The organism is Pseudomonas sp. MM227, assembly GCF_947090715.1.
Taxonomy (GTDB): domain Bacteria; phylum Pseudomonadota; class Gammaproteobacteria; order Pseudomonadales; family Pseudomonadaceae; genus Aquipseudomonas; species Aquipseudomonas baltica.
Map to the genome: position 1 here is coordinate 3,719,017 of NZ_OX352319.1, position 56,025 is coordinate 3,775,041.

Below are 56,025 nucleotides of genomic sequence, written 5' to 3' on the forward strand. Positions count from 1 at the left end.
CAAGGCGTTGCGCATCGAAGCGGAGGCCGACTGCGGAAGAATGGCCGCGCTGACCGCCGTCGCGACAAGAATGCCCAGGGCAATCTCCAGCACGCGCCAGACCGCCGCCATGAAGGCACCGTCCGGATGGGCCAGGGCCGGCAGACCGACCATGGCCGCGGTGTAGCCAGCCAAGACAAAGCCGTAGGCGCGGAAGTTGCGGCAGCGCATGGCACCGGTCGAGCAGAGGCCGACCCACAGCGCCAGGCCGCACAGGAACAGCTCGGTGTTCTGCGCGAACAGGGCGATCAACACCACCGTCACCGCCGATCCCGCCAGCGTGCCCAGCAGACGATAGAAACTTTTCGCGAAGACGTGGCCGCTTTGCAACTGCATAACGATGAACACGGTGATCATCGCCGTACGCGGTTGCGGCAGCTCCAGGCGCATGGCCAGCCACAGCGTGGTGAATGCGGCCAGCAGCACCTTGAAGATGTAGATCCAGGTGACGCCATCGCTGCGTGCCCAGTCGAAGAAACCCCGGCGCCAGGGCAGGCTGCCCAGCCAAGTGGTCATCTACCGATCACCACCAGTGGCTTGGGAACCTGCAGACGCTGCGCGGCAGGGGTATCGCTGCCCGCCCCCAGGCCACCGCCCAGCGCCGTGACCAACTGCGCATGCACCGCCAGCCGCGCAGCCTGCACCTGTTGCTCGACCTGCTGCTGGCGCAACAGCAAAGTCTGCGCATCGAGCACTTCCAGGTAGCCGGTCAGACCGCGCTGGTAGGCGATCAGGGCAATGTCGTAGCTCTTGCGCGCCGACGCCACCGATTGCTCGGCGAAGGCCTGTTGCTTGGCCATGGAGGCGCGGCGAATCAGCTGGTCGGAGATCTGCTTGAGCGCCTCCACCAACGTCTGGTTGTAGCGTGCCACGGCCTGATCGTAGCCTGCCGATGCATCGGCCAACTGCGCACGCAGCCGACCGCCATCGAAGATCGGCAGGCTCAACGCGGGGCCAGCGTTGTAGCTCAGCTTGCGGCCGGCGAGGAACTCCAGCATGCCGCCGCCGGTGGCCAGGTAACTCAGGCTGCCGACCAGATCGACGTTGGGATAGAAACCAGCCTGCACCACATCGATGCCGCGCGCGTTCGCCGCCACGGCCCAGCGGCTGGCGACCACATCCGGGCGCTGCCCCAGCAGTTGCGCGGGCAGCACCGAAGGCAACCCAAGCGGCGCTTGCAGAGACAAGCTAGGACGCGTGAGTTGGCTGCCCTGCCCCGGCCCTTTGCCCGCCAGTGCGGCCAGTTGGTTCTGTGCGAGGGAAATCTGCTCATCCAGGGCGTCGATCTGCCGATGGGTTTCCGGCAGCAGAGTCTCGGCCTGGCTGACTTCCAGATGGGTGCCGATGCCGCCGCGCAGACGCCGCTGCGCCAGCGCCAGGATCTGCTCTTGCTGGGTCAGGGTGCTGTGCGCGATGTCGCGCTGGGCATAGTGCAATGAGAGCTGGATGTACGCCTGCACCACGTTGCTCGCAAGCTCCAGCCGAGCCTGCCGCGCCTGAGCGACGCTCATGTGTGCAAGGTCGACGGCGCGCTCGCTGGCATTGCGCTCACGGCCCCACAGGTCCAGCGCATAGGTGAAGCCCAGACCGGCGTCATTGTCCCACGTGGTCTGGCGCGACAGGTCGCCGGGACCATAGAAGGGGTCGGCAGGCCAGGCGTGGCGATGCAAATGAGCGCTGGCGTCGATGTGCAGGGATTCGGCGGACTCCGCCAGCCCCGCCATGGCCTTGGCCTGGCGCACGCGGGCGGCCGCCATGGCCATGCTCGGGCTGCCGAGCAAGGCCAGGCTCACCCAGGCATCGAGCTGCTTGTCGCCATACGCTTGCCACCATTGGCCCTCAGGCCAGCGAGCATCCTGGACGGCGGTTTGAATGGCAGCGTCGGTGGCCAGCGCATCGGCTGACAAGGCTTCGTCCTCGGGAGCGATGCCGGCAGTGCCGATACAGCCGGTCAAGGCCAGGGTCAAGATCCAGATACTGAGGGGTTTCAACTCGTCGATGAGGCGGCGCGGCACTGCGGCGATTTCCGGAAAGGGGTAGGCGTGCGGAGAGGTCTGGGCCGGCATTCTAGAGCGGGTGCATAGCGGCGATAAGCTGGAATTCCTGCGAATCTTTGTTACCGAACCGGTGATAATCCTTCTGTATAATTGTTGCTTCATGCGACAATTTGTCCGTCGAACCAGAGACCGAATCATGGACACCTTGCAAAACATGCGTGCGTTCACCTGTGTGGCCGAAGCCGGCAGTTTCACCGCCGCCGCCGCGCAACTGGACACTACCACCGCCAACGTCTCGCGCGCGGTGTCCAACCTCGAAGCACACCTGCAGACGCGGCTGCTCAACCGCACGACCCGACGCATTGCCCTGACCGAGGCCGGCAAACGCTACCTGGTGCGCTGCGAGCAGATCCTCACCTATGTGGCGGAAGCCGAGGCCGAGGCCAGCGACGCCCACGCGCGGCCTTCGGGGCAGTTGAAGGTGCACACCATGACCGGCATCGGCCAGCACTTCGTGATCGACGCTATCGCGCGCTACCGGCGTACCCATCCGGACGTGACCTTCGACCTGACCCTGGCCAACCGGGTCCCGGACCTGCTCGACGAAGGCTATGACGTGTCCATCGTCCTGGCCAGCGAGCTGCCCGATTCGGGCTTCGTCTCGCAACGCCTGGGCATCACCTACAGCATCGTCTGCGCCTCCCCCGAATACGTGAAGGCTCATGGCTCGGCGCGCACGCCCGGCGATCTGCGCGACCATGCCTGCCTGCGCCTGGTCAGCCCGGTGGTGCAACTGGAAAAATGGCTGTTTCAGGGCCCCGATGGTCAGGAAATGGTCAACATCAGCAACGCACCGTTCCAGGTCAATTCCGCCGATGCGATGAAGACCGCCATCAGCAGTGGCATGGGCGTGGGCGTGCTGCCTATCTACGCGGCCATCGATGGCCTGCGCAACGGCACGCTGGTACGCATGCTGCCCGAGTACCGCCTGCAGGAGTTGAACCTGTACGCCATCTATCCGTCCCGTCAGTACCTGGATGCGAAGATCAAGACCTGGGTGGAATACCTGCGCGGTTCGCTGCCCGACATTCTGGCGGCGCACGACGCCGACCTGCAGACCTTCGACCTGCAGATCGCCAACTGAGCCGGGATTGTTTCTGCTCGATCGGGAATGTTAGCGTGCTCTCATTACTCCCGACGAGCACACGCCCAATGAAAAAAACCGTCCTCGCGTTCAGCCGTATCACCCCTGCCATGGTCGAGCGGCTCGAAGCGCATTTCGACGTCATCGTGCCCAACCCGAAGGCGGGTGACATCGCCGCGCAGTTCAACGAGGCGCTGCCCAAGGCCCACGGCCTGATCGGCGCCGGCCGGCCATTGGGCCGCAAGCAACTGGCCGACGCCGCCAATCTGGAGGTGGTTTCCAGCGTGTCGGTGGGCTACGACAACTACGACGTCAGCTATTTCGACGAGCGCGGCATCATGCTCACCAACACCCCTGACGTACTGACCCAGAGCACCGCCGACCTGGCCTTCGCCCTGATCATGAGCAGCGCCCGGCGCGTGGCCGAACTGGACGCCTGGACCAAGGCCGGCAACTGGAAAGCCAGCGTCGGCCCCGACCAGTTCGGCACCGATGTGTACGGCAAGACGCTGGGCATCGTCGGCCTGGGCAATATCGGCGCGGCAGTGGCACGCCGCGGACGGCTGGGCTTCGACATGCCCATCCTGTACAGCGGCAACAGCCGCAAGCCTGAACTGGAGCAGGAACTGGGCGCGCAGTTCCGCAGCCTCGAGCAACTGCTGGCGGAGGCAGATTTCGTCTGCCTGGTGGTGCCGCTCAGCGACAAGACCCGGCACATGATCGGCACCGCCGAGCTGGCGCAAATGAAGAAGAGCGCCATTCTGGTGAATATCTCGCGCGGGCCGGTGGTCGATGAAGCGGCGCTGGTGCAGGCGCTGCGCGACGGCACCTTGCGCGGCGCCGGCCTGGATGTCTACGAGAAGGAACCGCTGGCCGAATCGCCGTTGTTCCAGCTGGGCAACGTCGTGACGCTGCCGCATATCGGCTCGGCCACGGCGCAGACCCGTGATGCCATGGCTTATCGCGCCATCGACAACCTGACGGCGGCGCTGCTCGGCAAACGCCCTCAGGATCTGGTCAACCCGCAGGCGTTCAAGGGCTAGGGCGAACCAGCACCGCGCCGCCCGGCACCAGCTGCGCCCCCAGCGACCCAGTCGACGGGGGCGTCGCCGGCCTGGCGCTCTTGCGAAACACCAGCACGTTGCCAAGCATCACCAGTACCAGCCCGCCCAGGGCCGGTGCGGTCCATTGGTACCCTTCGGCATAGGCCGAGACGTTCAACGCCACCACCGGGAACAGCACCGTGCAGTAAGCGGCGCGCTCGGGGCCCATGCGACCCACCAGGGTCAGGTACGCGGTAAAGCCGATCACCGAGCCGGGTATCACCAGGTACAGCAGCGAGCCGACGTAGCGCATGCTCCAGTCGATGGTGAACGGCGTGCCGCGCAGCAGGCAATAGCCGCCCAGCAGCAGCGCTCCGTACAACATGCCCCAGGCGTTGGTGGTCAGCGGCCTCAACCCGGCTTTCTGCTGCACGCTGGAGAGCATGTTGCCTGCCGAGAAGCACAAGGTGCCCAGCAGCGCCAGGCCCAGGCCGAGCAGGGTCTGCGGGCTGGCATCATGGCCGGCCAGCTCCGGCCAGAACAGCAGGCCCAGGCCAAGCAGGCCAAGACCACCTGCACCGATCACGCTGGCGGCGATCCGTTGCCCCAGAAAGATCCGCGCGTTGAGTGCATTCCACAAGGTCGCCGTGGAGAACACCACCGCGATCAGCCCGGTCGGCAGCCACTGGCTGGCGGTGAGAAAACACATGAAATTCACGCAGAACAGGCACAGCCCCTGGGCCAGGCAGATGAAGTGATCACGCCGACCCATGGCCTGCAGTCGCCGGGTGGCCAGCAGGATCACGAACAGCACCAGCGCGGCGAGGCCGAACCGGTAGACGATGGACACGGGAATCTCGACCACGCCCAGTTGCAGCTTGAGGGCGATCCAGGTCGTTCCCCAGATCAGTACGGTCAGCAGATACAACGATAGGTTCATGACAAGGCCCTCCGGGGTCAGGGGCCCATTGTCCGAGCAGCGGCCGATCCCGGCTTGCACAAACTTGCGCTTTTTCTGCCGCTGCACTGGCAGCTTTCCCGCGACGCAGTACCATGGCCACGGAGGTATCGACCATGACTGCTTTGCTGGACCTGCAAGTGTTTCAGGCGCTGCACAACTCGCGCCACGCGCGCCTCGAGCACAGCGCCGAACTGGGCGACTCGATGGTGGCGGCGTTGTGGAGCAATCACCACGATGCCCAGGAGTATCAGGCGCCGACCCATCACACTTTGTCGTGCTACATCGGCGGCGGCACGGGCACCTTTCGCCGCGATCGCCCTTGGGAGAAAGGCGCGCCCGGCAAGCAGTGCATCCTGCCGGCCGGCCATGAGTCGGCATGAGTGATCAACGGTGATATCCGCCTGGCCCATCTCTATTTCAGCGCAGAGCAGTTTGCGCTGGGCTGCGTGACGCTGCTGGACCGTGAGCCCCGCGAAATGCAGTTGCGCGAGAATACCTTCCTCGAAGACCCGGCACAGGCACGACGCTTCGCTCGTCTGATCACGTTGAATTGGAACGAACCGGGGGAGCGCGTACTGACCAGCAGCCTGGCCCACGAGATGCTCGCCCACGCTCTGCTCAGCCAAGCGGTCGCGCGTCCGCAGCTTCGGCTCAAAGGCGGGCTTGCACCTCATCAGCGGCGCCTGCTTCGCGACTTCATCGAGTCGCAGTTGGCCGAACCTCTGAGCCTCGGCCAACTGGCAGCCTTGTGCAGCTTGTCGGAGTACCACTTCGCACGGATGTTTCGCACCAGCTTTGGCTTGCCGCCGCATCAATACGTGCTGGCTCGACGGATCGCCCGCGCCCGCTCGCTGTTGCGCCAGACGCACCTGCCCTTGGGCGAGGTGGGGCTGGCATGCGGCTTCGCCAGCGCCAGTCACTTCAGCAATCGGTTTCGCCAGGCAAGTGCGGTATCCCCAGGCGAATATCGCCTGGCTTGCACCTGACGGCAGACTGGCGAGCAGCTCGCGCTACCAGTGTGCCACTGCCGCCAATGGCCCCAGCAGCAGGCCGGCTGCGGCCAATGCCAGGGCCCAGCGTGGCCGGTACGGCAACAGCCACACCAGGAATACCGCGCTGCCCATCAACACTGCGGTCCAGCGCACCAGCCCCATGGCCCAGCCAGCGCTGAGCACCGAGACCCACAGCGACAAGGCCAGCAAAGCCCAGCCTGCCATGCGCAATTGCACCTTGCGCGAAGGACTGGGTCGATGCCCGAGCATTTCCTGATGATGACGTTCCATGGCCAGGCACAGGGCACTGAAGCCGGCATAACTGAGCAAACCTGCAGCCAACATCAGTGCACCTCGCCAGGCATGGTAGGACGCGCACGCACCGTCCGCGCCACCGGCAATGCCGCCAGCACAGCGCGGCGACGTATCTTCATGACCACCCACGCCAGCACCAGGCCGCAGCCCAGGGCGCTGAGATCGACGCCTGCCAATACCCAGTCGCCGGCGGCGATGGACGCCGGCAGGCCATGGTTGGTGGTGAGCAGACTCAGTAACGGCACACTCGCCAGGGCAATCGCCGCCAGACCCAATTGCTCGATCCAGGCCTTGCTGCCACTGCGCACAGCGGCATGCACGATGCTCAATAGCCAAACCACGAAGAAGCTGTCGACCTCGATGCCGGCACGCTCCGGATAGGTCGCCGGCAGCAGCCGGTTGGCCCACATGAAGCCTGCCACCGCCAGCACCAGCCCGGCCATGCCGGCCACGTTCAACACTTCCACCAGACGCAGCTCGAAGGGCCGCACACCGCTGCGGGCATGCTTGAGCTGACGTTTGCCCAGCCACATGACCAGGCCCGTACCGATCAGCAAGGTGCTGCCCAGGCCGCAGAAGAAATACAGCCAGCGCAGCACGGGCCCGGCGAACAGCCCCATGTGCAACCCATAGAACGTGCCCGCGATGGCTATTGGCGTGGAGCTTTCGCGCGGCTGCTCGAGCACCGCGCCCGTAGTACCGGCGAAGGTGATGGCTGCGCCCAGGTCGCGGCTCACGCTATCGCCGTCATGGCGGCTGAACTGCACCTGGGCGTTGGCATCGCCCGGCATCTGCACCGACACCCGGCCGATGCTGCCTCCGGGCCATTGCTGCAGCGCACGGTCGTACAGCCCTCCCAGATTCACCAGCGGCGCAGGCTGCCCGGCGGCGACCAAACGCTGGTTGCCCGGATAGATCTCGCTGAAGAACGCCTGGGTATCGCCATCGTAGCGGCTGTTGATGCTCGCCGGCATGAGCATGGTCATGAAAATCACCAGGCTGCTGTAGGTGATCATCAGGTGAAAAGGCAGCACCAACACGCCGATCGCGTTGTGCCCATCGAGCCAGGAACGCGCGCCCTTGCCGGGGCGGAAGGTGAAGAATTCCTTGAAGATCTTCTTGTGGGTGATGATGCCGGTGACCAGCGTCACCAGCATGACCATCGCCGCCAGGCTACTCAGCCAGCGGCCCCAGGGGTAGCCCATTTGCAGCTGGTAGTGGAAGCGATAGAAGAAGTCGCCGCCGCGGCTGTCGCGCGCCTCGATTCGCTGCCCGGTCTGCGGGTCCAGGGTATGCCGGGTGAAGCTGCCGCGCCCGCTTTTGTTCGGGTCCTGCCACATGACCGAAAGCGCTGGCTCGCGCGCGTCCGGCAGGCTGATGAACCAGCGTGACGATTGCCCGGCATTGGCCTGCAGGTAGCTCTGCGCCTGCGTCAGGCTGGCCCGAGCGTCGAGCACGCGCACCGGCACTTCGGGCTGCGCCCAATGGCTGATCTCGTCCTTGAAATAGGACAGTGTTCCGGTGAGGAAGATGGCGAACAGCAACCAGCCGAACACCAGCCCCGCCCAGGTATGCAACCACGCCATCGCCTGGCGAAAGCCTTCTCTCACGGCAGGTGCTGCCAGTGCAGAAGACCCGCCATCGCGGCCAGTATCAGGCCCGGAATGGCCAGGCCCAACCAGGCTCGACCGGCGCTGTGCGAGGCGAAACACCAGAGCACGGCCACCAGATACACGAGGAACGACAGCATCATGGCGCTGACCACGGCCTCGCCGCGTGCCATGGGCAGCAGCCAGGCGATGCATACGCTTGCAAGTGCCGCCAGCACGTAGCCGCCAAATACAGCCGCGACGATGCGAGAGGCCACCGCCCAACGATACGAGGCAGGTACCCCGCCGATTCTGCTTCTCATGAAAGACCTTCAAACGTACGAACGCGGCACTGAATCGTGCTGATAATAATGATAAATATTCTCATGCGCAAAGACCGTTGACGTTTATCTTGTGCTGCAACACTTTTTGCCGACGCTGGGACGGCTGTCGGCCTTGCTCAAACGGCGGCTCATCCGTAAGATACGAACAATTCTTATTCTGCTGCGCACCCCATGGCGCCGGAGTGTTCGCGGTGAGCTCTGTGACTTCCCCTGCCTCGCATTCGGTCGAGGGCCTCTACCTCGGCCATCGCCGCTGGCTGACCGAGTGGCTGCGCAGCCGTCTGGGCTGCCCGGACAACGCTGCCGACCTCGCCCAGGACACCTTCATGCGCCTGTTGACCGCGCGCGAGGTCGCGCCCATCCGTGAACCGCGGGCGTTTCTCACCACAGTGGCCAAGCGCGTGCTGTTCAACCACTATCGTCGCCAGGATCTGGAGCGCGCGTATCTGGAGGCCTTGAGCCAGATGCCCGAGCCCCTTGCACCCTGCGAAGAACACCGGGCGATCATCCTGCAGACCCTGCTCGAGCTGGACGCGCTACTCGAAGGGCTGCCGGTCACGGTCAAGCGTGCGTTCCTGATGGCACAGGTCGATGGCCTGGGCTACCGCGAAATCGCCAGTGAACTCGGTATATCCCTGGCTACGGTAAAGCGCCATCTGCACAAGGCAGCCCTGCGCTGCTACTTCGCGCTGTGAACGAAGCCCGCAGTTTTTCTCCGCACGTGGCCGAACAGGCCGTGCAGTGGCTGCTTGAACTGCAACAAGGCCCGCTCGATCCGCGCCAGCAGCAGGCATGGCAGCGCTGGCTGCACGCCGACGGCGAGCACCGTCGCGCCTGGGATCACATCCAGAAGGTCAATCAGCAGTTCGCCGGCCTGCCCGCTTCCCTGGCGCAGGCTACCGTGGGCGCACCCCACTCGCCCGGCCGCCGACGCGCCCTCAAGGCGCTGTTGCTGTTGGGAATGGCCGGTGCAACCACCCTGGCCCTGCGACAACAGCACTGGCTGCCGCCGCTGGTGGCCGACTACCGCAGCCCGCTGGGCCAGCGCCGCCAATTGCAACTGGACGACGGCAGCCGGATCCACCTCAACACCACCAGCGCCGTGGACGTGCGCTTCGATGCGGGTCGGCGCCTGATCCACTTGCTCGAAGGCGAGATCATGCTCACGGCGGGTGCCGATGCGCGGCCCCTGCTCATCGGCACCGACCAAGGGCTGATCACCGCTGGCCGGGGGCAGGTCAATGTTCGCCAACTGCCGGGCAGCACCCAGGTGCAGGCACTGCAGGGCGCCGTCGCCCTCGAGGCCGCCGGGCTGCACGATGAGCCACGGCGCCTGGCCGAAGGCCAGCAGCTCGAGTTCGAACGCCAGCGCTTCAATCCGGCGCGACCACTGGACGCCAACAGTGGCGCCTGGGTCGACGGCATGCTGATCGCCGCGCGCATGCGCCTGGGCGACTTCCTGGCCGAGGTAGGCCGTTATCGCCGCGGCCAGCTGGACTGCGACGCCCGCGCTGCCAATCTGTTGCTCTCCGGCAGTTTCCCCCTGGGCGATACCGAGAAAATTCTCGATTCACTGGAGTCGGCGCTGCCAGTGAAAGTCCGGCGCTTCACCCGCTATTGGGTCACGGTGCAATCCCGGGTCTAGCCATGCCAGGTTTGGCGGCGAGCATTTATTTACACCGTCGGTGAGCCGTTTTGCCTTGCTCGCGTGACAGACAGGGTAACTCCCACTACATCCTGCCTGGAAACGCCGAATGTCCAACCTGCCCACCCCACTCGCCCGCGCCCTGCGCTGTCTGTTGCTCGGCACTGCCGTGAGCGTGGCTCAACTGCCGCACGCCATGGCCGCCGAGGGCTCTACCCGCGAGTACCACATCGCGCCCGCGTCGGTCGAAAGCGCGGTCAATCAGTTCGGCCGCGAGGCAGGTGTACTGATTTCATTCGGCTCGACGACCCTGGCAGACCAGCCCAGCCGTGGCCTGCAAGGCAGCTACAGCGTCGAACAGGCACTGGCCGTACTGCTTGAAGGTACCGGCTTGCACGCGCAGCCGTTGGGCGATGGCGCCTACAGCCTGGAAGCCACACCTGTGGCCCAGCCTGGCAGCGCCGGTGCTGCGGTCGAACTGGGTGCGTCCAGTGTCGTGGGCGACTGGCTCGGCGCCGCCGAACAGACCAACGTGTTCGAGCACGCCGGTGCCCGGGACGTGGTGCGCCGCGAAGACTTCGAACGCACTGGCGCCACCAGCGCGCGCGATGTCCTCAACCGCATTCCGGGTGTCAATGCACCACAGAACAACGGCACGGGCAGCCATGACATGGCGATGAACTTCGGCATCCGTGGGCTCAACCCACGCTTGGCGACCCGCTCCACGGTGCTGATGGACGGCATCCCGGTGCCGTTCGCGCCCTATGGCCAGCCGCAGTTGTCGTTCGCCCCGGTCAGCATGGGCAACATGGACGCCGTGGACGTGGTGCGCGGCGGCGGCGCGGTGCGCTACGGCCCGCAGAACGTCGGCGGCATCGTCAACTTCGTGACCCGCGCGATTCCCGATGCACCTACCATCAAGGGCGGCTTGCAGACCCAGGCCAGCCCTTCGTCGAGCCAGGACGGCTTCAAGACCACCGGCAACCTGCTGGCGGGCGGTACTGCCGACAACGGCCTGGGCGGCGCCCTGCTCTACTCCGGCGTGCGCGGCGGCGACTGGCGCGAGCACAGCGATACCCAGATCGACGACCTGATTCTCAAGGGCAAATACCAGATCGACGAAGCCAACAGCCTCAATGCCCAGGCGCAGTACTACGAAGGCGAGGCCGACATGCCCGGTGGCCTCAGCGCAGCCGACTACAAGGCCGACCCCTATCAGTCGACCCGCCGCTACGACAAGTTCTGGGGGCGCCGCACCATGGTCAACTTCGGCTACCGCTACCAGGAAGATCGCCGCGAATTCACCGCCAACACCTTCTTCACCAAGACCCTGCGCAGCGGCTACCTGGACCAGGGCAACTTTCTCTCACTGTCGCCCCGCGAGTACTGGGTACGCGGTGTAGAGACGCGCTTCTCCCAAGGCTTCGATCTGGGCCAGACACAGCACGAAATGAGCGTGGGCTACCGCTACATCAGCGAGGCGGGCCATGAGCTGCGCTACCGCACGCCGATCAGCGCCAACCAGCAGTTGCCCAGCACCGACAGCCGCAACGACCGGGATACCCGCGGCGGCACCCAGGCCCACGCCTTCTATGTCGACGACCGCATCGATATCGGCCGCTGGACGTTCACGCCCGGCATCCGCTACGAGATGATCGACTCGCAGCAGACCAACAACCTCACCAACGTCAAATACCAGGGCGACTACACCACCGCCTTGCCGGCCCTGAACGTGCTCTATCACGTCAACGAGAACTGGAACCTGTACGCCAACACCGAAGGCTCGTTCGGCAGTGTGCAGTACAGCCAGATGCCCAACCGTGTGACCGGCGGCGAAGTGAAGCCGGAAAAGGCCCGGACCTGGGAGCTGGGGACGCGTTACGACAACGGCAATCTGCGCGCGGAAATCGGTGCGTTCCTGATCAACTTCGACAACCAGTACGACAGCAACCAGACCAACGACACGGTGATCGCTCGCGGCGAGACTCGCCATCAGGGTATCGAGACCAGCATCAACTACGCACTGGACGGTTTGAGCCCGGCCCTGGCCGGTTTCGACGTTCACGCCAGCTACGCGTTCGTCGATGCCACCATCCGCGAAGACGGCCCGAACAAGGGCAACCGCGTGCCGTTCTCCTCGCGCCACAAGGGCACCCTAGGCGTTGGGTACACCCAGGGCCCGTGGAAGCTCGACCTGGACAGCAGCTACCAGAGCAGCCAGTTCGCCGACAACGCCAACACCCAGGCCGAAAGCGCCGATGGCAGCACCGGGCGCATCCCAGGCTACATGCTCTTCAGCAGCCGCGCCGGCTACGACTTCGGCCCGCAATTGTCCGACTTGAACGTCGCGGTGGGCGTGAAGAACATTTTCAATCACCAGTATTACACCCGTTCCTTCGACGACAACAACAAGGGCAAGTACGTGGGTGAGCCGCGCACCGTCTACGTGCAGACCTCCCTCGCCTTCTGACGCTGGCAGCGTGCGCCTGCTGCCGTTGAACCCCTGTGGCAGCGGGTCTAAGGCCAGGATTGCGCCCCGCAGAGGTTTGGGTTTCGCACTTATTTCAGAAAAAGTTCGAAAAAGTTACTGAATATTTATCTTCGTCAGGGGGTTGAATTGTTTCTTCAACTCCCTGACCTTGTACTTCAAGAGGCGATGAATATCAGTGTCATCGAATCTCTAGCTAGCAAGCCGAATAAGGGATGAACTATGCAGATCCAGGTCAATAGCGATAACCATATTCAAGGCGATGCCCGCCTGCAGGAGTGGGTACGCACCGTAGTGGAAAACGCAGTCGAGCATTATCAGGAGGATCTCACCCGTATCGAGGTTCATCTCGCCGACGAAAACGGCCAGAAATCCGGGCCCGACGACATGCGCTGCCAGATGGAAGCGCGTCCAAAAGGTCACCAGCCCATTTCCGTGACGCACAAGGCAGAAACCTTGGACCTGGCGGTCGATGGCGCCGCCGAGAAGCTCAGCCACGCTTTGGAGCACATGTTCGGCAGACTGCGCAACAAGCGTGCAGCCAACCAGCAAACCATTCCCGATGGTCCGAACGAAGCCTTGCTCGAAGAAGAGTTTCTGGAAAACGAACAGGTGCTCAACAGCAAGTCCTGAGCCCTGCAACGTAGGAAAAGGCGAGCCCTGGGCTCGCCTTTTTTATTGCCTGCGAATAAGTTTTTCAGTCCGGGCACGGCGATTGCTACATCAACTGCGACGAAGTAGGGCGGCAGTTACATATAGCAAAAGATGAAACGCGGCGCCGACCAGCGGTCTTGAACCAGTAACTAATCGCCTAGTCCATTAACGAAGTTCGACTATTGCAGGTAGTACATCATGGATAATCCATTCCAAGCCCTGAGCGATGCGTTCCAACCCGAGTACCGCGTCAACCTGAGCATTCAGCGCCTGGATGGCAGCATCATGCTGACCCTGTCCAACGAGCGCGGCGTTGCCGCCAAGCGCGTGATCACCGCCGAACAACGCAACGACCCCAAGCGCATGCGTCGGCTGATCGAAAGCATTCAGTTCGGCATGGCCATCGAGCAGGGGGGCAGCGCCATGCAGATCCTGGCGGCGATGACCGATGCCGGCAACATCGAGAAGCTGGGCAACAAGCCAGTCCTTCGCGCCAACGCCGCGCACACCTCGCCGGTCGCCGCCAGCCTGCAATGAGCCGCCGTGCGGCTCAGCTGTCGGACTTCTCCTTTACCGATGGATAGCGCGAAGACCCATAGCGCACCACCAGAATGGCGAAAGCCAGGAGCAGGATGCCACCGCACAGGTAGATGATGCCCAGATCCGGTGCATTGTGGTGCGAGACATCGCCGATCAGCAGGCGAGTCAGGGCGGTGATTGCCACGTACAGCAGGAAGCGGATGGGCATGTGGTTGGTCTTGAAGTAGATCCCCACCATCGCCCCCAGCTCCAGATAGATGAACAGCAGCAGAATGTCGTCCACGCTCACGCTGCCCTTCTCTACCATTCCCAGAAAAGCGCTGACAGCCGCCCAGGCGGTGATGGCGCCAATGCCGAACAGCGCCAGATAGTGGAACGCCTCGACGCACAGATTGCCCAGCGAATCGGCCTGGGCGTGCAGACTCCCGCGAAGTTTTTCGGCCCATTTCATTGCCTGTATTCCTTTTGCCAACCGATGGTGAGATGCGCCTGAACGCCTATGCTCGTTCAGGGCATGCAGCATAAGGGCCAGGCATGGCTGGTGAGAAGCAGCCAGACTGTCGCAGGGCCCCTCGTCGGCACCTCTGTTCAAGCCTGCCGATTTGCCTTATGCTTGGCACTGTATAAACGAACAGTAGTTGTACTGAAACCATTCCCTAGGCAAATGAGGTGGTCAATGGCCGTCGAAGTGGTATACCGCAGCAGCCGAGATCTGGAGCGCCTGTTTATGGACAAAGCTGAAGCCGATCGTCACGACAAAATGCTCGAGCTGGCTGAGTTGCTGGCAGACGTACTGAAAAAAGCCGTGCCGTCACTCGATGACAAACAGGTCGAAGACGCCGGTATCTACATGGCGAAAAACCGCGACATCTTCGCCAAGGCATTCAAGAGCCAGCCCGATGCCCTGAACGAGTTGCTCACGGCGACGGCCGACCCCGCCGAACAGGCCTGATCATCAGGCCTGCAGCGCTTGCACGAACTCGGCCAGCCAGGGCTCTGCGTCGGTTTCCGGGGTGACGCTTTCGCTGGCGTCCAGGCGCAGCATCTCCTGAACCTCGTGCACGCCCAGCTCTGCAAACAACTCGCGCAACTGTTCGCCGCCGCCGCAATAGGTGTCGTAGCTGGAGTCGCCCAGCGCGATCACACCACCGGGCAGGCCACGCAGCGCCGCCGGCAGTTCATCGCGAAGCTGAGCGTACAGCGCCATGATGTTGTCCGGCAGTTCGCCCATGCCGGTGGTCGAGGTCACCGCCAAAACAGCCTCGGGCGCGAATGCCAGCACGTCCTGCAGAGTGGCTCGCGGGTTGTGCCAGGCCTGGATATCCTGTCGCTTTAGCAGCTGCTCGGCATGCCGGGCGACTTCCTCGGCCGCGCCGTAGACCGAACCGCTGAGGATGGCAACTTTCATGATGACTGTCTCGGACCGTTGAAAGCGCTGATCTTACCAGCCCGACCGCGCATTGAAAGACAGGATCTGACGTACTGGGATCCCTCCCGCAGCCCGTATGAATTAGACTACGCTGCACGCTAGGGAACCCTGACATGATCAATGCGAAGCTGCTGCAACTGGTGATCGATGCGTCCAACGACGGCATCGTCGTCGCCGAACAGGAAGGCGAGGACAACATTCTCATCTACGTCAATCCGGCATTCGAGCGCATGACCGGCTATACGTCGCTGGAAATGCTCTACCAGGACTGCCGCCTGCTGCAGGGTGACGACCGCGACCAGCCTGCGCGCCAGCGCGTGCGCGAGGCGATCGACCAGGGGTTGGCGTGCCGCGAGGTGCTGCGCAACCACCGCAAGGACGGCAGTTTCTTCTGGAATGAGCTGTCGATCACCCCGGTACACAACGACAGCGACCAACTGATGTACTACATCGGCATCCAGAAGGATGTCAGCAGCGAGGTCGAAGCGCAGCAGCGCATCGTCGCGCTCGAGCAGCAGGTGGCGGCGCTGCAACAGCGCATCGTCGAACTCGAAACCCCTGCCCCGCCCGGTGCGGTATGACCGCCATGGACGTTTTCCAATGTTGCTTCGAGTCACCCTTTGCCGCGAGTGCACGCCATGCCGCCTGATGTGTTGCTGACCCAGGACGAACTGGAGTTTCTGCGGGCGATGCAGGCCAACCCGCAGCTCAATGTTCGCGATACCCTGCTCAACCTTTCCATCAAGGGTGGACCGCAGGTTCGCGATCTGCTGATGCGCCTGGCATCCCACGAACAGGTCACCATCGAAGCACACCTGGAAAACCAGCAGATCAGCTTTCCGCTGCAGGTCGTGGAAGACGAGTTCCAGGCGGCGCACCTGGAGCTGGGGGCACCCAGCATCTATGAGGACGGACCGATGTTGCGCCCGTGGCGGCTGAGCCTCGCGCAGCCGATCGTGCTGCGCGACGGCGAAGGGCGTGACAGCGACTTCTGGGTCCGTGACATTTCCTTCAAGGGCGCCTTGCTCGAGGTCCGCAATGGGGCACAGGCGCCCGCGCAATTTCAGCTGTGGTTCACCCCCGAAGGGTGCGCACCGATCCCGTTGCGCGGTTCGATGATTCGCGAGGCCGAGCACGGCTTGTTTGCCTACCGGCTCAGCCAGAACAACGCCAAGGCGATAGAGTCCTTGCGCCAGTTCATTCTGATGCACCACCAACTGGTGCATCCGCAACTGCACACCTGAATGCGCCGAATCAGCTGTCCAGATGCCCGGCCAGGTACTGCTGCAAACGCCGTTGCATCAAACGTCCATCGCTGCCCAGGCAGGCGATCTCAGTGGATCGCAGGCTGTCCTGCATGATTTCGGACAGCTCTCCGGCCAACAGCAACGGGCAGCTCAGGGCGTTGTTCAGTCTGGCCAGCTGCCGTGGCAGTGCCGGTGGCGCTGGACTATTGGAGAACAGCACCACTGCCTGGGGCGCGAGCTTTTCACAGACCAGGCTCAGCTCTTCGAGCGGCTGGCCCAGACCGAGCAGTTGCACTTCGACTTGCGGTCCCCCCAGCAGCAGGCCTGTGACCTGAAGCTCGAGTTCCCGGCACTGCTCTGGTATGGCCACCAGCAATACCCGGCTGTCCTGGCCCTGATCGGAAGCCAGGCGCAGCCGTTGCAGGGTGCGGGCACGCAGGAAGGTGTCGAGGAACAACCATTCGCTGGCCTGGCCGAAGTGGCCCTGATGCACCAGCAGCTCCTGCCAGACCGGCATCAGTACCTGTTCGAATGCCACGGCCAGCGGATAGCTGGAAAACACCTGGCCGTAGACCTGATCGAGCCGAGCTTCGGCAAACTCACGTACGCACTGGCGAATCCGCTCCTGCCACTGCTGCCATTCACCGTGCTCATCGCAGGGCCCGGGCAGCGCGGTTCTGGCCTGCTGGGTGCGCGCCAGGATCTTGCCCACCTTGCTCACCGCCACGCCCCGCTCTATCCAGCCCAGGATACTGCGCACCTCTTCGATATCGGCCAGGGAGTACAGGCGGTGCCCACTTTCGGTGCGGGTAGGCTGCACCAGACCATAGCGGCGCTCCCACGCACGCAGCGTGACCGGGTTGATCCCGGTCAACCGGGCCACCTCGCGAATGGGGTACAGCTCGTCCAGCGCGTGGTCTTGCACGCCGGGCAATCGGGTGCCGGATTCGCTCATTGCTAGTCAACCGCCGCCAGGAACAGGAACGCACAGTGTAACCGCTGGCAGAGGCTTGGGGTTTGTGGATGATCCAACCGACGGTAGATGTGCACGCAGCAGTTTTCGGGAATAATACTTGCTTGATTTCAGATGCACGCCACCACCCCGGCGCTGCATTCGATGGAGGCTCCTACCCGGAGCGCCAGACTGCCTGGAGATACACGATGTCTACCTCCCCCGTTACCCTGATGGTTGCGCGCCGCGTGGCCGATGGCAAATATCAGGACCTGATCGCCTGGCTGCATGAGGGCGAACAGCTGGCCACCGATTTTCCAGGTTACCTGGGTTCAGGTGTTCTGGCGCCCGCGCCGGGCGATGACGAATTCCAGATCATCTTCCGTTTTGCCGATGAAACCACGCTGCATGCATGGGAGCATTCTGCCTCCCGCCGCTCCTGGCTTGGCCGTGGCAGTGAACTATTCGCCCAGCCACACGTGCACCGGGTCAGCGGCACCGAAGGCTGGTTCGGTGACAGTGGCCTGCAGCGCCCGCCGCGCTGGAAACAGGCGGTGGCCATCTGGCTGGCGTTCTTTCCGGTGTCGTTGATCTTCAACTTCCTGTTCGGTCACGTGCTGAACGAGATCAGCCTGGTGCCCAGAGTCATGCTCAGTACCCTGGCCCTGACCCCGCTCATGGTGTTCTTTTTCATTCCGCTGTCGACGCGCCTGTTGCGCGGCTGGTTGCACGCCACGCCGAGCCGGGCGCCGCTGCCCAAGGCCAAGGTGGCGTGAACGGCCGGACCTGCTGCGCTTTGTGATATAAATCGGCGCAGCAACCTGCCGACGAAGAGCTCGCCCCATGCCTCACCCGATCCTCATTACCGGCGCCAGCCAGCGCATCGGCCTGCATTGTGCCGAACGCCTGCTGGGCGAAGGCCAACCAGTCATCATCAGCTATCGCCAGGAGCGCGAAACCGTTGCGCACCTGCGCGAGATGGGCGCGGTGACCATCCATGCCGACTTCGCCAGCGAAGCCGGCATCCTGGCCTTCATCGACGCACTCAAGGCGCAGACCACCCAGCTGCGCGCCATCGTGCACAATGCCTCGGCCTGGATCGCGGACAGCGCCGCAGACGAAGCCGCCGCGTTCCAGCAGATGGTCAATGTGCACATGCTGGCGCCCTATCTGATCAACTTGCACTGCGCCGACCTGCTGCGCGCGTCGAAACCTGCCGACATCGTGCACATCAGCGATGACGTGACGCGCAAGGGCAGCGCCAAGCACATGGCCTATTGCGCGAGCAAGGCGGGACTGGACAACCTCACGCTGTCGTTCGCGGCACGGTTCGCGCCCGCGATCAAAGTGAACGGGATTGCCCCGGCGCTGATCCTGTTCAACCCGGATGACGATGCCGACTATCGCTACAAATCGCTGGCCAAGTCGGCGCTGGGCATCGAGCCGGGTGCCGAGGTCATCTACCAGAGCCTGCGCTACCTGTTGGAAAACCCCTACGTGACGGGCACGACCTTGACCGTCAACGGCGGCAGACACGTAAAATAGGCATGCCTGCGTCGGTTCGGCACGACGCTGGCCCCGAACATTCTGCGGAGCACACAACGATGGCACCACTGCAGCCAGGAATGGCACGCATCCGGGTCAAGGACCTGCGGTTGCGCACCTTCATCGGTATCAACGAAGACGAAATCGTCAACAAGCAGGATGTGTTGATCAACCTCACCGTCCTGTATCCGGCGCTCGAAGCGGTGCGCGACAACGATATCGAGCATGCCCTGAACTACCGCACCATCACCAAGGCGGTGATCCAGCATGTGGAGGGCAACCGGTTTGCCCTGCTCGAACGCCTGACCCAGGAGATTCTCGATCTGGTCATGCAGAACACCGCCGTGCGCTATGCCGAAGTGGAAGTCGACAAGCCCCATGCGCTGCGCTTCGCCGAATCGGTTTCGATCACCCTCGCCGGCAGCCGCTGACCGGTTGCCGCCCAGCAGGAGAGCGACATGAACGAACAACAACGCCTGGAATTGGAAGCAGCGGCTTTCCGCCGCCTGGTCAAGCATCTGGACGAACGCAAGGACGTGCAGAACATCGACTTGATGAACCTGGCAGGGTTCTGCCGCAATTGCCTGTCCAAGTGGTACAAGGCGGCCGCCGACGAGCAGCAGGTCGAGGTCAGCCTCGATGAGGCGCGAGAAGTCGTCTACGGCATGCCTTATGCGCAGTGGAAGGCACAATACCAGCAGGAAGCCAGCGCCGAACAGCAGGCGGCCTTCGCCAAGGGGACGCCCAATGCGTGATGTGAATTCGCTGCGCACCAGCTTGGCCAGCGGTGAACATCAGTTCGCCGCGACGCTGGCCTTTGTCGCCGAGCACTATGCCTTTGAGCCACAGGCATTCAGCAACGGCGCTCTGGACAATGCTGCCGGGCAGAACGAAGGGTCCTGCAAGACCCTGGGCCTGGCACTGCTGGAAGGCTTGAGCGATGAAGAGGCACTGCTGGCGTTTGGCGAACACTACCGTTCGGTGGTGGCGACGCCCGAGGGCAGTGATCACGGTAATATCCGCAACCTGATGGCGCATGGGTTGGCAGGGGTGAGGTTTTCCGAACTGCCGCTGACCCGGCGGGGCTAACGGGCAGGCATGAAAAAACCGACCTGCAGGGGTCGGTTTTTTTGTGCCCGGCTTTGGGGCCTCTTCGCGGGTAGAACCCGCTCCCACAGGGACAGTGTCCTTCACTGGGACTACAACACCCTGTGGGAGCGGGTTCTACCCGCGAAAGCCGCGCTGCGGTTCTGGATCAGAACGAAGCGTTGGCCAGCCCATCCAGATAACGCTCTACATCCAGCGCTGCCATGCAGCCGGCACCGGCCGAGGTAATTGCCTGGCGGTACACGTGGTCAGCTACGTCGCCGGCAGCGAATACGCCCTCGACGCTGGTCGCGGTGGCGTTGCCTTCACGCCCGCCCTGAACCACCATGTAGCCGTCCTTCAGAGCCAATTGCCCGTCGAACAACGAAGTGTTCGGCGTGTGACCGATCGCGATGAACACACCATCGACCTTCAGCTCTTCGGCAATGCCATCGTTGTTGCGCAAGCGCGCACCGGTCACGCCCATGTTGTCGCCCAGCACCTCCTCCAGCGTGGCATTGAGCTTGAGTTCGATCTTGCCTTCGGCCACGCGAGCATGCAGCTTGTCGATCAGGATCTTCTCGGCGCGAAAGGTATCGCGACGATGGACCAGGGTCACCTTGCTGGCGATGTTGGCCAGGTACAGCGCCTCTTCGACCGCCGTGTTGCCGCCGCCCACTACCGCGACTTCACGGTTGCGATAGAAGAAGCCATCGCACGTCGCACAGGCCGAAACGCCCTTGCCCATGAACGCCTCTTCCGACGGCAAGCCCAGGTAGCGAGCACTGGCGCCGGTGGCGATGATCAGCGCGTCACAGGTGTAGGTTGCGCTGTCACCCGTCAAGGTGAACGGCTGGGCAGCAAGGTCAACGGCATTGATGTGGTCGAAGACGATTTCGGTTTCAAAGCGCTCGGCGTGCTCGCGCATGCGCTCCATCAGGGCCGGGCCGGTCAGGCCATGGGGGTCGCCCGGCCAGTTGTCGACTTCGGTAGTGGTGGTCAACTGACCGCCTGCCTGCATGCCGGTAATCAGCAGCGGCTTGAGGTTGGCGCGCGCAGCGTACACGGCAGCGCTGTAACCGGCAGGGCCGGAGCCCAGGATGATCACGCGGGAATGACGGGTTTGAGACATGACTAACTCCTGACTGCCGGACGTTGGCGCCGATCCGGTGCGGCTGGAATAAAAAGGACTGGCAAGGCACCTTGGGGAAGGTTCAACGCCGCCAGCCCAGAAACTTGCCCGTGAAATCCAGGCAGGGTCAGCGCTTACAGGCTCTTGGCATTTCCAGCCAGGTAGTCGGCGACGCCCTGGGCATCGGCCTTCATGCCTTTCTGGCCCGGACGCCAGCCGGCCGGGCAGACTTCACCATGCTGTTCGGTGAACTGCAGCGCTTCGACCAGTCGTACCATGTCGTCGACATCGCGACCCAGCGGCAGGTTATTCACCACCTGGTGCTGCACGACACCTTGCTGGTCGATCAGGAACGAGGCACGCAGGGCCACGCCATCTTCGTGCTCGACGCCGTAGGCGCGGACGATCTCGTGCTTGACGTCGGCGACCATGGTGAATTCGACCTCACCGATACCGCCCTTCTCCACCGGCGTGCTGCGCCAGGCGTGGTGAGTGAACTGCGAATCGATGGACACCCCGACCACTTCGACACCCAGCTCGCGGAACTTGGCGATGCGGTTGTTGTGGGCGATGATTTCCGATGGGCACACGAAAGTGAAATCCAACGGCCAGAAGAACAGCACCACATACTTGCCACGCAGGGACGACAACTTGAAGCTGTCGACGATCGAGCCGTCGCCCAGTACGGCAGCGGCGTCGAAGTCAGGGGCTTGGCGGTTGACCAGAATGCTCATGAAGAACTCCTTGGAAGCGAAGATGGGAAAGGGTTGAAATTCGATGTGTCCAAGCTTAACGAGGTGGGCCCGATTAGGGAAATACCCTTTGGCAATCCAACCCATAGCCCTCGTCTATACGCGAACGGGCCATTCGTGCAGAGCACGCAAGGTTGTTACCGGCCATTGCCGTGGTTCCCGACCGTCGGCAAAGCCGGTACTGTCAGCACGTTTCCCCTGTCTCGGAGTTGTCCATGCCTGTCCCTGCACTGTCCGGCCCGCAATACCTGCGCGAGGGCCTGAAAATGGTCTTGTCTCCCGGGCTGCGGCTGTTTGTACTGCTGCCATTGAGCATCAACCTGGTGCTGTTCGTTGGCCTGATCTACTTCGCCGGCCACCTGTTCAGCGGGTGGGTCGACCACTTGATCCAGAGCCTGCCCAACTGGCTGGGTTTCCTCAGCTTCATACTCTGGCCGCTGTTTGCGGTGCTCGTAGCCTTCATGGTGTTCTTCAGCTTCACCATGCTGGCCAACATCATCGCCGCCCCTTTCAACGGTTTTCTCTCCGAGAAGGTCGAGGTGGTCGCGCGGGGCAAGGACGACTTCCCTGCCTTCCGCTGGACCGAACTGTTTGAAATGATCCCGCGTACGCTGGCTCGCGAAGCGCGCAAGCTCGGCTATTTCCTGCCGCGCGCCCTGGCGCTGTTCGTGCTGTCGTTCATCCCGATGCTCAATATCATTGCCGCCCCTCTGTGGTTGCTGTTCGGGGTCTGGATGATGGCTATCCAATACATCGACTACCCTGCCGACAACCACAAGATGAGTTGGCAGGACATGCTCGCCTGGCTGCGCCAGAAGCGCTGGCGCAGCCTCAGTTTCGGCGGCATCGTTTATCTGGCGTTGCTGATTCCGGGGGTGAACGTGTTGATGATGCCTGCAGCGGTGGCAGGCGCTACATTGTTCTGGGTGCGCGAGCGGGGGGCGGAGACGCTGGTAGCGGAACGCTAAACAGTCACCAAGCACTTCACTTGGAACGTCGGTCAACCACGAAAGTCATGCCCTTTCCCAGCCAACTGATACACAAGGCTGGTACACATGGCATTGATAGCACAACCATTCAGGCACCCAGACTCGGGCATCTACTACCTCCGACGCAGGGTGCCGGATGATCTCAGGCACATCATTGGTAAAACCGAGATACGCCGCTCACTGAACACGCGAAATCACCAGCAAGCAAAGTCGGCGTTTGCTGTTGCATACGCGGAATCGGAACAGCTTTTTCACGATGCACGCCTTGGACGCTGTGTTGAGCAGTACAAGTCGCAGGTGCTAACGCCTACCGTGCCCCCAGCTTCCCAGCCCATCGGGAAGGAAAGCCGCATACGTCTTTCAGCAATACTTGCGGACTACGTCAAGGCCATATCCATGTCGGACAGGTCTGCATACGTTTCCCGACGCCACGGAGTCGACTACAGTCGAGCGGTCAATCGCTTTATCACGGACATGGGTGACAAACCCATCGCAGCGATCCAGCCATCGGACATACATGCGTTTGCTGCCAAACTACTTCAACCTCCTAGTGATCGGGTCAAACCCCTCGCAACTTCATCCACCCGCCTCCTATTGGCGAGGCTGTCATCAGTGATGGCATTCGCCGTCGACCACGGGCAGATCGAGACAAATCCAGTCACCGCATCACGAATTCACAAACGCCTCGGTTCAGGTAAGCCGAAACGCCGTTTGGACGATAATCGCGGGTACAGATGGGACGAGCTGGTTACGTTGTTCAGTAACGCAGAGTTTCAAAAGCTCCGGACAGCGGAGGGCCGACCGGGCCATGCATTGTTCTGGATTCCGCTGATGGCGGCCTACACAGGAGGGCGACGTGAGGAACTGGCTCAGTTATATGTCAGGGACATCCATCAACACGAGAGCGGAAGTTGGTTCATACGAATCATCGACGACCGCCCTGACAAGTCAGTGAAGACCGATAGCAGCCGCAGGGAAATCCCAATCCATGAGGATTTGATCGCGCTAGGGTTTCTGACATTGGTACAGGATCGGCAGCCAGAAGACAGAGTATTCCCTCAGCTCATCAAGGTGTCCGATGGTTTCGCCGGGATCGTGACGAAGGCGTGGCGTCCGATCACCGAAAGGTGCGGGGTGTATAACCCAGGCCGAAACCCGCTTCACGCGTTCCGACACAGCTTCAAGACACTCGCGAGGGAACATGGCATTCCGAAGGAAGTAAGTGACTGGATCACTGGCCATGCGACCGGACACATCGGGGACAGCTATGGTATCAACCCGCTTTCTCGAATGGCGTTAGAAATAAGGAAGCTGCCCAGCATCGCAAAGGCGGCAGGGCTACTCGCGGACGCGTGAGCGAATCTTCTGACACAAGGAGCTTACAGGCAGGTATCAACGTAGCTCGCCGCTCGGCTCGTCTTATAGGTATTGGGGGTGATACCCGACACTGGGCAAGCTAAGCGGCCCAACACAAGAAAGACATTCCTCAGCTTCCGCCACACGTTCATTGACGATCTTTGAGATGCCGGACTGCAGGATTCGCTGACCAAACGAATAGTTGGACATGAACACAGCTCCGTGACCTTTAGCGTCTATCGCAGCCACAGCCCGGTCAGGGTGATCGAGGATGCACTTCGACACATATCGCAAAAGCCCAACATCCTCCCATCTGCACCTGACCAGACACCCTATTCGAAGCAGAGATCCGATAAATGTAAGAACTGGCATAAGTCCCAACCAGGCGCTTCGTAATGCCATAGGGCACGTGGAGCTGACAAACGTCGTAAGTATTCTGATTAATACCGATACAGCGCTGATCAGTAGCAGTCGGGAGTTGGCGAGCTGACAGGTAAGAATCAAGCCGATCTGGTGCGGGACGTACGCAAGCTGCTGAGTGAGCTGGATGAGGGGGGTATCAGCAAATTTGCAGACACCCATACACACCTGCAAAACCACTGGAAATACCCGCTATCCAACCTACCTCGTCGTGAGACGGAGACTGTGCCCACCAAATACAGCACTTAACTCTGGGTCGTAGTCATTCCTCCCTCGGGGTGAACACGAGCGTGGTCATACCTATTCAGTGCGCCTGCCTGATCCATGGCGCTCCCGTATCAAGCAAGGATGAGCGGTGATGCAAGGACGCGAACCGGCGTTCAGCCTGCTAGCACTCCAGCAAATGCGCCTCTCATGGCGCTAGTCGACCGGTGTACCAGCCCTACACGAACCCGGCCTGTGGTATTTGAGCTCATCACCGAACCCGGCTTTTATGCCTTCTCCTGCACCACACCTCACAACCGCAACTTTGTGCAGAAAATTTTCATCACAGGGGTTGACAGGCAGATCACGACGTATCAGAATGCGCCCCATCACCAAGTCACCGGTGACTCACCAGGCCCCCACTGGCCAACCGCAATATCCACCTTCCTGCAGGTTCGTGAAAATCACGAATTGTTAGCACGAGGGATTTGTTGTGTCCGGCTTTCCAAAAACCCGGAATTCGTAGCCCCAGTTTGAACCCACCTTTGAAACCGAGCAGTTTCCCTCTGGATAATCCACGTCCGCAGAATACACTGCAACATTCGAGTGAAATGACATGATGACATAAGACTATTGCTTTTACATACATGGCTGAGCACAGAGCCGTTGATATACCTCTACCAATACCAACAGCACTCAATACAGAACCTTAAGTTCCTGTAGCGCCCCCTCATGCCTGAAAAATCACATCAACAGCCAAGTAACTACCCATGCCATAATAACTAACGTATTCAAGTAACCCTTCCCTTAGAGGAAGCGTGTGAGAACACAATCCCATAACGCCCAACATCAACGCTAACTTAATAGCGACGGGCACCTATATCCAAAATCTAATAAGACCCAACACACATGAACACGCAACAACCGTACACCCCTGCTGCATCGAATCCAATTGCTAGCTCGATCATCCTGAGTGATGAATACTTTTCAAATGGACGGTTGGAAGACAGCCTTCCTGACTACCTTGAGAAGAAAGCCTCACTACAACCGAGCTTCGGCTCGTCACAAGCACTGCACAGCACACTACTACTAGCAGCGGATCTCGAATGGGAACGCGCTGTACTCTGTGAGCAAGTGCAACAGCTACAGAAAGACGCAGAAAAGAACTCCCACAAACTGGAGTTTTACGATCACTTTGTTAATTCCGACTCCCTACACAACTTGCACGTTACTAGCAAGACCGTGGGAACCGGGAAGACCAAACTACTCATATACCTCCGCAAGAATAAAGTCCTAATGGGCGGCGGATACAAGCACAACCTGCCATACCAAAAGCATCTTGATGCAGGACGGCTTGAAGTGAAATGGACCGATGGTATTGACCGAAAAACCGGAGAAAGGTTTTTCAAACCAGTCCCTCTATTCACCTGCAAGGGCATCCTCTGGCTGAAGCAGTTTATTGATCTGAATGGGCGCCAAGGTTTGTAAGCTGTCAGCCTGGCCTTTACTGGGACGATTCGATGAGGCATTTCCTCATCATCTCTGTCGGAGCATGCCGTGCAATATTGAGCCCCCATGAACTCTGCACCCCGCACAAGCCATATCTGTTAAAGCCCCACATCGAACGCTCGACATAGTGACCAGTCCCACACTCTAGCGCTAGTTATTGAATAGGATTCGACAATATATCGAGTATCGAGCAACAAGCCGTTTTATGAAGGCGAGCTTAATAGCTTTCGATCTGAAGCGCTTCTCAAGCGCTTCTTACCTCGCTGTGTGGAGCCGTCCGAACCTTACCGCAAACGAAATCCTGCTTATCGAAGAACAACGGTAAGGAGCCATCCATAATACTACAAAGAAACAATCGCAATGCAGCAACTTAATAAAAACGACACCGCAGTTCGTGCGGTGCACAATCGATTCGTGATCGTACCGTCTACAGATAGTCGCCCAAGGTTCCGCGACTTGTTGAACATGGGAGTTGCTCCGCAAGGCAACCCTATGATGTTACTACAAGCTTATCGGGATGCTGGCGGAACAGGGGACATTAATGGCGAAAGCCTGCTCAACAAGCTGCCAATTGTTTTTTCCGAATGCTTTTGTCCCGGTGACTATCGCCGAATCCTTAAACACGGCGAAAATAGACTGCTAAACATTTGGACCGGCCCGGACATTCGTCCGAGCAGCAATACGGTGTCTACACGTGATGCAATACCATTTCTCGAGTTCCTGCAACGTCTCTTCCCTATACAAGAAGAACGATACTATTTTCGGGATTGGCTAGCTCACGCAGTCCGCCATCCCGATAAGCGTATCGATGCCACGGTCTTACTGCGTTCAGAGCATGGTGTCGGTAAGGGCTTCCTGACTGAGACACTTTTGTCGGGCCTACTGGGGAAATCTAGCGTAGGTACGGTGGCTCTAGGCGACGTGGTAGGTAACTTTAATGATGCCTTGGTAGGAAAGACGCTTATCTTTATTGACGAGGTTTACAAGAACCCCAAGTCTACGGTTAACACTTTAAAGTCGATTCAGGGGAACAGGACGATTACATTGCGACGAAAGCACATACCGGATACTACGGTGGATAACTTTTTAAACTTCATCATCTCAAGCAATGACCACTTCCCATTGCCGCTGGAGCAGGAAGACCGCCGCTTCTGGGTACCTGCTTTCATCAAGCACAAGGAGTCGAAGAAAGAAACCATGTCATTCATCAATACGACTCTCAAACCTTGGCTACTGCAGCAAGGTGGAATGCAGATTGTGCGAGACTTGCTAGAGACAGTGGACCTATCTGAGTTCCATCCTTGGGGTGATCCACCGATGACTGCCAGCAAACGGGAAATTACAGGCTTCTGTCCAAAGGAAAGACTGACCGGGTTTGTCGCGAATTACATCAGAGAACATCTTGTTGTAAAAGCCTTGGACCTTGAAATCCAATATCGGATAGATACCGGAGAAGTTCTAGGTAACCGCGCTGTAGCCGGAAAATTGTCCGAACTGGGATGTAAGGCGAAACGAACAACCGAAGGGAGATTCTGGATCACCCCTACGGGCATAGCAGCCAATTTATCAGGGTCTTCCCCGCCTTCCGAGTTACAGCGTGCTCACTCAAGCACCAGGGGACCATGACGCGTATGGCGAGTGCATGTCGGGTTGCAAATTAACCCGTCATGGCTATAAGCCGCATGCAGCAAGGCTTGTAGCAGTGTTATGACGGGTATGACGTGTTGGAGCACCTTTCTTATAGTAAAGGGATAGTTTCACTCTCCTGCAAAAGGTGATTACAGCCACTGCAGGCTGCAAAGTCTGTACCTTGATACACTTGCCGTGAGCGGGATGGAAGTCCAAATCCCTAATGGTGGCGCCTACGCCACAATTTAGTTAACTCAGCCCTGAGGCATAGATTACAACTCTATGCAGCAGGGGAGGAACAGGGGCAGACCCCCTCCCCGCTTTTGATCTCAACTGTATACAACAACCTTTACAAGGATTACTCGTGACTTACCGTCACATGTGCCCTGTAGCATTACGATCAAAAGCCTGTGGGGCTTTCTGCCCTGCCCCACTGTGATAACTTACCACTTCAAGAACATGGCGGTGACATAGTCACAGCGAATGAAACTGTGCTGAAGGCACGATCTACCACTGCACAATTCAAAGCAAGAGCAGGAGGGAGCGCTCCCCCCATCCTCCTGCATGACGTGTACAGTAACCCATCGTGCCTGCGGGCACAGGTTTGGTGATGCAACGATTAGCCAGGAGAAGAATCTGTGACGCTGCCGTCACTGATAAATAACTGTGCCGTAGGCACGAGCTTAACTCTATAACGTTAAGGGGAGAGATGGGCAGCAAAGCCCCTCCCCGCCTTTGATCTAGATCTTAACTGCAAATGGACATCTTGTGGCTTTGGCCACGGCTAGCCAACACAATAGGGTAAGGTATGACTATAGTCCTCAGCGCCTAGCTGGATGAGTTTATTTCATAAATTCAAAGCAACGTAGGGAGGGGTTTGACCCCACCCTCTTCTGGGCTATGTACATATGTTCAATGTGCCCACAGGCACGGACAGTAAGCCCTGAGAAGTCGATTACGCGTGACGAAGTTCGTCACAAGATATCAGACAGATAAGAAATATGCTTTCTATGAACTTGCCACGTTCCACTTGTCACCACTGTTTTGAGGTAGAAGTCATTGTACCCAGCCCGGAGCAAAACAATCAGTCCCTTCCACACGTACCAACCGATGCAGAGAGATGAAGCAGTTATATGTTACGTTGGCAAGAACGCCATGATTCAGTCCATTGCAAGGCATTAGTGCGGCATCATGTGAACATATGCTGCTTACCTTTGAGAACTTGACCGTGCCTGTGCTCTACCTCTGCGAGTCACAGGGCAGGCGCTCTCATTGAACAGGATTAGCTATACAGCGACCGTTGGCTCAAGGGGTGACCCTTTAACCTCTTGCTGCTGGTCCATCGCGGGACGATCCTTTTGGTTTTGCTTGCCTTCGGCAGTTAGGGCTGGTCTGACTATCGTTCCAGACGGAGCAGGGATGATCATGACGAAAGGTTCGTTCTGATCGTCGACAAGTGCCCACTTACTCCCTTCAGCATCAAACGGCACAAGCTGGATCTTCGCACCGTAAAATTTGCCCCCGGGTCGGGTTGTTGACCACATCCTGGATGCGTCAGCGACGGCTTCAGCCATCCGCTCTGGTGTAATTTCACCTTCAATCTTCAATTTCATGCTGCGAGTTCCTCAGTGTCTGATAACTGATGTTGTTTGCCTTTTCCAAGTCCTGTCTCTGCATCGAACCTATCGATACGAAGAAGTGCTGTGGCGGGACAGCCCCCCTTTTGCTAGTCGATCACTGCACTTGCCGACGGTCATAGCCCTTCGCAGTCATGCATGCCAGGTACACCTGCTGCTGCTTGGACTTGATATTGGCACCTTCCATGATCGTGCCCCTGTATTCCCAGTCCGCCATCTGCACGTTGGATGTCTGAACTCCACAAGCTGCGTCGTCTTGGGAAAACTCTCGTTGCGTGCTGCCATCCTTGAAGAACTGGTACCGGGGCTGAGCACAACCAGCCAGGAGTAGCACAACACCTGCCATCACCAAACCTTTCGATCTTACCTTCACCCTTATCGCTCCTCTGCCTCATACCCGCTCCACTAGCGGTTCGATGGTCCTGGAAGCGTGTTTTTTCTCACCTCCAGCGAAGGCAATGATGCCACGAGCAAGCGAGAATTCACAGTATACTGTGAAGACTCAAGCATCCCATACGCCGACAGTGCACACCTACGCAGAGGGTGTACGGTTTGGACGAAGGGTGGGCATTTGGGAAGGTTCTCCGCGACCTGCGGAAACAAGCAGGGCTGACGCAAGAGCAGTTGGCACTTGAAGCTGGTGTGCAACGCAACTACGTCAGTCTGATCGAGAGGGGCGTACACCACCCGACCCTCCCCATGATCTTCAAGCTCGCGGCAGCATTGAAATGCAAGCCTTCTGTGCTGGTTGCCGAAGTGGAGGATCTTGTGAGTTATCCTACCGGCTGATCATGATCAACTGGCCGCCACAAAAACCAATTGCCCATCCAATTCGCCGCCTTCACACGATCATCGCAGCGGCAGTCTGTAGCACGTCCTTTCCCCTGTTTTGCTTGGATACAGCGGTGGAAGGGGCTCGCTGATTACGACGTAGAGAGTTTCTTCATGCGAGTTCTGCACCCTGGCTCGACTTCCGCTTGCGAGGTCTCATACACGTAGCTCCACCCCTCTTATCAGGGTCTATGCTATCTGGCAGCACGCGAGCTGCGCTACGGTGCACGTACGCCACAATCTCGGTGAACGCTGAGGCCAGACGGGAACCCGGGTTCGCTTGCAGGAGTGTGTGTACAACCTATCACCGAAGCACAGAGCACCCCGGACCTGAACCGACACTGTCATGGAGACTAATGTGGACTTTCAAGTGCCTCACACCCCCGCTTTACTTCAGCTGGCGAGCGAAGGTAAACCTCTCCCGCTCCACGGCGAATGTCTCTCCCTGGTAAAGACACTGCTTAGGGCAGGTTACATACGAGCCAAGATAGTGCCGAGCGAAGACGCTACAGAGTTGGTATGTGTTCTGACTCCTGAGGGAGAAGCCTTTTTCAAGTGGTTGAGCGAGTAGAGAGCGTTGGCCTGTTCACAGCTTGCCCATCTGGACCTCTGAACCCTTGCACGACATGGACCGACCGCCTGGGTGGTCAGACCCTCATCCGTTGGATAGCGCAATGAACCCGATGCAGAAGCCGAATGCGGTCGCCCCAATGAATAAGCACACAATGATCAGCTTATGAAACGGCCTAATTTCCAACTGTTCGCATTGAGATGGCTTGAAGCGCTTTGAGAGAGCACCACAACTCGGGCAAGCCAGAGCGGCGTCGCTGATTTGCTTTCCGCACTCGTAGCAATTGATCAACGCCATATCTGCAACTCGGTACGTAGTCGTGATCAGCAGGTTGCCATCGCCGCTATCACTCTCGCAACTGCGGCTCAGCCAAATCACACGATGTGAAAAGCATGGTGGCGTGGTCTTGATCAATTGGCGCCCGCCAGCTAGCGAACAAGCCTATCAACAGAGCCCAACGAATTTGTTCTTAATGAACGCAAACTGGATGAAAAACGCAGCCTCAGGCATGCTGCCAGGCGAACTTGTTGGCAGAGAGCTGGCTTTTATGGTGCGAGAGCGGTGGCCAGATGTTCCGGTTATCGTCACCACTGGATATGGCATCGAAGTAGGTAACTCCGTGCCTGAGCGGGTGGCCTTCCTACAGACACCGTGGAGTGTTCAATTGATGGTCGAAACGCTACGGGGCATCCTTTGATAGGTTTTACCTGTATCGACGTTCGGTACCAGCAATGCCCGCCCAGACCCGCCTTGCCAAACCTGGCCATACCCTAAAGTTTTCAAAACGGCCTCTTGCCCTGGTCGAACCTTGGTCGCGAATCCCTGCCGCGAATATCCACGGATGCCTTAGGCAAACCGACTGATTGCCGCTCTGTGTGGGTCGGTGCCTAACCCGTATTTCAAGCCCAGCGAAGGCCGGCAGGCATAAAGTAGAAATATCTAATGCCTGACAAGGGCTACCTGTAGAACGTCTCTCAGGCAGCCTATTGGAGCTTACAGGGGCGATGATTTGTTCCAGTGGCGTTTTACCGTAGCGATACCAATGCCCAACTCTCTCGCTACCTCGGCCTGGGTCATATCTTTCGTCTTGAGGCTCCACACATTGTAAGTGGTGACCTTGGCTTCTGGTCTGCCCAGCTTCTTACCTTCAGCTTTGGCACGTTGCAAACCGGACTGGGTACGCTCGATCAGCAGATCACGCTCAAACTCGGCTACGGCGGTAAGCACTTGCATGGTCATTTTGCCCGCTGGACTGGTGAGGTCCATGCCGCCAAGGGCCAGGCAGTGAACACGGATACCAGCAGCCGTCAGGTGTTCAACCGTCTGCCGCACGTCCATCGCGTTACGTCCCAGCCGATCCAGCTTCGTGACGATCAGCACATCACCTGATTCCATCCGCTCCAGCAACTTCTGAAAGCCCGGACGCTCCTTCGCAGCAATGCTACCTGAGATAGTTTCCTCAACCACACGGCTCGCCTGTACGTCAAAACCAGCCGTTTTAACCTCCTGCACTTGGTTTTCATTGAACTGGCTGGAGGTGCTAACGCGGGCGTACAGGTAGGTGCGGCTCATGGTGGTTGTCTCTGGTATCGCTTAAGGTGGTATCAGTATAACGAGGTATCAATAAATACGAAAGGCTATTTTGATGATCACTGATGCCGCTCGTCCAGAAGGTACCGTTTAACGGTCGTTTGTTGGTACCAAAACTCAGTAATTCTTGATTAGTTATCTCAGCCTGACGTCGGGAACACTCTTGTTTAGCACGCGGCCCTTGACGAGGGCTCTTGGCGGGCCGTGTAATGATCCGAGAGAACGGAACCTACTGTTAATAAGCCCGCCGATAAAGCGACGGAGTACATCATGGACGCTGGAAACATTTCTGCCATTATTTCAGCAGTTGCAGGCATCAGCGGGGTCCTACTAGGGAATATTTTCGTCCTGTTCAAGGAGCGCTTTACTACAAAAGCAGCTCGCCAGAAAGAGACTACATACCTTGGAGTAATTGTCGTCTCTCACTTGGAACGATTCGCCAACGACTGCTCGCACGTTGCGTTTGACGACGGCACTGAGAACGGTCGCCCAGCGGGAAGTAATGGTGAGTGCGTTTCAACGACCTGCGCTCCAAAGTTCCAGCCGCTGGAAATCAGCGTTGATTGGAGGTTGTTGCCCACAGACCTGATGTACCCAATCCTGCGGTTTCCCGATCTTCAAGAGCAGCTCCATAGCAAACTCGAGGGAATCACACAGTACGACTTCGATCCCCCCGAACATACTGAGTACTTCTGGGTCAGGCAGCGTGGCTACGCCGAATTTGGACTCCAAGCTTCCGACTTGGCAAGTAAGCTTCGTACTCACGCGGGGATACCCACTGAGGAGTCTGGCGATGGTGAATGGGACCGAGATGAACACTTGAAGGGCGTGATCGCAGACATCGACGCCAAGAGAGCGGTTTGGAAGCGTCGGCAGTTCGAGGTGTGATCAGCTCGCTGTAAGTCCGTACTGTAGTGGAGCCCAACTGGCGTTCGGCAACGACAGGAAGCGGCCTCTAGCCTTGCCCTGTGAGTCATTGATTTGGGCGAGGTGGAAGTTCGTACAGGTTATCACGTTGGTGTGGCCCTACCCTGACCTTGCCCTGGAGATAGAACGCACTGAAAAGGCATTTGCCATCAGCTTTGCAGGAGCCCTGAAAGCTCAGGTCTGTGAAATCCTAAAGACTCACGAGCCAATAAGCACACATATTGTAGGAATTATGAGTCGAGAGAGAGGTTGGCTTGATACCACTACCGTTCCACCCAATGTTTCCAGGGGGAATGGCAAGGGGAAGAGCTGTAGGGGCTGTGATGCACGCCTAGGGGGATTGGATACCAAATAGATCCAGCATTACTTCTTACAGGGAGCCGATGTAGCTCTCGGCTGGATTAAGAGAAACGTCTAGAGCGTATCTGAAAGGATCTTGAGAATAGACGGGCTCGTGAGCTTGGCTGGAAACCTACCGGAAAAGTCACGAATGCCGTCAAATGGAATGCGGTCAAATCTCTGATGCAGAAGCACCCCACTATGTCTACTGATAACATCTCCCCACTTGCCAAGTGCGGTTTGCTACCGTCTACCGGATAAAGCAGGAGTCAACCTATGCCTAACGTCAGTCAATGTTATAGACTTTCCCTAGGTAGATTTAACGTGCCTGGAATATTCAGCAAGATAGTTTGCTATCGCTCGGCTTATGATAAAAACGGCGCTCATCTTCATACAAGCGCCTTTCTGCGAGCCAAAAATCTGCGACCTCTTCAGACTTGTTTCTTCTCACTGTTGAGAAAGCTAACTAGCTCTTTGCAAAATCAATCTAACCTTGGGTCGTCCTGATGTGGCAAGGCCGTCCAACCGAACAGCACCAACCTCAACCAGAAAGTTTACAAATCTTCTCCAGTCGACGATTCCCAAATGCCCTATCCATGAAAGGCGCTGGTCATCATAAGAAAAATCATCACGGTCTAAAATGACCGGGACATCGGGCCGACGAGCCAGTCTCTCAAGGAAGTCTTTTGCTATTTCCATGTCTGTCGTGACATCAGTAGAGGTGGGAGGAACCAATCCCAAATCCTCTAAAACCTTTCTTACCTGGATTCTCCCCTCACCGAAATGATCGCCCACGTATATAGAGTGAATTTGAGCCGAAGCTATTCCGTCAATTATGCGCCTAGCCTGGTCAGCAGTTTTAGCCTCAAGGTAATCAATCTTGGACTTAGCCATCTTGATTGAAATATCATTACAACTAGGTATTTTAAGCAACTGTACGGTACTATGACTCAAGTCTAACTTGCTCCAGCCGCTGGCAGCGAGCTCAACACGTTCCAACTGTAAACCGCAAGCAGTCTCGCATACCGGTATTCCCGCCTGTGCTCTGAGTATTGTCTCCCATAGCGCTCCGAGATTTCCTGACAGAATTCTATTTTCTTGAGGCTCCTTGACATCGAACTTTATCTGCTTTGCTAAATTCAACGTTTCTTTCGGCTTTCTCTCAACCAACCATTCAAATACTGCAATATTTATGGCACCTGTCTTAAAAAGGCTCAACAATGAGTCAACATTCATCACCCCAGATAACCTGTTTTGAATGGCTAGGGACAGGAAACAGTCAAATAGAACCTCATGCGAGAACCCAAACTGGTTCTGACCATTAGAATCAGTAGTCACGCCCAGGCCGCATAATGAAGTAATACGTCGAGCGAGTCCTGGCCGCACCATTTCCAAGTTAGATGAGCCCACCACCGATTCGACACACATGATAAGATCTAACTGCTCAATCTCCCTATTTCTCGCGTTCTGCATCAACTCCGCCGCCTCGGAGAATAACACTCGGAGCTCAGAGCTTGTGAGCAAAGCACCCACATTTGGATCTGTGAGTTTGCGAGCCTCACGATCCAAATACTGTTCAACCACCACTTCGTACATGGACGGAATAGATGTATCAGACACTTCCTGTCGCGAAACCCAAGCAGCAAAAGCTTTAGCAAAAAAAGGCACGCTGAGAATTTTCCAATCGCGCTCTCTTATTGCGGTTAAGGTTGCTTTAGGGACTCCCATTTCATTCAGGTAGGCTTCTGATGCCGACTTCGACCATGGTTGAAGTTCGGCGAGCGTATGGTCGACATTTAGATGAGTCGCCTGAGCTAACGAACGCCGATATTGGGTGAGGTAATACGAAGACCTAGCAGATGCGACAAGTACGCCTCTTCCCCCTAGCTCCTTAAACCAAGGCTCAAGAGAACCTAATGCGTTTTCATATCCGCTACTACCAAGCAGCTCATCGAACCCGTCAACTAACAGCACAAGCAGACCATTCCTGCACAGCGCCTTAGCACTCTGGCTGGATAGCAATTTTGTGATATTCAACGCACTATTAACCGCATCTTCAAGACTTGATAGAGTACGTCCCGTTGAAGATACAAACAGGTACAGCGGCATCTTGCAGTTTGGATCTTGTTCAATTTCGGCAGCTCGCTGTTTGGCTAGCGTCACCATAAGTTCCGTTTTGCCTAAACCGGCTTGACCAATCAAGAAGTACACTGATGTTGAAGGCTTAATCTTCTGACAAGACTCGTCGATTTTTGTCCTGAGATCGAATTCCTCTTCGGTTTCTCCCGAAGACCCTGGTAGATCCCGCTGCTTCCGCAGCAGAGCGGGACCGCGAGTAACGGATACACTGCTAAGACCTAGTCGTGAAGATTCCTCAGCGTCTCGTTCGGACGTAAAGTTCGCGAGCCCGATCCCCATCCGACGCGCCAGAATTTGCCAATTTGATACGTTCTTCAGGAACTCTGAATAAGCCTTCCACTCTTTTTTGCCATCCAACCATTCACGTCGTCCATCTGGACCGATTCTGAAAGAGTCGAGCCGAGGATCATTCCCCTCACTTGTAGAACGCGTCCAAGGAATATGGAGAGTTCCCTTCTCGTCCTCATCCCCAAAAAAATAGCTAGGCTTAGAGTAATCCTCAGTATAAGCAGCCACATCGGACACTACTTCCTGCACCAGCTTCCCTAAATCAGAGCTTGTCTTATCCCCTATAAAAGTTCTGATGAATTTCGTAACTACTGGCTCAGATCGTTCGGAATAGATCTCGCCATATGGATCCAAGTAATGAATACCATCTTGCGAGCAATGCGAATAAATACTCACCCCAACTGGGCTACCCGAAATAGCCCAAAGGGGGAAAATCTCCAGAACCGCACGCTCTTTTGCTTTTTGTATAGAAAGCTTCCCATCTTTCTCCACAACACTTAAATCAGCGAAGTTTTTCTCTAAGCTGCTCTCCAAGGCCGCCAGCAGCTTATCTAACTCAACCCTCAAGTTATCGAGGGCTTTATCGTCGCTTGGCAAAGGGCTCCCGTGGGCAAGTCTATCTCTCAGAAATTTGAAGCTTGCAAACTTAGGAAGTTTAAATCTGTCCAAGGAAGTTACAACTTCTTTAGCCCAATTAGTGACGAAATCTCGTACCCACTGAGTGCCTAAATCGGCTGGCTGCTTACTACCGTCCCTCACCACAGCAAGCATGGTACCGAATCCGGGGGACGGTGCCAGCTTTACAGGAGGAATTAAAGGCCGCTTGCTATTTGCTACCACTACAGTGTAAGCGAGACGCAAATGCAGATCCACCAGAGCAATACCCTCTCGGATATCTAATGCAGAGTGACCAAGTCTCTTTTTATACTGCGAAAGCAAGGGCTTCAAGGCATTAATTTTATCAAACTCAATCACTTCACTACTCCCTGTGGCATTCTCTGTTTCTCTCTAGCGAGTGGCGCTACTTACGTCCAACAAGTCAACTATATGGATTCTATTTTGATGCCTTCTTTGTAATTCGTTGATTCACGGTAAACGATCACATAGCCCGGCAGGGCTGTAATTTGCCAATCTGATCCAAGCGCCGCCTTTACCCGTCGCAAAATGTTGAGCACAGTGTCATTATTTTTCGCAAGTTGAACTGTGGCGGCAACTAGTTCAGGATGTGGGCTTTTAGATTTACCAGCGCCCCCTTCGAATCTGATATTGTAGTCTAACTGCCCCTTAAGTTGGGCCAAAACATCCGCAGCTGACGCTTCGCCACTTTTGAGGACGAGGCTCACTGGCAGTTCAAGGTCGATAGGATAACTTTTATCAAAGTGACCATCTTTAAGAAGGGTATGATCGCGGTTCCGACCTGGATCGTTAGATCCAAAACCACTTAGATTCCACGTCGGCGGAGTTGGGCTAGTTTTGTAGTGCTTGATCAGCAACTCTTCCAAGTCCATCGCGGTAAATACAAAAACCCTGACAGCCTTGAATCCAATGGTATTGTGGGAGAGATTACGACGAGACCGAATTCTAATGGCATGACGCAGTAATCGTGCACGTAACCCCGCCTGAGCATCCGTTTTACCGATGTAAACCAAGGTCCCATTGAAGAATAGCTGGTATACACCCTGAGCATCGTCGATCCCTTGGACCGTTGCCGCATCAAGGGGACCTTCAACCATCTCTTCAAACAGCTTGACCAGCTGATTTAGAAGCGCCGAAGGCAGATCAAACTCCAGTTCTTCAAAACAATGACGCATCGACATAACCTCCCTATCTCTCACGAGATTATGCCGATTTATTCACCGAACGGAAGCTGCCCTCAGCTTTTTTCCTTCAAAGCTGCTGAGACTGAAGAGGCGACCACCTCCGCTAAACGAACAGGTACCGCATTTCCCAGCTGCTTCATCGTGTCAGACCAGGAGCCATGAAAGACATAGTCGTCCGGGAAGGTCTGGATCCTTGCCGCCTCTCGTACAGTGAAATAACGCACTGACCCATCCGTCCGAACCAGCATATTTTCGCCACCTGGGACGCCATGATTCCCTGCCTTCAAGGTCTTTGCAGGTTCATCCATCGGGCTGCCGGTATGCCCCGGATAGGACCGAGCTCCAGGGTTAAAAGTATGGTTCGGAACAGGAAACAACGATGGTTGTTCGGGATCAGGAAGTCCTGCTATTGCATCTCGCACAGTCGCCCATCGATGGAGCCGCTGATTTCCTTCCAAGGACCTAGCCAACTGGAATATCCGCTTTGCAAGCTTCTCTGGCGGGCGAGGCCTTGCACGTGCCGACACCTTATGCTCATCCCAATAGGACCCTGATACCCATTTCGCGATCAGCAGCTCGTCCTCTGAATGAGTAGGCTCAGGAAAACACCATTGAGCCTCCAGGTCGGCTCTGAACCCCACGAGAAATACCCTCTCACGCTTTTGCGGTACACCGTAGTCCGCCGCATTGAGCAGCCGGAAGACAACGTTGTAGGCAGGTTTGACCTTACCGGAGGTATGTAGTCCTTCCAACCGAGACAAATGCTCAGCCCAAGTTTCGCCTCCTCTCCTAACAACGTCCGGATAGCTGAGCTGAAGATAAACGTACTCAAAATAGCTAGCGAAGCTCTGACGGAGTAACCCCTTCACATTTTCAAAAATGAAAGCTCGGGGCTTGGTCTCTCGTACCGCTTGCACGGCAGTAGGGAACATATCCCGCTCATCCAAATTACCCCCGTGCTTTCCTCCTAGCGAAAATGGCTGACAAGGAGGACCACCAGAGATTATTTCTACATCGCCGATGTACGGCTGAAAATCAAAACTCCGAGCATCTCCCTCGAACAATAAAAAGTCTTGCTCAGTAACAGCATAGTGGGACCGGTTTTCGCGAATCGTTTGGCAAGCGTCACTGTTCCACTCAACGACAGCCGAATGACGGAAGCCAGCACGGGCCATACCCATGGCTAAGCCACCGGCACCTGCGAATAGTTCGATACTGCTCATTAAGCTTCTCTTAATCTAAACTGAGGGTGGGAGGTTCTTGGGGGCTACCGCCAAACTTGCCTTTCGCCCCAGCGCCGCGTGGCCTCTTTGGCACAATCTCGATGCGCGCCAACGCACTCCTGAAGTCGATTTGATGCTCAGCCATCTCGGCCATCAACACCGAAATAACTGCTAGGTGGGATGGAATCTCGCCGCGTGCAGAGCAATTCGTAATGGAATTGCGGTTCATCCCAAGCAACCCTGCAAACTCCTTTACGCTCATGCCGGCCTTACCCAATTGCCGCTGGAATTCTTCATAGGTCATGGCTGACATGATACAGCGTGCACGCAAACCAGCACACATCGATATTCTACATGGACATAAATTAATGTGCAACGCTGGGTCTTTATTTTGCCGCGTGGCACTGGAAAAGCGAGCTAGGAGAGCTCTGAGGTCGAGTCGACCAATAGCTATCGTCGGCACGCATGAGGGCTGAATCCCGGGTCCAAGTGCCTCGTAGGGAGTGTTACCTCATTCAAATCAGGTAACCAGCCGCTCACGTGCAAACCACCCCAAAGAACTCATCGAAACAGGCGCGCCATCATTCCCACCCAAGCTCTGTACGTCTTAAGTGTGAAGTGATGAACCGAGCACCGCACCGCCTGCCGCCTTTGCACGATTCCACTTAGCTGATACATTTCCCACCTATTCCCTTGGGAAAGGGTATTGATTTGCGTGGTTCTCAGGCGATGTGGCTTGCTTCTTCAGTACATCGACTACCCCGCCGACAACCACAAGATGAGTTGGCAGGACATGCTCGCCTGGCTGCGGCAGAAGCGCTGGCGCAGCCTCAGTTTCGGCGGCATCGTTTACCTGGCACTGCTGATCCCGGGAGTAAACGTTTTGATGATGCCTGCAGCGGTGGCAGGCGCGACATTGTTCTGGGTGCGCGAGCGACAATAAGTCTTTGGCGATAACCACTGGTCGTTAATGATTACGGCCAGTTCATAATCGACTATTCTACCTCTACCCAGAAACGTTTGCGTCATTGCCAAACGCCTGACACGTTTCTTCAGTTCTTTCCAGCCACGCCGCGCACAGCGGTTGGCAACGGTAACATCCCACTGCCTTACATCGCGCCTTCAAGATGTAACCTGTGCATTCCAGTAGTCAGGTTGATTTGCAACTATCACCTTGAACTACTGGAGCATCATCAATATGAATCGGAAACTGGCAGCTGAGTTCCTGGGCACATTCTGGCTTGTGTTCGGGGGGTGTGGAAGTGCCATATTCGCCGCCAAATTCCCGGAACTGGGTATTGGATTCGCGGGTGTGTCGCTGGCGTTCGGTTTGACCGTGCTCACCATGGCGTATGCGGTAGGGCCTATCTCGGGGGGGCACTTCAACCCTGCCGTCAACGTTGGACTGTGGGCCGGTGGCAGGATCTCTTCCAGTGAAGTATTGCCCTACGTACTGGCTCAGGTTGCTGGAGCGATAGCCGCGGCAGCAGCGCTTTGGATGTTCTGGCTCGCGCCGATCATGGGCGGATTGATCGGAGGCTGGGTGGGCAGAGCCATGGGCGAGAAAAATGATCTGAAGATTCCCGCCCATGTGTAGGCTCGGTCGCTTCGTCATGAAACTCTATCAAGATACTGTACGCTTGCTCCCACGTCGCAATTGCAACCATCGCGAGGCTGTGATGATTCCGACTTTTTTCGCTGATAAACGACTGAAGCACTGGCATGTTTCCTGGCATATCATGGAACGTGAAATCTTTTGCGTCGAGTGCGGCGGATTGCAAACGTATTCAACCTCTTCTCAGCCTTTCAATTCGAATCACATGGCGAAATGCGCTAATGACAGCTGCGAGCCACAACATCCGTGGCAGGAATTACGCGAAATACTCTTCGACTGGAAACTTGAAGTCATAAAAACCTCATGAAAGCGCCACACTCGCGCAACACAACGCTTCGAAACTGAGCTGATGACAGCTCCCTCTCTGCATATCACCCTGGTTACCGAAACCTTCGCCCCCGAGATAAACGGGGTCGCCAGTACGCTCGAGTATCTGTGCGAAGGGTTGCGCAGCCGCGGGCACCGTGTGGATGTGGTGCGTCCGCGACAGGCACAGGACAGAGGCCTTGGCGACGATGTGATGTTGTGTCGCGGCTGGCCGATACCCGGCTATCCGGGGCTGCAGTGGGGCGAGTCGTCCGGGCGGCGGCTGGTGCGGCACTGGCGCTCGAGGCGGCCCGATGTGGTGTATGTCGCCACACCGGGTCCATTGGGCTTGAGCGCACTGCGCGCGGCACGGCTGCTGGGTATCGTGGTGGTCAGCGGCTTTCATACCAACTTCCAGCAATACGCCGCACAAAGTGGGTTGGGGCTGTTGACGCGTGTGGTGACGCATTATCTGCGCTGGTTTCACAACCGTACGCACATGACCCTGGTGCCCAGCCACGGCCAACGCCTGGAATTGCAACGACGCGGCTTCGAGCGCTTGCATCTGCTGGCGCGCGGCGTCGATGGTCAGCTGTTTCATCCTGCGCGGCGCAGCCTGACGTTGCGCCAGAGTTGGGAACTGGCGGAGGGCGACCTGGCGGTGATCCATGTCGGACGCCTGGCGCGAGAGAAGAATCTGGACCTGCTCGCACGCACCTTCAGCCATCTGCAGGCGCAGTATCCACAGCGCGTGATGAAGTTGATCGTGGTAGGTGACGGGGGGCGGCGAAGCAACCTGCAGCAAAAGATACCCGAGGCGATATTCTGCGGGGCATTGCGCGGCGAGGTGCTGGCTGAACACTACGCCAGCGGCGATATCTTCGTGTTTCCCAGCCTCACTGAAACCTTCGGCAACGTGGTTCTGGAAGCACAGGCATCAGGGCTGGCCGTGGTGGCCTACGATGAGGCCGCCGCCGCGCAGCACATTCGCCACGGGCACAGTGGCGCCCTGGCAATGCCGGGCGACGAGGCGGCGTTTCTCGAGGCGGCGGGCTGGTTGCTGGAAAATGAAGAGAACTTGCGGCGGGTCCGCCTCAATGCGCGCCGACATGCCAGCCGTCAGGGCTGGGCGGCCATCGTCGAGCAGTTCGAGAAGCAGCTGAGCGGTGCGTGCTACCTGACGTCTTCAGTGGCCCTGGCCAACACCGCAGCGCCCCTTCGCGGCCGCTGACCGCTCCTACAGGGGTAGCGATGTGGCGGGGCAAAAAAGGGCACGTCGTTGACGTGCCCCTTGTTGCATCTGCGCCTGGCCGCTCGCAAGAGCGCCTTGCCCAGATCAGTGGTGATGACCACCCTCGCCATGCACGTGGCCGTGGGCGATTTCTTCCTGGCTGGCGTCGCGGATGTCGACGACCTTGACCTTGAAGTGCAGACGCTGACCGGCCAACGGGTGGTTGCCGTCGACGGTGACGTCGTCGCCATCCAGATCGCGGATGGTCACGATCTGCATCTGGCCATCAGGCGCGGACGCGTGGAACTGCATGCCCACTTCCAGCTCGTCGACGCCTTCGAACATGCTGCGCGACAAGGTGCTGACCAGCTCGGCCGCGTACTCGCCATAGGCATCTTCAGGCTCGATGGCGACGTCCAGGTCGTCGCCGACCTGCTTGCCGTCCAGCGCCTTTTCCAGGCCGGGGATGATGTTACCAGCGCCCTGCAGATAGACCAGCGGCGCGCCGCCGGCGGAGCTGTCGATAACCTCACCGGCGTCGTTGGTCAGGGTGTATTCGATGGAGACAGCCTTGTTGGCGGCGATCAGCATGAGGTAAGACCTTTTGCATAAGAATGTAGAACGACCAAGTGTAACCAAGGGATGGCGTGAAAGCGAACCCACTCGGCCAGTGGTCGACCGGACACGATGCGCGCGGCCGTTAGGCCTTCTGCACGCATCTTGAGGTTATGACTGCCTGCGGCGCGATTCGTTTCTACTTGCGGGCCGTGGCGTGATGCTTGTAGCGTGCAGCCCGAAGCTCACCCGAGAAGCTCGCATGCAAACATTTTTCATCGCGCCGACCGATTTTGGCGTCGGCCTGACCTCCATCAGCCTGGGGCTGGTGCGCACCCTGGAGCGCGCCGGCCTGAAAGTCGGCTTTCTCAAGCCCATTGCCCAGCCACATCCCGGCGATCAGGGCCCGGAACGCTCGACCGAACTGGTCGCCCGTACCCATGGCCTGCAACCTCCCAAGCCCCTGGGCCTGGCCCATGTGGAACGCATGCTGGGCGATGGCCAGCTCGACGAGTTGCTTGAAGAGATCCTGACGCTGTACCAGCAGGCCTGCGTCGGCAACGACGTGGTCATCGTCGAAGGCATGGTGCCCACGCGCCACGCCAGTTATGCGGCCAGGGTCAACCAGCATCTGGCGAAAAGCCTGGATGCCGACGTGATTCTGGTGTCGAGTGCCGAGAACGAAGTGCTCGCCGAGCTTTCCGGCCGGGTCGAGTTGCAGGCGCAACTGTTCGGGGGCCCGCGTGATCCCAAGGTGCTGGGCGTCATCCTCAACAAGGTCCGCACCGATGAAGGCATGGACGTCTTCGCCGCCCGTCTCAAGGAACACTCGCCTCTGCTGCGTGGCGGCGATTTTCGCCTGCTCGGCTGCATTCCCTATCAGGCCGACCTCAACGCCCCGCGCACGCGCGACGTGGCCGAGCTGCTCGGCGCCCAGGTGATCAACGCCGGTGACTACGAGCAGCGGCGCATGAACAAGATCATCATCTGCGCGCGCACGGTGCTCAATACCGTGCAGCTGCTCAAACCGGGGGTTCTGGTGGTCACCCCAGGCGACCGTGACGACATCATTCTGGCAGTGAGCCTGGCCGCCATGAACGGCATGCCCCTGGCCGGGCTGCTGCTGACCAGCGACACCCTGCCCGACCCGCGCATTCTCGAGCTGTGTCGGGGCGCCTTGCAGGCCGGCCTGCCGGTGCTGTCGGTGAGCACGGGGTCCTATGACACCGCCACGCGCCTGAACCAGCTGAACAAGGAAATCCCCATTGATGACCGCGAGCGCGCGGAGATCATCACCGATTTCGTCGCTGGCCATCTGGATGCCCAATGGTTGCACCAGCGCTGTGGTACCCCGCGCGAACTGCGCCTGTCACCGGCGGTATTCCGCTATCAGCTGATCCAACGCGCGCAACAGGCCGACAAGCGCATCGTGCTGCCCGAAGGTCACGACCCCCTGACCATCCAGGCGGCCGCCATCTGCCAGACGCGCGGCATTGCACGCTGCGTGCTGCTGGCCAAGCCAGACGAGGTGCAGGCGGTCGCCAGCGCCCACGGCATCGCGCTGCCCGAAGGGCTCGAGATACTCGACCCCGACCTGATCCGCGGTCGCTACGTGGACCCGATGGTTGCGCTGCGCAAGAGCAAAAGCCTGAACGCGCCCATGGCCGAGCAGCAGTTGGAAGACAACGTGGTGATCGGCACCATGATGCTGGCCCTGGATGAAGTGGATGGCCTGGTGTCGGGCATCGTCCATTCCACTGCCAACACCATCCGCCCGGCCCTGCAGTTGATCAAGACCGCGCCCGGCTGCAGCCTGGTGTCCTCGGTGTTCTTCATGCTGTTCCCCGATCAGGTGCTGGTGTATGGCGACTGCGTGATGAACCCGCACCCCAGTGCTGCGGAACTGGCAGAGATCGCCCTGCAGAGCGCCGACTCCGCCGAAGCCTTCGGCATTGCCGCGCGAGTGGCGATGATCAGCTATTCGAGTGGCAACTCGGCCAGTGGCGAAGAAGTCGAGAAGGTGCGTGAGGCCACCCAGTTGGCCCAGGAGATCCAGCGCGATCTGCTGATCGACGGCCCGCTGCAATACGACGCGGCCGCCAATGAAAACGTGGCGCGCCAACTGGCCCCGGACAGCCGGGTCGCCGGTCGCGCGACGGTGTTCGTGTTTCCCGACCTGAACACCGGCAACACCACGTACAAAGCGGTCCAGCGCAGCGCCGATTGCGTGAGCCTGGGGCCGATGCTGCAAGGACTGCGCAAACCGGTCAACGACCTGCCGCGTGGCGCTCAAGTCGATGACATCGTCTACACCATTGCCCTGACTGCCATCCAGGCCAACCGCACCATCGACCTCTAGGACCCTTCTCTTGAAAACGCTTACCGGCCTGTGCGCCGCGCTGCTGCTGGCGCTGAACACCCTCGTTTGCTGCACGCCGCTTTTCATCGTCAGCCTGATCAAGCTGTGCCTGCCGTTCGCGGCGGCGCAGCGTGTGACCGACGAACTGATGCGCCACATCCACGAAGCCTGGATCAGCAACAACAAGGCCTGGATGAACCTGCTCGGCGGTATCGGCTGGAAAGTCGAGGGCTTGCAAGGCCTGGACTACCAGCACTCCTACCTGGTGACCAGCAACCACCAGAGCTGGGTCGATATCCTGGTGCTGCAATACGTGCTGAACCGGCGCATTCGCCCGCTGAAGTTCTTCCTCAAGCGCGAGCTCATCTGGGTGCCGGTCATTGGCCTGGCCTGGTGGGCGCTCGGCTTCCCGTTCATGAAACGCTACTCCAAGGCCTATCTGGCCAGGCATCCGGAAAAGAAAGGCGAAGACCTGCTCACCACGCGCCGCGCCTGCGCCAAGTTTCGCGGCAAGCCGACCGCCATCTTCAACTTCGCCGAAGGCACGCGCTTCACCCCGGCCAAGCACGCGGCCCAGGCATCACCGTTTCGCCATCTGCTCAAGCCCAAGGCCGGTGGCATTGCTTTCGTGCTCGATGCCATGGGCGAGCAACTGCAGTCGATGGTCAACGTGACGGTGTTCTATCCCAAGGGCGCCCCCGGGTTCTGGGATCTACTGTGCGGTCGGGTAGGCGAGATCCATGTGCTATTCGAAGAGCTGCCGATTCCGGCGCAATTCATCGGTCACAGCTACGATCAGGACGACGAGTACCGGGCTCGTTTTCAGGCATGGGTCAACGCGTTGTGGACGCAGAAGGACGCGACGCTCGAGCGACTCGAGACACACTGATCACCCATGAAAAATCCCGCTGCCAGAGCGGGATTTTTCATGGCCGAAGCAGTGATTACTGCTGCGGGTATTGCTGGCCTGGAATCGGCTTGAGGTTGACTTCGACACGGCGGTTCTGGGCGCGGCCGTTGGCGTCGGCATTGCTGGCGATCGGCTGGTCGGGACCTGCGCCGCGGACCGACAGGCGCGAGCCATCGACACCCTGGGAGGTCAGGTAGTTGCTGACCGCCTGGGCGCGTTGCAGCGACAGGTCCATGTTGTGCTGGCGGCTGCCGGTGCTGTCGGTGTAGCCGACGATCTCGATGTTGTTCTCGTTGAACTGCTTGAACGAATTGCCCAGGTTGTTCAATGGCGAGTAGAAGCTGCTGGAGATGTTCGACGAGTCGGTGGCGAAGGTGATGTTGCCAGGCATGATCAGTTTGATCTGATCGCCCTGGCGCTGCACTTCGACCCCGGTGTTGGCCATGCTTTCACGCAGCGCGGCTTCCTGGCGGTCGGCGTAGTAGCCATAGCCTGCCGAAGCGGCACCCGCCACGGCAGCGCCGATCAAGGCACCCTTGCCGCGGTTGTTGTGGTCGATGGCGGCACCGGCCACGGCACCGGCCAGTGCACCCAGCCCGCCATACTTGGCGGTCTTGCTGATGCCCGACGAACCCTGGGCCTGGCCCTGGTTTTCATACGGATTCTGCGACGCGCACCCGGACAACAGGGCGATGGCAGCGGCGGCAGTGATCAAGCGACGCGAGGTAAACATGGGCAACTCCTACTACAAGGCGGAAATCTGCAAAACAGAATGCGGCGGGTCATGGACCTCTGACTGCTTTGGACGGCAAAACCCGGGAAAGATTCCCCAGACCGGGCCGACCAGGCTCGACGCCAGCGGCTTGCACAGTGCCGCTTAAAAATGCACGCCGAAGCTGAGTTCGACGAAGTCGCGGTCATCCACCGTGGTGTACTTGCCGTCGAAGAAGTTGGTGTACGACAGGCTCGCCGTGTAGGTGTTCTGGTACTCGGCGTCGAGCCCGAGGCTGACCGCCTTGCGACCTTCCTCGAAATTGCCGCCGGGGCTTGGCGAATAGCCGGACACATCGTGCGACCACGCCACGCTGGGGCGCAGGTCGATCCCAGGGAGCACACTGTTGTAGTCCCAGATGGCGCGGGCGCGATAGCCCCATGAAGTGCTGGTGGTGAAGCCGCCATCGGTGCAGTTGCGCGACAGATTACGGGTCGAGGCACCGGGACCCGCAGCGGCCAGGGTACCGGTGTTGAGGAGCGTTGCGCAGGTGTCCAGGCCATTGGTGGCGGGCAACGCACCGGGACCATGCACCGCGTCGCGACCGTAGCGCCTGCGCGAACTGCTCTCCAGGCCACCGACATGGGTAACGCCCACCTCGCCCACCACGGTCAACCGATCTGCGCCCATGACCTGATCGAAGAAATGCGTCAGGGTGGTCTGCAGCTGGGTGATTTCCTTGCGGCGGTAGCCCTTCAAGTCCTGGCCGGGCGTGCCGTCGAGCAGCGACGCATTGCTGTAGGTGCCGCCCAGCGGGCGAACACCGGCATAGAGAATGTCGGTGGTGTTGAGCTGCACGGGTGCATTGGGCCGGTAGCTGACTTCGCCACTCCAGGCAGTGCCGGTAGGCAGCGTGGTGGAAAAGCTCAGCCCGTAAAGACGAATGTCTTCGGGGTAGTCGTAGAAGTAGCTGGAATTGCCGGCCACCAGCAACGGCGCCAAAGCCCCGGCGCGCGACGCTGATGCATAGGTCGCGGTCGATGCGCCGGTGGCGTTGAACAGCGGCAGGCGGCTGTGGTAATTCATGAAGTAGGCACCGAACTCGGTGTCCAAAGGGTCGTAGTTGTAGTGCAGCGCCACGCCGAACTGGCCACTGTCGCGCGCATCGCGGTCCGCACCGCGGCGCACCAGCACCCCCTCTTCGTTGACATTCACACCGGCAGCGGCAAGCGCTGGAAGATCAGCGGCAGGCAGGCCCGAGCGCTTGCTCAGCAGGCGCAGATTGTCGCTGCAGCCATCGGCGGCAACGTCTGCCCGGGCGAAGAACGTGCCGCAGTTGTCAGCCACCGTCTGGTCCCATTCGAGCTGGTAGAAGGCCTCGGCCGAGAGGTTGTCGGTCAGGCTCTGCGAGACGTAGAACAGATTGACCGGGACCAGCCCTTCCTTGATCTCGGCACCGGGTCGGCGCAAGGCCGAGACGTCGATCGGGTTGAGGGCATTGATGCCATTCTGGATGAAGGTGCTCTCGCCCCAACTGACCACCTGCTTGCCCAGGCGAACGCCGCCTGGCTGATCGGCGATGGCGTAGTTGTGGTAGACGAACGCGTCGAGAAGCTGTGCGCCGGAGGACTGCGCGGCCTCCTTGCGATGGACGTCGCTGATGTCCTTGAAGGGACGGCCTTCGTCCTTGAGTTCGAAGTCGTACCAGTACTTGCCGCGAATGAAGACGCCGCTGTCGCCGTATTTCAGTTCCAGGTCGTGCAGCCCCTTGAAGACCTTTGAAAAGGTTTCGCCCTTTTTGAAGTTCAAGCGACCGTCGTCGGCGGTCTGCGACAGGCCCGAGCCACCATTGTTGGCGCCGATCAGGTTGCGGTTCGCCCCGGCCGTGGACCAGCTGGCGCCGACCGACAGCGCGGTATCGAACTGACCCTCGATTTCGCCGATGTTGAAGCTGACGGCAAGCGCCGGCCCGGCAAGCGTCGCCAGACCAACTGCCAGGGGTAATCTGGCCCGGCGACAGGACAGGTGTACTGAGTTCATCGACGCTGATCCATGTTCCGCTGTTCTCTGTTCGTTAGGGTGCTGGCAAGGGGCACTGCGCCGCCATTATAGCCAGCCAGAAGCGCTATCCGACGCCAGCGCGCGGCAGGTTTCAGCGTATTTCACTCAGGGCGATCTTCACCCCCAGCGCCACCAGCACCACGCCCATGGCGCGGTCGAACCAATGGCCCATGCGCGCGAAGCCTTCGCGCACCCGGCGCTGGCTGAACAGCATGGCGACCAGGCAGAACCACAGCGCCGTGGCCAGCGCCAGGTACACGCCGTAACCGGCCTGCACCGGCAGCGGCGTGTGCGGACTGATGACCACGGTAAACAGGGAAAGAAAGAACAAGGTGGCCTTGGGGTTCAGGCCATTGGTCATGAACCCGGCCACATACGCGCCCTTGGGCGTGCGCTGGACCGGCGCCGCGCTGCTGGCCTGCACGTCGACCGCGGCCGGCTTGGCGCGCAGGGCCTTGAAACCGATGTAGAGCAGGTACGCCGCAGCGGCCCACTTCAGCACATTGAACAGCACGATGGACTGGGACACGATCAGGCCGATCCCCAGCAGTGAATAGCTCACGTGGACGAAGATCGCCGTGCCCACCCCCAGCGCGGTCCACAGACCGGCCCGGCGCCCGTGGCTGACGCTTTCGCGCACCACCACCGCAAAATCCGGACCCGGGCTGGCCACCGCCAGCAAGTGGATGAAGGCAACGGTGAGAAATTCGGTCCAGTACATGACGGCAGGCTCCAGGCGCGGCAGATGCAAACACGGTGATTGCAAAAAACAGCCCCGGACGCTACCTCAGGTCAGCAGGCCAGGGCCACAAGATTTTCATCCAGCAGCTATGGTAGAACATCCACATCCCCTTCAAGAGGTTCACCCATGCCCGCTACCCGTGCCGCCTTCCTCGACTACAGCTCCCTGGACCTGGGTGACCTGGACCCTGCCGCGCTCAAGGCCTGCTTCGAAGACCTGCAGTTCTACCCCAGCACGACGCCTGCGCAACTGCCCGAGCGCCTGCGCGGCCTGAACGTGGTCATCAGCAACAAGATCGCCCTGGATGCCGCGACCCTGCAGGCCTGCCCGGACCTCAAGCTGGTACTGGTGTCGGCCACGGGCACCAACAACGTCGACCTTGCGGCCGCGCGCAAACTGGGTATCACCGTGTGCAACTGCCAGGGCTACGGCACCCCATCGGTGGCCCAGCACACCTTGATGCTGTTGCTCGCCCTGGCGACCCGACTGCCCGACTATCAGCGCGCCATCGCAGCCGGCAAATGGCAGCAAGCCAAGCAGTTCTGCCTGCTGGATTTCCCCATCGTCGAACTGGAGGGCAAGACCCTCGGCCTGCTGGGCCATGGCGAGCTGGGCGGCGCGGTTGCCAGGCTGGCCGAAGCCTTCGGCATGCGCGTGCTGTCGGGGCAGATTCCCGGCCGCCCGGCACGCGCAGATCGCCTGCCGCTGCATGAACTGCTGCCGCAGATCGACGCGCTGACCCTGCACTGCCCGCTCAACGAGCACACCCGACACATGATCGGCGCACCCGAACTGGCGCTGCTCAAGCCCGGCGCCTTCGTGGTCAACACCGCGCGCGGCGGCATCATCGACGAGCAGGCCCTGGCCGATGCCTTGCGTCGTGGCCACCTGGGCGGTGCGGCCACCGACGTGCTCAGCGTCGAGCCACCGGTAGACGGCACCCCCCTGTTGGCCGACGACATCCCACGCCTGATCATTACCCCGCACAGTGCCTGGGGCAGTGTCGAGGCGCGCCAGCGCATCATTGGCCAACTGGCGGAAAATGCCACGGCCTTCTTCGCTGGCCAGCCCATCCGCAGCGTCTGAAACCGGCCCTGGTCTGCTAGAATCCGCGCTTTTGCCAGGAGCCCTCCCATGGACCCGCGCAGTGAAGTGCTGCTTCGTCAGGCCAACTTGTTTCAAGGTCAACTGCTGCTGGCCGGGCTGCCTGCCGACGACCTCTTCGGCCAGTTGCCGAACGCCGCCGGCTGGTGCTGGCATGCCGGCGACCAGGCAGCGCTGGACGCGCGCTTCGAGGGTCGCAGCCATTTCGGCGTCAACGTCCCCGAGACGCCGTTCGATGGCGCGGTGTTGTTCCTGCCCAAGTCCCGCGACCTGACCAGCTACCTGCTCAATGCCCTGGCCGCTCGGTTGCAGGGGCGTGAGCTGTACCTGGTAGGCGAGAAGCGTGGCGGCATCGAGGGCGCGGCGAAGCTGCTGCATGCCTTCGGCAAGCCGCGCAAGCTGGACAGCGCACGGCATTGCCAGCTGTGGCAGGTGACTGTCGACCAGGCACCAGCGGCCGTGGACCTGGAAAGCCTGGCGCAGCGCTATGAGCTGGAGATCGCCGGTGAGCCGTTGACCGTGATCAGCCTGCCGGGGGTATTCAGCCATGGTCGGCTGGACCGTGGTACCGAACTGCTGCTCGATCACATCGGTGGCCTTCCTCGCGGCCATCTGCTGGACTTCGGCTGCGGCGCCGGCGTGGTCGGCGCCAGTCTCAAGCGGCGCTACCCGGACAACCAGCTGACCTTGCTCGATGTCGATGCCTTCGCCACCGCCAGCAGCCGTCTGACCCTGACGGCCAACGGGCTGGATGCCGATGTCATTACCGGTGACGGTATCGACGCCGCGCCGCTGCATCTGGATGCCATCATCAGCAATCCACCGTTCCATGCCGGGGTGCACACCAGTTACCACGCCGCAGAGAATCTGCTGGAAAAATCCAGCCAACATCTGAAAAAAGGCGGCGAACTTCGCTTGGTTGCCAATAGTTTCCTGCGTTATCAACCGCTGATCGAGGGCGCTTTCGGGCGCTGCCAGACGCTGTCCGAGGGGCGCGGCTTCAAGGTCTATCGTGCCATCAAATAGCCAAATCTTCGCTTGCCCTATCGTGATTGCCTAGGCAGAATCCGCACCGTCCTAGGGGAGTAGTCTCCCGCGAGCGCCAGCTCGCATGGCACGCGTCAACATACTTGGCCCTCAGGCCATGGCGCGTGCGACCCAGCGGCCGCACAGACGGCCCGGGTTTGACAAGACCTATGACACGCACACCTTACCCGGGGCGGGGAGGCTGTTCGTGTCATAGCCGTGTCGACCCGCCCCCATAGGAACGCTCCTGATGTTGGAATCCCTGCTTGTCCCTACCGGGCTGGTGGCCTTGGCCGAAATTGGCGACAAGACCCAGTTGCTCGCGCTGATCCTTGCGGCACGCTTTCGCAAGCCCTGGCCGATCATCGCCGGCATCGTCGCCGCAACCCTGGCCAACCATGCGGCGGCAGGTGCAGTGGGCGCCTGGTTCAGCGGCTTCTTCTCCGACGCCGCCCTGCACTGGATCCTGGCGGCAAGCTTCGCCGCGACCGCTCTGTGGACCCTGATACCGGACAAGATCGACGACGACGAAGCCAACACCGCGCGGCGCTACGGGCCGTTCATGACCACGCTGATCGCGTTTTTCATTGCCGAGATCGGCGACAAGACCCAGGTTGCGACGGTGATGCTGGCAGCGCAGTACCCGCACTTGCTGATGGTCATCATCGGCACCACGCTGGGCATGTTGATTGCCAATGTACCGGTGGTACTAGCGGGCAATTTTGCCGCCGACAAGCTGCCGCTGACGCTGATCCGCCGGCTGGCCTCGGGGGCGTTTTTCATTCTGGCGTTCGTTGCGGTGTATCAGGCGATGAAGGTCAGCGGCTGGGTGTAGCTTAGCGGTGCGGCCTTCGCGGGCAGAGACCCGCTCCCACAGAAGATCTACTGTGGGAGCGGGTCTCTGCCCGCGAATCAGGCGCCGCGGTCCATCAGGATTTCTTCGCCTGCTCGTACAACGGCATGACTTTGGGAATGGCCGCCTGCAGTGACGATATCCGGCTGGCTGAAGCCGGGTGTGTGCTCATGAATTCCGGTGGCGAATTGCTGCCTGCTGCTGCCGTCATCTTGTTCCACAGGGTGATGGCGGCATTGGGGTCGTACCCTGCCCGCGCCGCCAGCTCCAGCCCGAACAGGTCGGCTTCGTTCTCGTTGCTGCGGCTGTTGGGCAAGGTCAGGCTGTAGTTGACCACGGTATCGGCCAGCTTCAGGCTGTCTTCGCCCAGCCCCAGCAGCGCCCCTGCCCCGTTGCGGGCCATCTGGATGCCGTAGGCCTTGGACATCGACTCGCGGCCGTGCTCACGCAAGGCATGCGCGATTTCATGGCCCATCACGGCGGCGATCTCATCGTCGGTGAGTTTCAGTTTGTCGATCAGGCCGGTGTAGAAAATGATCTTGCCGCCGGGACCGCAGTTGGCGTTGAGCTCGTCGCTCTTGATCAGGTTCACTTCCCATTGCCACTGTGCCGAATCCGGGCGCAGCTTGGGCGCCTGGGCGATCAGCCGATCGGCGATCGCCTGGACGCGCTTGGCTTCGGCGCTGGTCTTGTCGAGCACGCCCTTGCCACTGGCTTCGGTCAAGGTCTGCTGGTAGGACTGGGCGTACATCTTGTTCACCTCATCGGTGGACAGCATGCTGAACATGTATTGCTTGCGCTCCACACCCACAGCGCCCGAGCTGGTGGTGTTGACGGCCTGACAACCGGCCAGCAGAAGGCTGACGGCCAAGGTGGCCGGAATGAAGAACTTGCCCATTGGGACTCTCCTGGGAAACCTGGCGGGTATCCTACACGGTGAGTATCGGACACGACACCTGCGCAAGCAGTCCGCCCGATGCACCGCGGTGCCCGTTTCGCGGCCACGGACCGCTCCTACAGTTGCACCGCGCGAACCCGTAGGAGCGTTCCGTGGCCGCGAACAGGCGACGTGGTCTGTGCAAAGACTCACGCCGGGGTCAGGCACTCCGGGGCATTGAGTTTGGGGTCGTTGACCAGATTGGCCAGTGGACGCTCGCGCAGGGCGGCCTGAGGTGCGGCGAGCAGCGACTGCAGGGCAGCCAAGGGGGTTTCCGGGTCCAGCCAGGCTGCCTGCCCGGCGGCATCGAGGATCAACGGCCGGCGCTGGCTCATGGCCGGCTGAGTCACCACTGCAGTGCTCAACCAGACTTGCTCCTGCACCGGATAGGCTTCCCAGATACCCGCGAAAAACAATGAAGAACCCTCCCCTGGCGTCAGCCAGAAAGGCCGCTTGCGCACATTGCCCCGCCACTCGTAGAAGCCGTTGGCCGGAATCAGGCAACGCCGCAGACGCAAGGCCTCGCGAAACATCGGCTGCTCGGCCACCGTCTCGGCACGCGCATGGGCGGGGGTTCGCGACAGATCGGTCAGCCACGGCGGGGTCAGCCCCCAACGAGCCTTGGCCAGGGTCGAGCGGTCTCCCTCCCGACGCTGGATCAGCACCGAATCACCCGGGGAAATATTCCACTGCGCCTGCTGGCCTTCGGGAAAGCCCTCCTGTGCGGCGAAACCGGGTGACCAGCGAAACAAGGCAAAACGTCCACACATCAGGCAAAAACTCTTGAGGGGTCAGCACAGCAGAACCCCGGGAAAACTGTCGGGCTCGTCGCCCGACATGGGCAGCGCGGCATTGTACTCACCGATCAACTGCCGTGCGTAATCGGCCTGCTCGTCGGCCACCAGCAAACCCAGCAGGCCCATCGCGGGCAGGTCGCCCATGCCGCCAACCAGATCCCGGCCAGCCAGATGCACACCTACACCTTCGTTCTCCAGCATGCCCAAAAGCATCTGCGCTTCGAGCAGGCTTGCAGGCTCGTAGATGCGCTGCATCACTCGTTCTCGCTGCGCACGTGCAGCGACCATTGCTCGCCGTCGGTGTGCAACGCGAACACGATGGGGCGGCAGCACACCGGGCAGTCTTCTATATAGTGCTGATCGCCACCCGACAGGTCGAGCACCGCTTCGGCCGGCTCTCCGCAATAGGGGCAATCGTAATCTTGGGTTTCCAGCATCGCGGCCTCCACGGCTCACTTGTGCGTATAATCGCCACTCTGTTTGCAGGCCGTTGGCTACATGGGCCCCTACCCTTTGCCCACAACCTTGCGCCTGTACCTTTACCTTAGCCGTTTCCAACAAGAGAGCATGATGGGCGAATTCGATGCCATCCGACCGTACGACGACGCCGAAGTACCTGCCGTTCTGGCACGGCTGCTCAGCGACCCGGCATTTCTGGATATCCTCACCCACTTCCGCTTCCCGCGTCAGGCCAAGACCTTTGGCTGGTTGCTCAAGCCGTTGATCGCACGGCGCCTGCGCCGCGAGTTCAAGGATGTCAACAACGTCGCCACCCTGCAGGACAAGGTCGAGTTCTACGTCGACCACACCATCGACCGCGCCACCGACGGTGTGACCTACACCGGTGTCGAGCAGTTCAAGTCCGGCAGTGCGTACCTGTTCCTGGCCAACCATCGCGATATCGTCATGGACCCGGCGTTCGTCAACTACGCCGTGTACCACGCAGGCCTGCCGACGCCGCGCATTGCCATCGGCGACAATCTGCTGCAGAAGCCTTTCGTCAGCGACCTGATGCGCCTGAACAAAAGCTTCATCGTTCATCGCTCGCTGGTTGGGCGGCGTGAAAAGCTGGCGTCCTACCAGCTGCTCTCGGCCTACATCAACCACTCGATCCGCCACGACTGCGCCTCGATCTGGATTGCCCAGGCCGAAGGCCGCGCCAAGGACGGCGACGACCGCACCGACTCGGCGATCCTCAAGATGTTTCACATGAGCCGCAAGGATGAGCCTTTCGGCGAAACCATCAAGGCGCTGAACCTGACGCCGGTGTCGATCAGCTACGAATACGACCCCTGCGATCAGGCCAAGGCGCGCGAGCTGTACATCCGTGCAACCAAGGGCGCCTACAACAAGGCACCTGGCGAAGACGACGTCAGCATTGCCCAGGGCATTACCGGCTACAAGGGCCGCGTGCACATCAACTTTGCCTCGCCCATCACCGAGTCGTTCGA

The 56,025-nt window shown here is 59.4% G+C and carries 54 protein-coding genes, 3 pseudogenes and 1 riboswitch (2 of these 58 cut by a window edge); of the genes and pseudogenes, 32 read left to right on the plus strand and 25 right to left on the minus strand.

Annotation, left to right across the window (positions count from 1 at the left end; translation table 11 throughout):
• A protein-coding gene (locus tag ONG87_RS16835; RefSeq protein WP_264381695.1) for an FUSC family protein crosses the window boundary here: on the minus strand, positions 1 to 555 show its 5' end (the start). The gene continues 1,611 nt to the left of window position 1, outside the view; only the first 555 of its 2,166 coding nucleotides appear in the window; the start codon lies at positions 553 to 555; its stop codon lies beyond the left edge, outside the window.
• On the minus strand, positions 552 to 2,054 hold the full coding sequence (locus tag ONG87_RS16840; RefSeq protein WP_264381696.1) for an efflux transporter outer membrane subunit: 1,503 nt from the start codon (positions 2,052 to 2,054) through the stop codon (positions 552 to 554). Before ONG87_RS16840 ends, ONG87_RS16835 begins: the two co-directional genes overlap by 4 nt.
• A gap of 178 nt (positions 2,055 to 2,232) precedes the next feature.
• Between ONG87_RS16840 and ONG87_RS16845 the strand changes: the two genes are divergently transcribed.
• Positions 2,233 to 3,180, plus strand: a complete 948-nt coding sequence (locus tag ONG87_RS16845; RefSeq protein ID WP_122475138.1) for a LysR family transcriptional regulator — start codon at positions 2,233 to 2,235, stop codon at positions 3,178 to 3,180.
• Positions 3,181 to 3,248: 68 nt separating this feature from the next.
• Entirely contained in the window at positions 3,249 to 4,223 is a 975-nt protein-coding gene (locus ONG87_RS16850; protein ID WP_122475140.1) for a D-glycerate dehydrogenase, read from the plus strand.
• On the opposite strand, the gene ONG87_RS16855 is transcribed toward ONG87_RS16850, so the two are convergent.
• Positions 4,213 to 5,163: a DMT family transporter gene (locus tag ONG87_RS16855; RefSeq protein ID WP_264381697.1), complete on the minus strand. Its 951-nt coding sequence runs from the start codon at positions 5,161 to 5,163 to the stop codon at positions 4,213 to 4,215. The two genes, ONG87_RS16850 and ONG87_RS16855, sit on opposite strands and share 11 nt — an antisense overlap.
• A gap of 134 nt (positions 5,164 to 5,297) precedes the next feature.
• Here ONG87_RS16855 and ONG87_RS16860 point away from each other — a divergent pair.
• Positions 5,298 to 6,170: pseudogene (locus ONG87_RS16860) on the plus strand (helix-turn-helix domain-containing protein).
• 24 nt (positions 6,171 to 6,194) lie between these two features.
• Here the strand turns inward: ONG87_RS16860 and ONG87_RS16865 are convergent.
• From ONG87_RS16865 to ONG87_RS16875, 3 genes are read right to left on the minus strand one after another with little or no spacing between them, the layout of a single operon-like run.
• Positions 6,195 to 6,521, minus strand: coding sequence for a DUF3325 domain-containing protein (locus ONG87_RS16865; RefSeq protein ID WP_192137749.1), 327 nt, complete (start codon positions 6,519 to 6,521; stop codon positions 6,195 to 6,197).
• A complete protein-coding gene (locus ONG87_RS16870; RefSeq protein ID WP_264381698.1) occupies positions 6,521 to 8,101 on the minus strand; it encodes a PepSY domain-containing protein in 1,581 nt (526 codons plus the stop codon). The genes ONG87_RS16865 and ONG87_RS16870 overlap by 1 nt, the downstream gene beginning before the upstream one ends.
• Positions 8,098 to 8,403, minus strand: a complete 306-nt coding sequence (locus tag ONG87_RS16875; protein ID WP_122475147.1) for a DUF3649 domain-containing protein — start codon at positions 8,401 to 8,403, stop codon at positions 8,098 to 8,100. Before ONG87_RS16875 ends, ONG87_RS16870 begins: the two co-directional genes overlap by 4 nt.
• Positions 8,404 to 8,624: 221 nt before the next feature.
• On the opposite strand from ONG87_RS16875, the gene ONG87_RS16880 reads away from it, so the two are divergent.
• The 5 genes from ONG87_RS16880 to ONG87_RS16900 all read left to right on the plus strand — a co-directional run bounded on the left by ONG87_RS16880 (position 8,625) and on the right by ONG87_RS16900 (position 13,748).
• A complete protein-coding gene (locus ONG87_RS16880; RefSeq protein WP_192054933.1) occupies positions 8,625 to 9,119 on the plus strand; it encodes a sigma-70 family RNA polymerase sigma factor in 495 nt (164 codons plus the stop codon).
• Positions 9,116 to 10,069, plus strand: a complete 954-nt coding sequence (locus ONG87_RS16885; RefSeq protein ID WP_264381699.1) for a FecR domain-containing protein — start codon at positions 9,116 to 9,118, stop codon at positions 10,067 to 10,069. The genes ONG87_RS16880 and ONG87_RS16885 overlap by 4 nt, the downstream gene beginning before the upstream one ends.
• A 109-nt stretch (positions 10,070 to 10,178) precedes the next feature.
• The gene (fecA, locus tag ONG87_RS16890) at positions 10,179 to 12,539 is read left to right on the plus strand and encodes a TonB-dependent Fe(3+) dicitrate receptor FecA (RefSeq protein WP_264381700.1); all 2,361 of its coding nucleotides are present in this window, start codon (positions 10,179 to 10,181) and stop codon (positions 12,537 to 12,539) included.
• Between the two features lie 240 nt (positions 12,540 to 12,779).
• Positions 12,780 to 13,190 (plus strand): HPF/RaiA family ribosome-associated protein, encoded by a 411-nt coding sequence (locus ONG87_RS16895; RefSeq protein ID WP_122475152.1) that lies wholly within the window; start codon positions 12,780 to 12,782, stop codon positions 13,188 to 13,190.
• A 219-nt stretch (positions 13,191 to 13,409) separates the two neighbouring features.
• On the plus strand, positions 13,410 to 13,748 hold the full coding sequence (locus ONG87_RS16900; protein ID WP_264381701.1) for a DUF3509 domain-containing protein: 339 nt from the start codon (positions 13,410 to 13,412) through the stop codon (positions 13,746 to 13,748).
• A gap of 13 nt (positions 13,749 to 13,761) precedes the next feature.
• On the opposite strand, the gene ONG87_RS16905 is transcribed toward ONG87_RS16900, so the two are convergent.
• A complete protein-coding gene (locus ONG87_RS16905) occupies positions 13,762 to 14,202 on the minus strand; it encodes a phosphate-starvation-inducible protein PsiE (protein WP_043192974.1) in 441 nt (146 codons plus the stop codon).
• Positions 14,203 to 14,427: 225 nt separating this feature from the next.
• On the opposite strand from ONG87_RS16905, the gene ONG87_RS16910 reads away from it, so the two are divergent.
• A complete protein-coding gene (locus tag ONG87_RS16910) occupies positions 14,428 to 14,703 on the plus strand; it encodes a YebG family protein (RefSeq protein ID WP_122475156.1) in 276 nt (91 codons plus the stop codon).
• Between the two features lie 3 nt (positions 14,704 to 14,706).
• Here the strand turns inward: ONG87_RS16910 and ONG87_RS16915 are convergent, their stop codons facing one another.
• Positions 14,707 to 15,159: a flavodoxin gene (locus ONG87_RS16915; RefSeq protein ID WP_122475157.1), complete on the minus strand. Its 453-nt coding sequence runs from the start codon at positions 15,157 to 15,159 to the stop codon at positions 14,707 to 14,709.
• Positions 15,160 to 15,293: 134 nt separating this feature from the next.
• On the opposite strand from ONG87_RS16915, the gene ONG87_RS16920 reads away from it, so the two are divergent.
• Both ONG87_RS16920 and ONG87_RS16925 read left to right on the plus strand, forming a co-directional pair.
• Positions 15,294 to 15,761, plus strand: coding sequence for a PAS domain-containing protein (locus ONG87_RS16920; RefSeq protein WP_122475159.1), 468 nt, complete (start codon positions 15,294 to 15,296; stop codon positions 15,759 to 15,761).
• 57 nt (positions 15,762 to 15,818) lie between these two features.
• Positions 15,819 to 16,424: a hypothetical protein gene (locus tag ONG87_RS16925; RefSeq protein ID WP_192058620.1), complete on the plus strand. Its 606-nt coding sequence runs from the start codon at positions 15,819 to 15,821 to the stop codon at positions 16,422 to 16,424.
• Positions 16,425 to 16,434: 10 nt separating this feature from the next.
• On the opposite strand, the gene ONG87_RS16930 is transcribed toward ONG87_RS16925, so the two are convergent.
• Positions 16,435 to 17,382: a MerR family transcriptional regulator gene (locus ONG87_RS16930; protein ID WP_264381702.1), complete on the minus strand. Its 948-nt coding sequence runs from the start codon at positions 17,380 to 17,382 to the stop codon at positions 16,435 to 16,437.
• A gap of 206 nt (positions 17,383 to 17,588) precedes the next feature.
• Between ONG87_RS16930 and ONG87_RS16935 the strand changes: the two genes are divergently transcribed.
• The 5 genes from ONG87_RS16935 (at position 17,589) to ONG87_RS16955 (ending at position 20,013) form a co-directional block, all read left to right on the plus strand.
• Positions 17,589 to 18,155 (plus strand): antibiotic biosynthesis monooxygenase, encoded by a 567-nt coding sequence (locus ONG87_RS16935; protein WP_122475163.1) that lies wholly within the window; start codon positions 17,589 to 17,591, stop codon positions 18,153 to 18,155.
• A 67-nt stretch (positions 18,156 to 18,222) separates the two neighbouring features.
• Positions 18,223 to 18,924, plus strand: a complete 702-nt coding sequence (gene folM / locus ONG87_RS16940) for a dihydromonapterin reductase (RefSeq protein WP_122475165.1) — start codon at positions 18,223 to 18,225, stop codon at positions 18,922 to 18,924.
• A gap of 59 nt (positions 18,925 to 18,983) precedes the next feature.
• A complete protein-coding gene (gene folX, locus ONG87_RS16945; RefSeq protein ID WP_049861227.1) occupies positions 18,984 to 19,355 on the plus strand; it encodes a dihydroneopterin triphosphate 2'-epimerase in 372 nt (123 codons plus the stop codon).
• Between the two features lie 27 nt (positions 19,356 to 19,382).
• Complete coding sequence (locus ONG87_RS16950) at positions 19,383 to 19,679, plus strand: DUF1244 domain-containing protein (RefSeq protein ID WP_049861226.1); 297 nt, start codon at positions 19,383 to 19,385, stop codon at positions 19,677 to 19,679.
• On the plus strand, positions 19,672 to 20,013 hold the full coding sequence (locus ONG87_RS16955) for a HopJ type III effector protein (protein WP_264381703.1): 342 nt from the start codon (positions 19,672 to 19,674) through the stop codon (positions 20,011 to 20,013). The genes ONG87_RS16950 and ONG87_RS16955 overlap by 8 nt, the downstream gene beginning before the upstream one ends.
• A gap of 166 nt (positions 20,014 to 20,179) precedes the next feature.
• Here ONG87_RS16955 and trxB read toward each other — a convergent pair whose 3' ends face one another.
• Positions 20,180 to 21,142, minus strand: a complete 963-nt coding sequence (trxB, locus tag ONG87_RS16960; protein WP_122475169.1) for a thioredoxin-disulfide reductase — start codon at positions 21,140 to 21,142, stop codon at positions 20,180 to 20,182.
• 134 nt (positions 21,143 to 21,276) lie between these two features.
• Positions 21,277 to 21,876, minus strand: coding sequence for a peroxiredoxin (locus tag ONG87_RS16965; protein WP_122475170.1), 600 nt, complete (start codon positions 21,874 to 21,876; stop codon positions 21,277 to 21,279).
• Positions 21,877 to 22,109: 233 nt separating this feature from the next.
• Between ONG87_RS16965 and cysZ the strand changes: the two genes are divergently transcribed.
• From cysZ to ONG87_RS16990, 4 genes are all read left to right on the plus strand, one after another.
• Complete coding sequence (gene cysZ, locus ONG87_RS16970; protein ID WP_264381704.1) at positions 22,110 to 22,862, plus strand: sulfate transporter CysZ; 753 nt, start codon at positions 22,110 to 22,112, stop codon at positions 22,860 to 22,862.
• Between the two features lie 87 nt (positions 22,863 to 22,949).
• Positions 22,950 to 24,239 carry a site-specific integrase gene (locus ONG87_RS16975; RefSeq protein WP_264381705.1) on the plus strand — a complete coding sequence of 430 codons (1,290 nt, stop codon included), beginning with the start codon at positions 22,950 to 22,952 and terminating at the stop codon, positions 24,237 to 24,239.
• A 1,533-nt stretch (positions 24,240 to 25,772) separates the two neighbouring features.
• Entirely contained in the window at positions 25,773 to 26,351 is a 579-nt protein-coding gene (locus tag ONG87_RS16985; RefSeq protein WP_264381706.1) for a phage antirepressor KilAC domain-containing protein, read from the plus strand.
• A gap of 381 nt (positions 26,352 to 26,732) precedes the next feature.
• Positions 26,733 to 27,998 carry a primase-helicase family protein gene (locus tag ONG87_RS16990; RefSeq protein ID WP_264381707.1) on the plus strand — a complete coding sequence of 422 codons (1,266 nt, stop codon included), beginning with the start codon at positions 26,733 to 26,735 and terminating at the stop codon, positions 27,996 to 27,998.
• 1,289 nt (positions 27,999 to 29,287) lie between these two features.
• Here ONG87_RS16990 and ONG87_RS16995 read toward each other — a convergent pair.
• Positions 29,288 to 29,614 (minus strand): hypothetical protein, encoded by a 327-nt coding sequence (locus ONG87_RS16995; RefSeq protein ID WP_264381708.1) that lies wholly within the window; start codon positions 29,612 to 29,614, stop codon positions 29,288 to 29,290.
• Positions 29,615 to 30,190: 576 nt separating this feature from the next.
• Here ONG87_RS16995 and ONG87_RS17000 point away from each other — a divergent pair.
• Positions 30,191 to 30,427 carry a helix-turn-helix domain-containing protein gene (locus ONG87_RS17000; protein ID WP_264381709.1) on the plus strand — a complete coding sequence of 79 codons (237 nt, stop codon included), beginning with the start codon at positions 30,191 to 30,193 and terminating at the stop codon, positions 30,425 to 30,427.
• A 1,019-nt stretch (positions 30,428 to 31,446) separates the two neighbouring features.
• On the plus strand, positions 31,447 to 31,737 hold the full coding sequence (locus ONG87_RS17005; protein WP_264381710.1) for a hypothetical protein: 291 nt from the start codon (positions 31,447 to 31,449) through the stop codon (positions 31,735 to 31,737).
• Positions 31,738 to 32,033: 296 nt separating this feature from the next.
• Here the strand turns inward: ONG87_RS17005 and ONG87_RS17010 are convergent, their stop codons facing one another.
• Positions 32,034 to 32,612, minus strand: coding sequence for a recombinase family protein (locus ONG87_RS17010; RefSeq protein WP_264381711.1), 579 nt, complete (start codon positions 32,610 to 32,612; stop codon positions 32,034 to 32,036).
• A gap of 288 nt (positions 32,613 to 32,900) precedes the next feature.
• On the opposite strand from ONG87_RS17010, the gene ONG87_RS17015 reads away from it, so the two are divergent.
• Positions 32,901 to 33,518, plus strand: coding sequence for a hypothetical protein (locus ONG87_RS17015; protein WP_264381712.1), 618 nt, complete (start codon positions 32,901 to 32,903; stop codon positions 33,516 to 33,518).
• 840 nt (positions 33,519 to 34,358) lie between these two features.
• Here the strand turns inward: ONG87_RS17015 and ONG87_RS17020 are convergent.
• The 4 genes from ONG87_RS17020 to ONG87_RS17035 form a co-directional block, all read right to left on the minus strand.
• The gene (locus ONG87_RS17020; protein WP_264381713.1) at positions 34,359 to 37,298 is read right to left on the minus strand and encodes an NACHT domain-containing protein; all 2,940 of its coding nucleotides are present in this window, start codon (positions 37,296 to 37,298) and stop codon (positions 34,359 to 34,361) included.
• A 68-nt stretch (positions 37,299 to 37,366) separates the two neighbouring features.
• Positions 37,367 to 38,134, minus strand: a complete 768-nt coding sequence (locus ONG87_RS17025; protein ID WP_264381714.1) for a GIY-YIG nuclease family protein — start codon at positions 38,132 to 38,134, stop codon at positions 37,367 to 37,369.
• A gap of 62 nt (positions 38,135 to 38,196) precedes the next feature.
• A complete protein-coding gene (locus ONG87_RS17030) occupies positions 38,197 to 39,366 on the minus strand; it encodes a DNA cytosine methyltransferase (protein ID WP_264381715.1) in 1,170 nt (389 codons plus the stop codon).
• Between the two features lie 10 nt (positions 39,367 to 39,376).
• The gene (locus ONG87_RS17035; RefSeq protein WP_264381716.1) at positions 39,377 to 39,679 is read right to left on the minus strand and encodes an XRE family transcriptional regulator; all 303 of its coding nucleotides are present in this window, start codon (positions 39,677 to 39,679) and stop codon (positions 39,377 to 39,379) included.
• A 429-nt stretch (positions 39,680 to 40,108) separates the two neighbouring features.
• On the opposite strand from ONG87_RS17035, the pseudogene ONG87_RS17040 reads away from it, so the two are divergent.
• The 3 genes and pseudogenes from ONG87_RS17040 to ONG87_RS17050 all read left to right on the plus strand — a co-directional run.
• Positions 40,109 to 40,309 (plus strand): annotated as a pseudogene (locus ONG87_RS17040) (EI24 domain-containing protein); the annotation flags it as partial.
• 255 nt (positions 40,310 to 40,564) lie between these two features.
• Positions 40,565 to 40,867, plus strand: a pseudogene (locus tag ONG87_RS17045) (aquaporin); the annotation flags it as partial.
• Between the two features lie 463 nt (positions 40,868 to 41,330).
• Complete coding sequence (locus ONG87_RS17050; RefSeq protein WP_264381717.1) at positions 41,331 to 42,518, plus strand: glycosyltransferase family 1 protein; 1,188 nt, start codon at positions 41,331 to 41,333, stop codon at positions 42,516 to 42,518.
• Between the two features lie 105 nt (positions 42,519 to 42,623).
• Here the strand turns inward: ONG87_RS17050 and ONG87_RS17055 are convergent, their stop codons facing one another.
• Positions 42,624 to 43,109, minus strand: a complete 486-nt coding sequence (locus ONG87_RS17055) for a peptidylprolyl isomerase (protein WP_043192958.1) — start codon at positions 43,107 to 43,109, stop codon at positions 42,624 to 42,626.
• A 226-nt stretch (positions 43,110 to 43,335) separates the two neighbouring features.
• Here ONG87_RS17055 and pta point away from each other — a divergent pair, with 226 nt between their 5' ends.
• On the plus strand, positions 43,336 to 45,432 hold the full coding sequence (pta, locus tag ONG87_RS17060; RefSeq protein WP_264381718.1) for a phosphate acetyltransferase: 2,097 nt from the start codon (positions 43,336 to 43,338) through the stop codon (positions 45,430 to 45,432).
• Between the two features lie 10 nt (positions 45,433 to 45,442).
• Complete coding sequence (locus ONG87_RS17065; protein ID WP_122475180.1) at positions 45,443 to 46,321, plus strand: acyltransferase; 879 nt, start codon at positions 45,443 to 45,445, stop codon at positions 46,319 to 46,321.
• A 55-nt stretch (positions 46,322 to 46,376) separates the two neighbouring features.
• On the opposite strand, the gene ONG87_RS17070 is transcribed toward ONG87_RS17065, so the two are convergent.
• The 3 genes from ONG87_RS17070 to ONG87_RS17080 all read right to left on the minus strand — a co-directional run bounded on the left by ONG87_RS17070 (position 46,377) and on the right by ONG87_RS17080 (position 49,836).
• Positions 46,377 to 47,075, minus strand: a complete 699-nt coding sequence (locus ONG87_RS17070; protein ID WP_122475182.1) for an OmpA family protein — start codon at positions 47,073 to 47,075, stop codon at positions 46,377 to 46,379.
• Between the two features lie 144 nt (positions 47,076 to 47,219).
• Positions 47,220 to 49,094 (minus strand): DUF1302 domain-containing protein, encoded by a 1,875-nt coding sequence (locus tag ONG87_RS17075; protein ID WP_264381719.1) that lies wholly within the window; start codon positions 49,092 to 49,094, stop codon positions 47,220 to 47,222.
• Between the two features lie 112 nt (positions 49,095 to 49,206).
• On the minus strand, positions 49,207 to 49,836 hold the full coding sequence (locus tag ONG87_RS17080) for a LysE family translocator (RefSeq protein WP_264381720.1): 630 nt from the start codon (positions 49,834 to 49,836) through the stop codon (positions 49,207 to 49,209).
• A 147-nt stretch (positions 49,837 to 49,983) separates the two neighbouring features.
• Here ONG87_RS17080 and ONG87_RS17085 point away from each other — a divergent pair, with 147 nt between their 5' ends.
• The 3 genes from ONG87_RS17085 (at position 49,984) to ONG87_RS17095 (ending at position 52,822) form a co-directional block, all read left to right on the plus strand.
• Complete coding sequence (locus tag ONG87_RS17085) at positions 49,984 to 50,943, plus strand: 2-hydroxyacid dehydrogenase (protein WP_264381721.1); 960 nt, start codon at positions 49,984 to 49,986, stop codon at positions 50,941 to 50,943.
• Positions 50,944 to 50,991: 48 nt separating this feature from the next.
• Positions 50,992 to 51,987, plus strand: coding sequence for a class I SAM-dependent methyltransferase (locus tag ONG87_RS17090; RefSeq protein WP_264381722.1), 996 nt, complete (start codon positions 50,992 to 50,994; stop codon positions 51,985 to 51,987).
• 42 nt (positions 51,988 to 52,029) lie between these two features.
• Positions 52,030 to 52,214: riboswitch (yybP-ykoY riboswitch) on the plus strand.
• Positions 52,215 to 52,237: 23 nt separating this feature from the next.
• On the plus strand, positions 52,238 to 52,822 hold the full coding sequence (locus tag ONG87_RS17095) for a TMEM165/GDT1 family protein (protein WP_122475190.1): 585 nt from the start codon (positions 52,238 to 52,240) through the stop codon (positions 52,820 to 52,822).
• Between the two features lie 94 nt (positions 52,823 to 52,916).
• On the opposite strand, the gene ONG87_RS17100 is transcribed toward ONG87_RS17095, so the two are convergent.
• The 4 genes from ONG87_RS17100 to ONG87_RS17115 all read right to left on the minus strand — a co-directional run bounded on the left by ONG87_RS17100 (position 52,917) and on the right by ONG87_RS17115 (position 55,011).
• A complete protein-coding gene (locus ONG87_RS17100; protein WP_192102619.1) occupies positions 52,917 to 53,738 on the minus strand; it encodes a M48 family metallopeptidase in 822 nt (273 codons plus the stop codon).
• A gap of 188 nt (positions 53,739 to 53,926) precedes the next feature.
• Positions 53,927 to 54,547 carry an SOS response-associated peptidase gene (locus tag ONG87_RS17105; RefSeq protein ID WP_264381723.1) on the minus strand — a complete coding sequence of 207 codons (621 nt, stop codon included), beginning with the start codon at positions 54,545 to 54,547 and terminating at the stop codon, positions 53,927 to 53,929.
• Positions 54,548 to 54,568: 21 nt separating this feature from the next.
• Positions 54,569 to 54,829, minus strand: a complete 261-nt coding sequence (locus ONG87_RS17110) for a DUF2007 domain-containing protein (protein WP_122475195.1) — start codon at positions 54,827 to 54,829, stop codon at positions 54,569 to 54,571.
• Complete coding sequence (locus ONG87_RS17115; protein WP_122475196.1) at positions 54,829 to 55,011, minus strand: CPXCG motif-containing cysteine-rich protein; 183 nt, start codon at positions 55,009 to 55,011, stop codon at positions 54,829 to 54,831. The genes ONG87_RS17110 and ONG87_RS17115 overlap by 1 nt, the downstream gene beginning before the upstream one ends.
• Positions 55,012 to 55,141: 130 nt before the next feature.
• Here ONG87_RS17115 and ONG87_RS17120 point away from each other — a divergent pair, with 130 nt between their 5' ends.
• Positions 55,142 to 56,025, plus strand: partial view of a 1-acyl-sn-glycerol-3-phosphate acyltransferase gene (locus tag ONG87_RS17120; RefSeq protein ID WP_185795018.1) — the 5' portion only. 283 nt of this gene lie beyond the right edge of the window; 884 of the gene's 1,167 nt are visible here — the first part of the coding sequence; it begins with the start codon at positions 55,142 to 55,144; its stop codon lies beyond the right edge, outside the window.

Bases quoted from the DNA above. Each gene is read 5' to 3' on its own strand.
- ONG87_RS16845 (WP_122475138.1), top strand. From the start codon at position 2,233: ATGGACACCTTGCAAAACATGCGTGCGTTCACCTGTGTGGCCGAAGCC.
- ONG87_RS16850 (WP_122475140.1), top strand. From the start codon at position 3,249: ATGAAAAAAACCGTCCTCGCGTTCAGCCGTATCACCCCTGCCATGGTC.
- ONG87_RS16855 (WP_264381697.1), bottom strand. From the start codon at position 5,163: ATGAACCTATCGTTGTATCTGCTGACCGTACTGATCTGGGGAACGACC.
- ONG87_RS16865 (WP_192137749.1), bottom strand. From the start codon at position 6,521: ATGTTGGCTGCAGGTTTGCTCAGTTATGCCGGCTTCAGTGCCCTGTGC.
- ONG87_RS16875 (WP_122475147.1), bottom strand. From the start codon at position 8,403: ATGAGAAGCAGAATCGGCGGGGTACCTGCCTCGTATCGTTGGGCGGTG.
- fecA (WP_264381700.1), top strand. From the start codon at position 10,179: ATGTCCAACCTGCCCACCCCACTCGCCCGCGCCCTGCGCTGTCTGTTG.
- ONG87_RS16895 (WP_122475152.1), top strand. From the start codon at position 12,780: ATGCAGATCCAGGTCAATAGCGATAACCATATTCAAGGCGATGCCCGC.
- ONG87_RS16900 (WP_264381701.1), top strand. From the start codon at position 13,410: ATGGATAATCCATTCCAAGCCCTGAGCGATGCGTTCCAACCCGAGTAC.
- ONG87_RS16905 (WP_043192974.1), bottom strand. From the start codon at position 14,202: ATGAAATGGGCCGAAAAACTTCGCGGGAGTCTGCACGCCCAGGCCGAT.
- ONG87_RS16910 (WP_122475156.1), top strand. From the start codon at position 14,428: ATGGCCGTCGAAGTGGTATACCGCAGCAGCCGAGATCTGGAGCGCCTG.
- ONG87_RS16915 (WP_122475157.1), bottom strand. From the start codon at position 15,159: ATGAAAGTTGCCATCCTCAGCGGTTCGGTCTACGGCGCGGCCGAGGAA.
- ONG87_RS16920 (WP_122475159.1), top strand. From the start codon at position 15,294: ATGATCAATGCGAAGCTGCTGCAACTGGTGATCGATGCGTCCAACGAC.
- ONG87_RS16925 (WP_192058620.1), top strand. From the start codon at position 15,819: ATGCCGCCTGATGTGTTGCTGACCCAGGACGAACTGGAGTTTCTGCGG.
- ONG87_RS16930 (WP_264381702.1), bottom strand. From the start codon at position 17,382: ATGAGCGAATCCGGCACCCGATTGCCCGGCGTGCAAGACCACGCGCTG.
- ONG87_RS16935 (WP_122475163.1), top strand. From the start codon at position 17,589: ATGTCTACCTCCCCCGTTACCCTGATGGTTGCGCGCCGCGTGGCCGAT.
- folM (WP_122475165.1), top strand. From the start codon at position 18,223: ATGCCTCACCCGATCCTCATTACCGGCGCCAGCCAGCGCATCGGCCTG.
- folX (WP_049861227.1), top strand. From the start codon at position 18,984: ATGGCACCACTGCAGCCAGGAATGGCACGCATCCGGGTCAAGGACCTG.
- ONG87_RS16950 (WP_049861226.1), top strand. From the start codon at position 19,383: ATGAACGAACAACAACGCCTGGAATTGGAAGCAGCGGCTTTCCGCCGC.
- ONG87_RS16955 (WP_264381703.1), top strand. From the start codon at position 19,672: ATGCGTGATGTGAATTCGCTGCGCACCAGCTTGGCCAGCGGTGAACAT.
- trxB (WP_122475169.1), bottom strand. From the start codon at position 21,142: ATGTCTCAAACCCGTCATTCCCGCGTGATCATCCTGGGCTCCGGCCCT.
- ONG87_RS16965 (WP_122475170.1), bottom strand. From the start codon at position 21,876: ATGAGCATTCTGGTCAACCGCCAAGCCCCTGACTTCGACGCCGCTGCC.
- cysZ (WP_264381704.1), top strand. From the start codon at position 22,110: ATGCCTGTCCCTGCACTGTCCGGCCCGCAATACCTGCGCGAGGGCCTG.
- ONG87_RS16975 (WP_264381705.1), top strand. From the start codon at position 22,950: ATGGCATTGATAGCACAACCATTCAGGCACCCAGACTCGGGCATCTAC.
- ONG87_RS16985 (WP_264381706.1), top strand. From the start codon at position 25,773: ATGAACACGCAACAACCGTACACCCCTGCTGCATCGAATCCAATTGCT.
- ONG87_RS16990 (WP_264381707.1), top strand. From the start codon at position 26,733: ATGCAGCAACTTAATAAAAACGACACCGCAGTTCGTGCGGTGCACAAT.
- ONG87_RS16995 (WP_264381708.1), bottom strand. From the start codon at position 29,614: ATGAAATTGAAGATTGAAGGTGAAATTACACCAGAGCGGATGGCTGAA.
- ONG87_RS17010 (WP_264381711.1), bottom strand. From the start codon at position 32,612: ATGAGCCGCACCTACCTGTACGCCCGCGTTAGCACCTCCAGCCAGTTC.
- ONG87_RS17015 (WP_264381712.1), top strand. From the start codon at position 32,901: ATGGACGCTGGAAACATTTCTGCCATTATTTCAGCAGTTGCAGGCATC.
- ONG87_RS17025 (WP_264381714.1), bottom strand. From the start codon at position 38,134: ATGCGTCATTGTTTTGAAGAACTGGAGTTTGATCTGCCTTCGGCGCTT.
- ONG87_RS17030 (WP_264381715.1), bottom strand. From the start codon at position 39,366: ATGAGCAGTATCGAACTATTCGCAGGTGCCGGTGGCTTAGCCATGGGT.
- ONG87_RS17035 (WP_264381716.1), bottom strand. From the start codon at position 39,679: ATGTCAGCCATGACCTATGAAGAATTCCAGCGGCAATTGGGTAAGGCC.
- ONG87_RS17050 (WP_264381717.1), top strand. From the start codon at position 41,331: ATGACAGCTCCCTCTCTGCATATCACCCTGGTTACCGAAACCTTCGCC.
- ONG87_RS17055 (WP_043192958.1), bottom strand. From the start codon at position 43,109: ATGCTGATCGCCGCCAACAAGGCTGTCTCCATCGAATACACCCTGACC.
- pta (WP_264381718.1), top strand. From the start codon at position 43,336: ATGCAAACATTTTTCATCGCGCCGACCGATTTTGGCGTCGGCCTGACC.
- ONG87_RS17070 (WP_122475182.1), bottom strand. From the start codon at position 47,075: ATGTTTACCTCGCGTCGCTTGATCACTGCCGCCGCTGCCATCGCCCTG.
- ONG87_RS17075 (WP_264381719.1), bottom strand. From the start codon at position 49,094: ATGAACTCAGTACACCTGTCCTGTCGCCGGGCCAGATTACCCCTGGCA.
- ONG87_RS17080 (WP_264381720.1), bottom strand. From the start codon at position 49,836: ATGTACTGGACCGAATTTCTCACCGTTGCCTTCATCCACTTGCTGGCG.
- ONG87_RS17085 (WP_264381721.1), top strand. From the start codon at position 49,984: ATGCCCGCTACCCGTGCCGCCTTCCTCGACTACAGCTCCCTGGACCTG.
- ONG87_RS17090 (WP_264381722.1), top strand. From the start codon at position 50,992: ATGGACCCGCGCAGTGAAGTGCTGCTTCGTCAGGCCAACTTGTTTCAA.
- ONG87_RS17095 (WP_122475190.1), top strand. From the start codon at position 52,238: ATGTTGGAATCCCTGCTTGTCCCTACCGGGCTGGTGGCCTTGGCCGAA.
- ONG87_RS17100 (WP_192102619.1), bottom strand. From the start codon at position 53,738: ATGGGCAAGTTCTTCATTCCGGCCACCTTGGCCGTCAGCCTTCTGCTG.
- ONG87_RS17105 (WP_264381723.1), bottom strand. From the start codon at position 54,547: ATGTGTGGACGTTTTGCCTTGTTTCGCTGGTCACCCGGTTTCGCCGCA.
- ONG87_RS17110 (WP_122475195.1), bottom strand. From the start codon at position 54,829: ATGCAGCGCATCTACGAGCCTGCAAGCCTGCTCGAAGCGCAGATGCTT.
- ONG87_RS17115 (WP_122475196.1), bottom strand. From the start codon at position 55,011: ATGCTGGAAACCCAAGATTACGATTGCCCCTATTGCGGAGAGCCGGCC.